Raw genomic sequence first — 50027 nt, forward strand, 5'->3', positions numbered from 1 at the left:
CTGGACCCAGGTGCCGGCAGAGGTCTGCAACCACATGCCCGGGGCCAGGTCGATCGCGTCGACCCACGCCTTCAAGTCGGGGACCCAGAAGGGGTGTTCATCAGTCGCGATGACCACATCCCCGGCCGCCACCGGACCCGGGATACCCGCATCCTCGGCGTCGACCTCGACCACACCCGCGGAAACGGTCTCATCCTCGGGAGCGTCGCGTTCGGTGGTCGGGTCGATGGTGATCTCCACCAACATCTTGGCACCCGAACCCACGATCGTCGCCACCACCGTGCGAGCCGACTGCTCACCCGTCTCCGGATCGGTGGCCAACACCTCGTCGCCGGTCTCGACCTCCTCGATCGGCTTGGTCGACCCATCGGCCATCACCACGTGGGTGCCCGGCACGAAGCTGTTACAGCCTTCCCCACCGCCGCTCGGTCGTCTGAGAACAGGAGCATCAGGGATGGTGATGTTGTCGAGCTTCTTGTTAGCACTCACCAAGCCCTGGACACCCTTGATGAGTTCGCCGCCGAGATCAGCGATCTTGCGGCCGAGCTCGGCCGCTTTACCCCATCTCAGGCCGTACTTGATCGCGATCTTTCCGGCCAGGCCCCCGACGAACATCGTCGCGATGTTGAACGCCGTTTCCCCGCAGGCGCCCAGGTCACCTGTGGTGAAGCATTCCAAGCCCGCGGTGATCCCCAGCTCGTCGGCGACCAGCTCCGCCAATGCCGTCGCGGCCTTGACCAGCTTCTTCTCAGCCTCGATCTTCTCCTGCATCGCGTGGTACTCGGCCCGATACGCCTCGTGGCGCGGGTTGGGCGGGCGGACCGTAGGCGTGTACCACTGCTGGGTGACCACGCGCCCGCCCGTGTACCGGTAGGCGGTACCCGTGTTCTGGTTGAGCCAGTACCTCTTGCCGTTGCGCTTGGCACCGGTGTAGACGTGCGTCTTGCCGGGGGCGATATCGACGTGCAGCTCCCACTTCAGACCGCTGGAGTCGTTGTAGGTGGCCGGGTTGTTGTTGGCGTAGATATAGCCGTGCATCTGCTGGTGGTCGGTCACGTCCATGACCGGGTCCACCGAGATGAACCGTCCCAGTGATGGGTCGTAAGCTCTGGCCCCCACCTGGGTGAGACCGGTCGACTCGTCGATGGTGCCGCCGACGAAACCCCTATCCGAGGGCCAGTCGCCTTGCGCCATCCGGTCCTCGCCGAACACCGTCATGTACCGGTGCGTCTCCTCGCCCGTGCGGGCGTTGACCGCGACCTGACCGGTGCCGTGGGTGTCGGAGCTGATCCAGGACAGGGTGCCGTCGTTGTTGCGGACCGCCACCCCTTCACCTGCGAAGCCATAGAACCGAGTGGCCTCCTTGAGCAGCGAGGTCTTGTCCAACCGCAGCTCCATACCCGACAGGTACAGGGTGGAGGCGTCCGGGGCGTGCCGGATCAACCTTCCGCCGTCGGCGTCATAGACGTAGGAGGTGACCGACCCGTCCTCTTCGGTCACCGACTCCAGCTTGCCCTCGGCGTCCCACTCCAGCTCCTGGTCACGGGACGCCGTGGTCCGCTGGGTCATATTGCCCGAGGCGTCGTAGCCGTAGCTCTCCAACCCCGTCCCCGCCGGACCGGACTCCTCCACCTGGGTCAGCGCCTGCGGGCGCAGCCCCGCCGTGTCACCGTGGCTGTAGTTGCGCACCGTGTCGCCGACCGCGTCGTGGCGGGTCTCGGTGGTGCGGTTGCCCAGGGTGTCATAGGTGTAGGAGTGCCAGTACGGGGACGCCCCGCCCAGACCGTCTTCGGACGGAGCCGTTTGGCAGGCATTCTCACCAGTGGCGTCGGGCGTCCACACGTCGGTCATGCGCCGCATGTGGTCGTAGTCGAAGCACTGCACGTCCGGCTGGAGGTGGTCGGCTGTGGGCTCGTTGCGCAGGTTGAGGACGTTGCCCGCGTCGTCGTAGGCGTAGTGCCGATTGACGAGCGATCCGCTCACCCCGAGTTCGGGGATGAGGGTGCTGTTCTGGAGGCGCCCGGTGGCCTGGTCGTAATAGCGGGTCGCGTAGGTGGCGTGGGTGCCCGACACGTCCATGTCCAGGGTGTACTGGCGCAGTTCCCCGAGCTGGTTGTAGTTGGTGGCGGTGACGTAGTCGGAGAACCCTGCCATGTGGGTGGGCAGGCCGAGGTCGTTGTAGGAGTAGGCGACGGTCTCCTGGCCCAGGCCCCCGGCGGCGGGCATGGTGGTGCCGCGGATGCTGCCGTCGAGGTTGTACTGGGTGGAGAACCGGTAGCGTCCCGCCAGCCCGGCCTCGGCCGAGGGGATGAGTACCTCGGTGGTGAGGGGCCGGTAGAACGTGTCGTAGGTGACAACGCGGTTGGTGTAGGCGTTCCCGTCCACGTAGCGGGTGGACGAGGTCGGGTGGCCCTTGGCAAGGGTGTCGTACACCCACGAGGCCCGCAGCGCGCCCTCGGTGTTGTCGTCGCGCAGCTCGGTCTGGCGTCCGACCGAGTCGTAGACGTAGGCCAGCGTTTCTCCGCGGGCGTCGGTCTTGGTGGCCAACTGGTCGAGCCGGTTGTAGGTCATCGTGGTGGTGCCGGCGAGGGGGTCGTCGGTTTCCACCAGGCGTCCGCGCAGGTCGTAGGTGTTGGTCCAGGTGTTGCCCTCGGGATCGGTGACCGTCTCCAGCCGGTCGGCGTGGTCGTAGGTGTAGGTGATGGCGTCATAGGCGCCGGTCGGGGTGGCTCCGTGGTGGGTGCGTGCCTCGACCAGGCGGCCGTGGGCGTCGTGGAGCGAGGTGGTGGGCACGCCGCCCTCGGCCGGGGTGACCTTGATGAGGTCGGAGTGCTCCTCGGTGACGGTGCGCCAGCGCTCCTCGCCGAAGGCGACGAAGAGAACATCGGTGGCGCGCCCGACGCCGTCGTAGACGGTTTCGCTCTGCCGGGGGATGTGGGCGTCGTTGGCGACGACGAGCAGGGTGTCAGAGGGGTCGGCCTCGTTGTAATAGGCCGCTCGGCTCTTGATGACCTGGCCGATGCTGTCGTGAAAGGTGTCGGTGACCAGGCGTCCGCCGTTGACCGACGGGGACTGGGTCTGCCGGGGGCGCAGGAACGCGTCGAAGATCTCGTAGCCCGTGGTGTACCCGCCCTGGGCGTTGAGGGTGTGGGTGACGATCGAGGTCGGTGCGTCCTGGCGGATGTGGTATTCGAACTTGGCGGTGGGAGTGTCGACGTCCCGACGCCGGTCGGGCAGCCACACGGAGGTGAGCCGGCCCAGCGGGTCGTAGCCCATGTTCATGGTGCGGCCGTTGGCGTCGGTCTCCGCCAGGGGGACGCCGCGCGCGGGGTCGACAAGGGTGGTCGTGGTGTGCCCGAGGGAGTTGGTCTCGGTGGACCCGGAGGGCAGGCCCGCGGCGGTGAAGGTGTAGTCGGTGGTGGTCACCCCGCCGTCGGCGTCGGTCTGGGAGACCGTGTTGCCGCGGGTGTCGAAGGCCGCTTGGGACACGGTCTGGTAGACCGGTGCACCACCCTCGTAGGAGTCGAGTTTTTCTGTGCGCGTGGGCAGGCCCCGGGTCGGAGTGGCCCCGTGGGCTCCACCGTCGTAGGAGACGCGTTCGTCAGTGATGACATCGGCGGGCCGCTGAGGAGTCGCTGTGCAGTCCACGCCCAGGGTCTCGGTGCGCGAGACCAGGTTGAGGATCCACTTGTCGGTGTTGCTGACGTAGGTGGTGTTGACGCATTTCTCGTCGCCGGCGACGTCGACGTCGCCGTGGTTCCTGACCCGGGTGGTCAATCCTTGGTCGTTGATGGTGTTGTCGACGCGGGTCTGGAACCAGGTGCCGTCGGACTTGCGGCTGAACGTGATCGCCTGCTCGGTCCGGATCATGTGGGCGGACTGCGAACCCCAGGAGTGGGTGACCTCCGCGGTCTTCCTCAGCCACGGTGTGCTGATCTCCCGGGAGACCACCTCACCGTCGACTCCGTCGCGGACGATGACCTCGCGCAGCGTTCCGTTGAGCTCTTTGTGGTCCGCATGGGTAACGCCGCGGGAGTCGGTCACCGAGGCGCTGCGCGTGCCGTTGGGCAGTTTGTCGCCGTCCATGCCCTGGAAGTACAGGTACTCGGCCTCGGTGACGGGATCCTCACCGCGCCCGGTGCGGACGATGACCCGGTCGTATCCGCGCCAGTCCCCCCAGGTCCGGTACTTGTCCTTGACCATCCCGTCTGCCTCGGTGTACCGCCAGGCCGGGGCGCCCACGTAGTCGTAGGTGGTGGTCATCGCGGGCTGGTCGGAGACCAGGTCGAGTTCGTTGATCTGGGTGACGACGTACTTGTGGAACCAGTCGGTCAACTCGACCCCGCCTTCGGGGGTCCACTTGACCGGGTAACACCGCTTGGTGTTGTTGTGGGGCTGCGGCGTCTGACCCGGTTCGCACTCCGGATCAGAGTAGGTGACGTCCAGCTGGCCGCCGGTCTCGCTGTAGATCGAGGTGATGCGCCAGCGCAGCATCGGTGCGATGTCGTCGCTCGGCGAGTCGACGCGGTTGGGCATCTGGGTGCCCGCGAACGTCACCTTGGGCAGGGTCTCGGTGCCGCCCACGTGGCCGGTGTGCTCGATGGAGTCCAGCCACAGGGTGGGCCCGGTGCCGTCCCCGGCCTCGGGAAAGGAGTGGTCGAACGCCCAGGTGTCGACCTTGGTGTACTCGCCTCCCTGGCGGATCTGGGTGGTGACCGCGTCCAGCTTCTTGGTGGACCAGAAGGTAGGCGTGTGCCGCCCGGTGCAGGAGGTGCCCGTCTTGCAGTCCAGGTCCAGGGGAACGTCGGGCCAGTGCTCCGCATCACCGGAGGTCCGCTCGTCGGCGGCGCAGTCGAACGAGGAGGTGGGAAGGCAGCGCTCGGAGCTGGAGAACACCACCCGGGCCGGGGCGGTGGCGTACACGTCGCCGCTGCGCAGCCCGTACTCGATGCGGGCGATGTTGGCGGCGCGCATGTACGGGGTGGCGGTTCCGGTGAGGTTGCGGCCGTAGTGGTTGGTCTCGGCGTTGTAGTAGTACGTCATGACGTTGCCGTGCACGTCGACGACGTAGTCGAGGTTCCACTTGTAGGCCTGCTGGCACCAGGAGTCGGCGAACGTGGAGTCGTAGCAGGGCTGGCCGGACTCGGGTGAGTAGACCGGCATGGTCTGCGCCGACCTGGTCTCGGGGTCGCCGCCGGCCCAGCCGGGCAGCCGGTTGCGGCCGAAGAAGTACTGGGTGCCGTCGGGTGTGGTCACCTTCCAGTACTCGCCCTGGTGGGCGCCGTTGGTGGCGCCGGTGAGGCGCTCGACCTTGGTGCCGTCGTCGTTGGAGAGCCGGTAGCTGCCGTCGGAGTGCTTGATGAGGGCGCCGGAGTGGCCGCTCATCGACAGGGTGACGTTGTCGGTGTTCCAGCACAGGTCGCCGGTGTCGTGACCGGAGTCCGAGCAGGCGGCGTAGCGGCGCTCGATCGAGCCGGGGGCGTAGGCGAAGCCGTCGCCGATCCAGGAGGTCTGGTTGTTGGAGGTGGTGATGCGGCCGTCGACACCGCCCGAGGAGTAGCTCAGGCCGAGGGAGGGGGCGAGCTGGCTGGGGGCCGGGGGCACGTTCAGACCGTAGGACCAGGAGAAGTCGCCGGCTTGGGCGTTGACGTTCCAGGTCGAGGACGCCGAGAGCTGGGTGGCGCCGTAGTCGCCGTTGCCGCCCGCCGGGGCGGCGGCCAGGGCGAACAGGGCGCCCTGGGCGGGTGCTGCGGTGACCACCGCGGACAGGTTCTGGTCTCCGAGGTCGTTGTCGAGGAGCTCGGGAGAGTCGAAGACGACGGTGTCGGCGGTGGTGCAGGAGTCGTCGAGCACGCAGGGGTCGAGTTCGACGACGTGCAGGCGGGAGGCGTAGTCACCGCCGAAGGCGGCGGCGAAGTCGGAGTAGTCGACATCCATCCGGACCGGGGCCAGGGAGGCGGAGTCGTCGGTGCGGGTGACGTGCACCAGCAGGCCGTTGACCCCGGCGTCCTGGGCAACCTCACGGTCCAGGACCTCGACCTGGACAGCCTCGACCGGCTCGGGGTCCAGGGTCGGGTCGAGAACGGGCTCGGACTCCCCCGGCCCCGTGGGCTCGCGGCGGTTCTCCTCACGCGTGGGCGAGGATTCCGCGCTCGGGGACGGCTCCGCGTCACCGTCACCGTCTTCACCCCAGACCGGTGAGTCGGTGTCGGGCTCGGTGCGGTCCCCCTCGCCGTCCTCAGTGTCCGGTGCGGTGGGCTCCGGCTCCGCCTCTTCCTCGGGCTCCGCCTCAGGTTCGGGTGCGAACTCCTCCCAGTGCTCGGGAACCTCCCAGTCGGTGAACTCCTCCCCCGTCAGGGCGGTGACCGTGACCGGCGAGTCCTCCTGGACGGCGAACGTGCGCGCACGGTCCCCCGCCAGGTCGACATCCACCGAAGCACCCTCGGGCCAGTCGACCTTCTCCGGCTTCGTGATCGCGGCCTCGGCCACGGCGTCATCCTGCGCGATGGCCTCCGAGACCAGGTCCGAGCCCTCCACCGAGGCGACGCCCTCGACCTCGGGGCGGGGGTTGTACGCCACGGCGGAGGCCGGGAGGGCGTTGAGCAGACCGGCCACCACGACCAGGGCGGTGGTGTAGGTCAGGCCCTTGCGGATCCGACCGGGGCGGGCGGGGGAGTCACCGTGCGGGGTCACAGCGTTGTCCGTTTCCTCTGTGTCCCCCGCGCTCGTGGGCGCGGGGGACGGTCACGAAGGGGGTGGGGGGTAAGGCCGGTGACGGGGTCAGAGTTCTGGGAACTCGCCCGTGTACACCCGTGTCATGTCCCGTTCATTCAGGACGCCTTGATAGGTGTGAACGTCGTCCATGTCGCCGGTCCAGTGGTAGTGGTCGTTCACTCCTTGCCGTTGGGCACCGCCGATCCTCAGCCCGCCTTCGGCCTGCCAGGCGTGGTCGACACTCCCCCGAGCCTCTTCGAGGCCGTTGACGTACAGGACCATCTCCTGGCGAGTGTGGTCATAGACGCCCACCAGGTGTGTCCACTCCCCCAGTCGGGCCGGGGTGGACGAATAGATGCGGCTCCACCCCTCCGAGCCGGTGGTGGGTGAGTCGTCATGGGGGGAGAACTTGAAGGTCCACCCGCTATTGGAGCCCTGGTAGCCCAGGTGGAAGGCACTCTGGTACTGGCCGGACTGGCTGACCGCGGTGGCGTCCACACCCTGTCCGGTCTCGTCCAGGCGCACCCAGGAGGCGACGCTGAAGCTGCGGTCGGTGCGCAGAGCGGGTCCGGACGTCTCGATGTGCTCGCCCTGTCCGCCGAGCCGTACGCCGGGTGAGCCGGTGGTTCCGTTCTCTGCGAGGTTCCACGCGGTGAGCGGGTCACCGTACAGGGTGGCGTCCAGGCCGTGGTCGGTGGAGTCGGCGACCTGGGTCCCGTCGTACTCGTCCAGAGCCCAGCGCCCTTGCGGGGCGACGGGGCGGTTGGCCAGACGCCAGACCTCGGTCTCGAACTCGCCGTCGGAGACGGCCTGGTCGTAGACCATGCGGTTCCACACCCGGACGTCGTCGATGGAACCTGGCCAGTAGTAGTTGCCGATGCCCTGGAACAGGCCCCGGCCCACGGTCAGCGGCCCGGTGGCGTTCCAGCCTCCGGTGTGGGTGGCCTCACCCTGCTCGACGCCGTCGACGTACAGGGTGAGTTTGCGGGTGACCTCGTGATAGGTGCCCACCAGGTGGGTCCACACCCCGATCTCGGCGGGTTCCGTAGACAGGACGGTGGCCCAGGGGCGTGAACCGTCCCAGTGCTCGTCCTCCGGGGACATCTTGAACACCCACTGGCCGGTGTTGCCCTGGTAGCCGAGATGAAAGGCGCTCTGCTGGGTGCCCTCCTGCGCAACAGCGGTGTGGTGGGCGTGGGCACGGTCCAGCTTGACCCACACCGACACCGAGAACGTCCCGGAGGTGTCCACGGCTGGATAGTCGGCGTTGATCTGGTCGTAGGGACCCGGGTCGCCGTCGGTGTAGCCGCTGGTGTGCACGGCGGTGCCGGTCATACGCGGAGACGGGTTCGTGTCGGGGTTCTCGGTGGTGCCCACGCGTCCGCGCACCCAGTCGACGCCGTTGGAGAGGGTGGCGCCGCGGTCGGGGTCGATGGTGTCGGCTGCGCGGTTCCCCTGTCCCTCGTCGAAACCGATGTGCGCCACCGGGTCACTGGGCGGCGCCACCAGGAACGAGTACACCAGCACGCAGTCGGAGGAGTTGCCGAAGGCGTCCACCGTGCGGGCGTAGATCCAGTTGGGCCCCTCCTGCCTCGGGGTGAGGGTCACCGTGACCGATCCGCCCTGCGCCGACGGGGTGACCTTGGTGGTGCAGGAGTCGTCGTTGAACCCGTAGTGGTACTCCGAGGCCGTCTCCACCCCGTTGTTGGTGAAGGTGAACTCGCCCGGCAGCCCCGGGGAGCCGTGGAACGCGTCGCCGGTCGGATAGTCGGCGGAGGTTACCTCCGGGCCCTCGTCCGGGCGGGAGGTGTTGACCTTCAGGTAGCAGTACGGGGACCAGCCCGACCACGAGGTGCCGTCGTGGGCGCGGACCCGGTAGGCGATCAGCACGTCCTCGGGCAGCGCGGTGGCGCGCGCCGAGCGGAAGGAGCCGGAGTTCCAGACGGCGACGTCGGTGGCCGGGCTGTCCACGCTGCCGACCTGGGATCCGCCGACGGACCAGGCGAACTGGGCCTTGACCTTCTGGCGGCCGGCGGAGGTGGAGTCGCGGTCGCGGACGTAGGCGGTGAAGGTCGGGCGGGTCTCGTTGATCATCCGCGGGGTGGCGGAGTTGGTGGTGCAGCCGCCGCCGTGGGAGTCCGAGATCTGGACGGGCACCTCGGGCGGGTTGTTGTAGTCGACCTGGAGGGTGGGGTTGGAGGCGAAGCGCCGCCAGTCGTGGTTGCCCGAGGACCTGGTCTCGTTGCCGCGCAGGCCCAGGGTGGTGGTCTGGTTCCCGGCGTCGCGGCTCCACACGTACCCGGCGGTGGCGTTGAACTCGACGGTGGGCGAGGCCCCGCCCGGGCAGGTGGAGCGTCCGGCGTTGACGGTCCTGGTATCCAGTCGAGTGCGCCAGGCGGAGGTCTGGGAGTTCCAGTCGGTGGAGGAGGTGATGGCGTCGGTACGCCACAGCTGGACTTGGGCGTTGCCGCAGCCGTAGGCGTGGGTGACCTTGGCGCGGAAGGTGGCCCGGGTGACGGTCGCGTTCCTGGTGCGCGAGTCGACGGAGAACCGCCAGAAGGCGCGCTTGGTGGTGCCGTCCTGGGGCTCGTAGCCCACGCCGGGGTCGTGCGAGGTCGGGTAGTTCCAGTACGACTGGTTGGGGTACTTGGCGTCGACGTAGGCGCGGCTGTGCCGGCTGACCGCGACCGAGGGGTCGATGTACACGGGGTACTCGGTGCCCTCGTCGGTGAGCAGGGCGCGGTCGGGGACCAGGCGGATGGCGTCGGGGGTGACGTCCACGCCCAGGAGCGCGGTGCGGGCCGAGGCGGGCGCCATCAGGGTCGGGTCCTCGCCGGTCAGCTCGACGCCGGTGGAGTCCCACATGGCCGGGGCCACGGCGGTGAACACGCTCTCGCCGCCCCGGTCGCCCAGGGCGTCGAGGTTGCCGTTCCGGCCCTGGTGGACGGTGACGCCCCGGGTGGACAGGGCCAGTTCCAGCTCCGCCAGCTCGGGGTGCTCGGCGGCCTCGGGGGTGTGCACGACGAGGACCTGGCCGAAGCCGTCCACGCCCGTGGTCAGGACGAGGTCCACGTCGGGCAGCACGTCGGGGTAGGTGGCCTGGGCGCCGTCGACGACGGGTGCGGGGAGTTGCTCGTGCCAGCCCAGGGAGACCTCTTTGGAGCCCAGTCCGATGCTCACCAGGTCTTGGTCGCCGCCGCCGGAGAAGACGAGGTCGGCGACCGCGGCCCTGGGGCGCAGGGCGCCGTCGGCACCGGCCACCAGGTCGGTGTCGACGGGGGCCCAGCCGTCCTCGTCGCGGACCCGCACCGGGAGGGCGTTCTGCTCCATGGTGAAGCTGCCGTCGGGGTTGGCCAGGTGCCGGGTGGTCTCGGTGGTGGCCGCGGTGATCTCGACCGGGTCGCCGGTCTCGGCGGCCAGGGTGAGGGCCGTCCGGTCGTCGATCAGCCCGGTGGTGGAGACGGCCGGGGTGTCGGAGTCCGGTCCCTGCTCCGCGTGGGCGGGGGTGGACAGGACGGGGAGCAGGAGCACGGGGGCCAGCATCGCGGCACCCCACGCCCGAGCACGGCGGGGCATGGCAGGGCTCTTCCTTGTCCCGGGGCTGGGGGATCACCGAGCGGGGGCGCGGCGCCATGGGGCGCGACTGGTGGTGGTCGTCCTGGGACGGAACGAGACATTAGCGACCGAAAGTGAACAAAGGAATAGTGACGCAGGTCACAGAAATCGGGTTCCGGGGCGTACCGTGCCCCTTTGAGCACGTGAGCGCCGGGAACTTCTTCCTGTCCTGTTTTGGACAGATAGCCGAGGTTTGAAGCCTCGTGGGATCCGGTAATACAAGTGGGCTCTTCTGCGTGTTCCGGGGGCTCGGCCGCATCCGGGCCGCCGGGCGTTCGGTGAACGTTCACCCGCCGCCGCGGGCTCGCCGTCAGCGGCGCTCGGCGAGGGTCCAGCGGCGTTCGAGTTCGGGGGCGAGGGTGCGCATGAAGGTGGCGCCGATGTGGCTGGCGTCCCAGTAGACGAGGACGTTGCCGATCACCGGGCGGCACACGTCCGGCTCGCAGAACAGGTCGGTGAGGTCCAGGGCCGTGACGTTGGCGGGCAGGGCGGCCTCCTCCAGCGGGGAGACCGGTGCCAGGGACCTCTCCGGCCCGGTGGTGCAGGCGCCGGTGTCGGCCGGGTCGGCCCCGGCCAGGCAGCCGGGCACGTCGAACCCGAACCGGGGGGTGTCGCGCACCGCGACGACCTCGATGCCCCACTCCCCCAGTTCGCGCCAGCGGTCCGTGTAGCCGTCCACCACCTGCTCCTCGCCGAAGCCGGCAGAGGCGTCCAGGCTGGTGGTGGTCCCGGTGGTGAAGACGGTGTCGGGCCGCAGCCGCTCCAGCTCCTCCATCACCCCGCGGTTCCACTCCGCGCAGGAGGTGTAGGACTCGCCCTTGTAGACCTGCGGGGCGTCGGTGAACAGGCAGGCGCCCTTGACGATGTTGACGAGGCGCCAGTCGTTCTCGACCGCGATCACATCCAGGGCCGGGAACCAGTGGGCGGCGTGCGAGCCGCCCACCAGCGCCACCGTGCGCTCGGGGTCGGGGGACCCGTACTCGCAGACCAGGACCTCGGAGTCCATGGTCGTCTGGTTGCAGCCGTCGGCGTAGGTGGCGGGGGCGTCCTCGGCCGCCAGCGACACCGGCGGGTAGACGGGCGTGCCCGGTGCGGCGGCGGCCCCGTCGGAGACGGCCGCGCCGGGGTAGCTGGTGCCGTCGGCGAGCAGGGCGTCCCAGCGGGCACGTTCGGCGTTCTGGACACCCGCCCAGGCACCGGCCGCGCCCAGGGTCGGCAGGAGGAAGGCCACCGCCACGGCGGTGCCGCGCAGCACCGCCCTGCGCCCCGCCCCGCGCCCGCGGGCGGCGAGCCGGTCGGCGAGCGGGGTGGTCGCGGCGGCGGCCAGCACCGACACCGCCAGGACGGCCGCGCCGCCCTGCGGGGTGGCCAGCTCGCGGCCGGTGGCGGCCAGGTAGAAGACGAGGACCGGCCAGTGCCACAGGTACAGGGCGTAGGAGATCGAGCCCAGGTAGCGCAGCGGCCGGGAGGAGAGCAGCCGGTCGGCGCCCACCGCCCCTCCGGCGGGCGAGGCCGCGGCGATGACGGCCGCGGCGGCCAGGGTGGGCCACAGCGCCGCGAAGCCGGGGAAGGCCGTGGACACCTGGAGCAATACCCCGCACAGCACCAGGGCGGCCAGCCCCGCCCAGCCCAGGGCCAGGCGGGTCCGGCGCCCCGGGTTCAGCAGCGGCAGCAGCAGGGCCACCAGGCCGCCGAGTGCCGGCTCCCAGACCCGGGCGCCGGTGTCGAAGTAGGCCCAGGGCTGGTTCACCCGGGTCACGACGACCGAGTAGGCGAGGGAGAGCGCGAAGACCGCGGCCAGCACCCACAGCAGCGGGCGCCGCGGATCGCGCCCCGCGCGGCGGGCGAGCAGGACCGCGCCCGCGACCAGGGCGGGCCACACCAGGTAGAACTGCCACTGCACGGCCAGCGACCAGAAGTGCTGGAAGGGGTCGGGGACGCCGTCACGGGCCAGGTAGTCCACCGAGTCCAGGGCCAGGCGCCAGTTGGTGTGGCCGAGCAGGGCCGCCACCGCTCCCCCGGGCGCCTCCCGCCACTGCGTCTGCGGCAGGAACAGCCACGTCCCGGCGAGGGTGAACAGGACGACCAGGGCCGCGGTCGGCAGGAGCCGGGCGGCCAGCCGGGCGAGGAAGGCGCCGTAGCGGATGCCGCCGCCGGTGGCGGCGCGCAGCAGGGAGGAGGTGACGAGCAGGCCCGTGAGCATGAGGAACACGTCGACGCCGCCGGAGACCCGGCCGAGCCAGATGTGGTAGGCGGCCACCAGGAGCACGGCCACGGCGCGCAGCCCGTCGATGCCGGGCCGGTGCCCGCCGGTGCCGACCTCGACGGGCCGCGCCCGTCCTGTCTCCTCGGGGGCGGTGGGAGAGGGCACGGGTGCTCGCTTTCACGGAAAAACAGGGGAGGGGGCGAACATCCTGCCCGACCGGGGTGGCCTGCGGGGATACTCCGGCTGAACGCCCTGTCACCTCCGTGTCACGGGGCCGGTCCCAGGGGTGGCGGGGCGGAGGGGGCGGGGCCGGGACGGGTGGAGGCCACGGAGCCGGGACGGTCGGAGGGCCCGGCGGCGCACGGCGCCGATCCGGAGTCCCGGCGGTCCGGGGCGCGCCGGTCCGGGGACCCCTCGGCCTCAGGGACGCGCCGATCCGGGGACCCGGCGGACGCGCGGACCCCGTCCGCCCGGAGCAGGCGGCCAGGGGGACAGCGCGGGGTGCGCCCGCGGTGACGGGCGGGCGAACAGTTCGGAAAGGACCGCGCGAACCCCGTTCCCGAGTGCCCGGATCATCCTAGGATCGTCGCGTTCGCCGGTTCTCGTGGGCTCCGGCGACCGGCGACCGGCACAGGGATGAGACGGGCGGGAGCGCGCGCATGGGGATGGAGATCCCCGACGAACTGGCCAACCTCTTCTACGGCCTCACCGGCACCAAGTGGCCGGACGTGGACGAGGACCGGCTGCGGGACGTCTCCGACATGTACTCCACGGTCGAGTACATCCTGGCCACCGAGCTGCCCGAGCTGATCGTGGTGCTGCGCCGCAAGGTGCAGTCGACGTTCGACGGGCGCACCACCGAGTACTTCGAGAACTCCCTCGCCCAGTTCACCGCCGGGCAGCGCGACTACGTCGGCGAGGCCGCGCAGCTGGCCGCGGACATCCAGAAGTACGCCAAGGAGTCCGCCAACCAGGTCGAGTACGCCAAGTGGATGATCATCGGCCAGCTCATCCAGCTGGCCCTGGAGATCGCCTGGGCGATCGCGACGGCGAAGTTCACGTTCGGGGCCTCGCTGGCGTGGATCTCGATGTTCAGGTTCATCCGCAGCCAGGCGATCCGCCGCATCCTCAACTGGCTGGTGTGGAACCTGCTGAGCCACCTGTTCGTGGCCCAGCTGTTCGGCGTCACCATGGACCTGCTCATCCAGCGCATCCAGATGGACCAGGGCAACCGGGACGAGTGGGACAAGGAACTCACCCGGATGGCCGCCGCGGGCGCGTTCGTGGAGGGCCTGCTCAGCGCCGGCCTGTCCTTCGGCGCGGACCTGTTCCTCAACAAGCAGTTGGCGAAGCTGTTCGGCGACAACCTCCCCGACCCGGTCGTCCCGCCGCCCGTGCGCGACATCGTCCCCGAGCCGCCGCCCGGCCCCGTCGGGCGCGGGCCCGAGCCGACCCCGGACCCGCCGCCGCTGCGGGACATCCCCGAGACCCTGCCCACGCCCACCCCCCGCACGCCCGACCCCGGCCCCCTGGACCCGCCGCCCGTGCGCGAGGGCGCGCCCGACCCGCCGGGTCCGCCGAACGGCCCGCCGGGGCCTCCCCCGGGCGGCGGGCCACCGCCCCCGGCCCCGCGTCCGCCCGGGAGCATCACGCCGGAGTTCGACAAGGACCTGGTGACGCTGTTCGCCCGCAACTCCAACGAGTTCCTGAGCCCGGCGCAGCGGCCCAACACCGCGAGCAGGGGCATCGGGCACGGCGAGCGGTTCATCGACGGGGCCGGGGACGTGTTCGCCCGCCACTTCCGCGACGAGCTGGGGGAGGGCGCCGCCCGGCAGCTGGGCCGCGACTACGCCGAGACCCTGCTGCGGAACTGGAACACCCCGCGCGCGACCTCGGCGCTCGACGACGTGCTGGGCGGTGCTCCGCTGCCGCAGAGCACCCGGGACCACCTGGCGCGGGACGTCCCGCGCGCCTTCGCCGACACGGTGGCGGAGTTCGGGAACCGGTGGCGGGACCGGCTCACCGCCCTGGGCATCGGTGCGGGCTCCGGCGCGTTCGAGGGCTACATGGGCGAGGGCCTGACCAACCTGATCTTCTCCCCCGAGCAGGAGTGGAAGGCGTCGGGGATGTCCGCGGTGGCCGGGGCCGCCACCTCGGTCGTGCACGACCTGTCCGTGGCCGGCGGGCTCAAGGCCATCGACTCCCTCAGCGACCTGCACGCGCTCAACAACACCCCCGTGGACCTGCCGGACCCGGACGGGTCCGGCACGCGCGGTCCGGTCCCGGACGGCGGCGGGGACGGCCGCGACCAGCCGTTCGCCCCGGGCCGGGGGAACGGCGGCGGCTTCGGCGGGAACGGCTTCGGCGGCAACGGGTTCGGCAACGAGGAGGGGCCGGTCCTGCGGCTGCGGGGCGGGGGCGGCGACGACATGTCGTTCGACCTCGGATCCGAGTTCGGGTCGGAGTTCAGGTCCGAGTACGGGGACGACGACGGCGACGACGTGTCGACGATCGCCCCGTCGGAGGAGTGGTCGGCGCTCGACGGGCGGCGGAGCGAGGACGGTGAGGGCGGACGCGGCCGGCCCGGGGAGGAGGCCGCGGCGGGCCCGCGCGAGCGCACGGAGTCGAACGGGGAGCGTTCCGGTCCCCCGGCGCAGGCCGGCGGGGAGCGGAACGTGCCGCGCACCGAGAGCTCCGGCGGCACCGAGTCCGGCGGGCGGTTCACTCCGCCGCCCGCCCCCGCCGAGTCCGGGGGCCAGAACGACACGCGCTCCGGGGGCGGCGACCGCACGGGCGGTTCCGGGAACGTCGGCCGCAACGGCGAGAACCCGCTCGCCCCGCCGTCCGCCGAGCAGAACAACGGCCTCACCGGTGGCGACGAGCGCACGGACGAGACCGGGGACGAGGCCGAGAGCCCGCTGCCGTCCCCGCCCGCGGAGCAGGGCGAGCAGGACACCACCGTCACCGAACGCGGCGGCGAGACCGGCGACGAGGCCGAGACGCCGGCCCCGGTCCCACCCGCCGAACAGAACACCGGCGGCGACGAACGCACGAACGAGACGGGCGAGGACAACGAGAACCCGCTCTCTCCTCCGCCGCCCGCTGAACAGGGCGAACAGGGCGGGCAGAACACCGTCCCCACCGGCGAGGACGGCGGGGCCGAGACCACGCTCACCCCGCCCGGTGGGGAAGGCGAACAGAACACCACCGTCACCGAACGCACCGGCGAGACCGGCGACGAGGCCGAGACGCCGCTCCCGGTCCCGCCCGCCGAACAGGACACCGGCGGCGGTGAACGCACGAACGAGACGGGCCGGGACGACGGGACCCGGCTCCCGCCCCCGCCCGCCGGGGAGGAGGGGCGGAACACCACGGACGACCAGAACGTCGTTCGCGAGCGCACCGTCACCGAAGGCGAGACCGGCGTCACCGTGGCCCCCACCGTGCCCCGGAACGGGGAGGAGGGGCTCGACGGCTCCACCAGGGACGGGCGGCGCACCGTGGCCGAGGACGGGTTCCTCGGCGTGGAGGAGGTCGCCGAACACGGCCCCGCCGTCTCCGAGACCCCGGTGCACCAGGTCGCTCCCCCGGCCGTGCAGTCCCCGCCCGCCGGAGAGGCGCAGGGTTCACGGGACACCTCGGCCCACCGGGGAGGCGGGCGCGGTCCCCTCCCCGGCGGCCGGACCGAGCAGCCGTCCCCGCGGGCCGAGGACGGGGGCGCGGACAACGGCGTGCGCTCCGGAGCCGCGCGGGAGGACGGGGTGTTCCGCACCGGGCAGGGCGACCCGGAGGTCCACGAGAGCGGCGGCCTTACGCCGCTTCCGCCGGGCGAGGGGGGCTCGGGCCCACCGGAGCGGCGCGGGGGCGAGACCGACCTGGACGCCTTCTTCCGCTCGCTGACGCCGCCGGTCGAGTCGACCTCCTCCGACGGGACGGTCCGGCCCGCGACCGTCCCGGGGGACGAGGGGCGGCCCCCGCGCCTGGAGAGCACGTCGGACGCCGAGAAGACCGACGACGGGCTCACCCCCGAGGACCCGGGCCCGCCGCCGCCTCCCCCGCCCGCGCCCCCGCGGGAGGAGGACGCGGACAAGCGCACCCCCGCGCCTACCGACAAGGACGCCCGCAAGCCCTCGGACGAGCGCCGTGGGCGCGAGGACCGCGACCGGCGGCCCCCGAAGGAGCCCGTCACCGAGGAGACCCTCACCCCCGCCCCGCCGCCCGGTGAGGAAGGCGGGGAGGAGACCGTCACCGACCCGCTCGCGTCCCCGCCCGCCGAGGAGACCGGCGGGGAGTTCCGCGACCCCAGGACCACGCCGTCCGAGGAGGTCCGGACCGGGAGGACCGAGAGCCTTCCGCCCCCGCCGCCCGGTGAGGAAGGCGGGGAGGAGACCGTCACCGACCCGCTCGCACCGCCGCCCCCGCCCGCCGAGGAGACCCCGGAGAAGACCCCCGAGAAGAAGGCCGCAACGCCGCCGCCTCCTGTCGAGGAGGAGTCCTCCGAGGACCCGCTCGCACCGCCGCCCGGCGAGGAGACCGTCGGGAAGACTTCCGAGGTGCCCCCTCCTCCCCCCGAGGAGAAGGCCCCCGAAGAAAAGGCGCCTGAGAAGAAGGCCGCCGAGGAGACCGGCACCGAGGGCACCGAGACCCCGCCACCCCCGCCCGAGGAGAAGGCCCCCAAGGAGGAGACCCCCAGGAGAAAGGCACCCGAGGAGCCGCCCCCGCCCGGGGAGGAGGGTTCGCGGTCGACGCCGCCGCCTCCCCCGCCGCCGCCCGGCGAGGAGGCCGTCACACCCCTCCCGCCGCCGCCCGACCCGCTCTCCGGACCCCCCGAGCCGGAGGGCGCCCCCGGCCCGGTCCGGCTCAACTACCTGATCGACTCGCGGTGGATCGAGTCGTACGGCGTCCGCGTGGACCCGGACGCGGTCCTGGACACGCGCGCCGACCTGCCAGCTGACGTGCGCGCCCCGCTGCGGCGCAAGTTGGAGTCCGACCCCCGGGACTTCTTCTCCCGCGACGGGGTCACCGCGACCTCCGCCGACGGCACGGCGTACACGCTGCGGCTGCGCTCCACCGACGACTGGCACACGGGGGGCCGGGACCGCGGGGGCGCCGAGAAGGCCAAGTACAAGGGACTGCACGACACGCAGACCCAGAGCTCGCGCGGCGAGTCGGGCATGGTCGGCTCCGCCCGCCGCCCGGTCGTCGCCTTCCAGGCCAACCTCCTGGGCGTCGACGGCCTCCCCGCCCCGGCCGCGGGCTTCCGAGCGTCGGCCTTCGGCGGCTCCGCCGTGCAGCAGCAGTCCGGCGACACCGGCCACACCCAGACCCTCACCACGGAGATGACCGGTGAGGGGACGGCCTACACCACCGAGCTGACCGCCGAGTGGTCCCCGGACAGGCCGCCGCCTCCCCCCGCGGCGGACACTCCGCGGGCCCGCGCCGAGGGCGTGGACCTGGGCCCGACGCCGTCCCGGGCCCCGATCGAGGGCGGGGTGGAACTCGTCCTCATGGGCGGGCTGCGGCGGCGCGACGACCTGCCCGAGCGGATCACGTTCACCGACCCCTTCCTGCCCCCGCCCGCCGCCGAGGCCACGACCGGGGAGGAGGGCACCGGCACCGGGGGCGGTCCGCCCGACCGCACCGGGGACCCGGTCGGCGACGAGGAGGCCCCCCGCCGCTACGGCGGCTACCTGGCCAACTCCCACCCGATCTCGATCGACGCCATCACCCGCCGCGTGGAGACCCCCGACTCCGGGACCGACACCGGCTCGGAGCGGACCGCCCCCGACCGGGGCGCCCCGCGGGAGGGCCGCTCCCGGTGGCGCGACCTGCTCACCCCGTGGAAGCCGCGGGACCGGGACCCGGCCGAGACCCCCACCGGCCTCAACTCCTGGATCTCCGACCGCCTCGGCTTCGAGGCGCCCGGCGAGGGCTCCAACACCCGCACCGTGCTGCACCGCCCCCGGCCCGGCAGCGGCGAGCCCAAGGTGGCGACCCACCCCAAGTCGGGGTCGCGCGCCGTCCGGCGCGAGATGGACCGGCGCGGCGTCCTGGAGGTGTTCGCCGACGACATCGTCATGACCCAGCTGCCCACCATGACCGACGAGCCGCGCACCGTGCGCATCCCCGACGCCAAGGGCGGGACGCGGCTGCTCACCATCTGGGCGCCGCCGACCTCCATGGAGCTGGTCCCGGAGGCTCCCAAGGACTTCAACATGAAGTTCACCGACCGCTACGCCCGCGGCGCCTCGGTGCTCGCCAACCGGCTCAAGGGCTTCTTCGTGGCGGTGTCGGGCGGCGTGGTCACCCGCGTGCCCGGCGACGCGGTCCGGGTGGACGCGCCCTACTTCGAGGCGCGCTTCCAGCGCGTGTGGGCCAAGGGCCGGGGGCGCTCGGACAACTCCTGGGACGCCCACCTGTTCCACAGCACGGACACGGCCGTGTACCGGACCCGGCGGACGATCGCCGTGTGGCTGGACGGCGACGCCGAGCCCACGTACTTCGACGCCTCCGGCCTGGAGGCGGTCACGGCCGACGACGTGCGGCGCCTGGACGGCGATCCCCCCGAGACGGCGGAGGTGGAGCGGACGGGGGACCCGTTCCTGGACCGCGAGGGCGGGCCGACCCACTTCGGCGACGCGCTGGTCCGCGACGTGACGCACGAGGACGGCTCCGAGATGCGGGAGGAGGACGGGGGGCTGCCGCAGTCCTTCTTCCGGGACTTCGCGCACCAGGTGCTGACCCAGATCGACCGGGACTACCCCGGCCTGGTGCTGCCGCACCTGGCCGTCCCCGGCACGCCGGCGCCCGAGAACCCACACGCGGGCTGGAACCACCGGCGCAACCGCAGGACCGCCGAGCTGAACACCGAGACGGTGCTGGCGCGGATCAACTCCTCCGACTTCCGGGCCGACCGCGACGCCTGGCTGTCGGGCCAGGTGGAGATCAAGCTGGTGGAGACGAAGTTCCTGCCGTTCGGCAACGAGGTGCGCGAGCGCAGGTTCACCGTGCCGGACCACATCTCGGTGTGGCCGCGGGTCGAGGTGCTCGGCTACTCCGAGGCCGCCGACCCCCTCGACACCTCGCACACCGGCAGCACCACCGGTTCCTCCTCGAACATCAACCGCAAGTCGGACAAGATCACGTCGGTCACCGCGGAGGGCCGGACCGGCGTGACCCTGCGCGGCGTCTCCTCGGGCGTCGACTCCTTCGGCGCGCCCAACCAGGGCGGCGGCGTCCACTTCCGCGCCGCCAACGAGTTCCGGACCAGGAAGCAGAGCGAGTACGGCGTCTCGGCGACGGCCGAGACCAACGTCAAGGACAAGAGCGGCAGCCGGGTGCTCTTCGCCGACCTGCGGTTCTCGGCATGGATGGGGCCCGACGACTCCCTGGTGCCGCGCTCCGCCCGGTGGGACGCGCCCTCGCGGACGGGCATGGGGCGGGAGCTGTTCGGCGACGGCGAGGGCCTTCCGGACCCGCCGCGGGCCCGGGCGGAGCTGCACACGCCGCGCAACGGGCGGCGCTTCGCGCTCGACGCGCCGCCCGAGCAGCCGCCCGCCCCGCCCCGGAAGCTGCCCTCCTCCCAGGCGAAGCGGCTGTTCGACAACGGCGCCTCGGCCTTCCTCCCCGAGAACCTCCCCCTGCGGACGCCGCCGTCCTCACCCCCGGCGCGGCTGGAGACCATCACGGAGGTGGCCGAGGACGCCGAGACCGCGGTGGAGGGCGCGCCGCCGCCGGAGGGCACCACCGAGGGGACGCCCCCGCCGGAGGGCACCGAGGGGGCGCCGCCGGTCGGGCGCACCACCGACACCGCGGTCGGCCGCGACACCCGCACTCCGGAGCCGGAACTGCGGATCGAGCCGACGGACCGGGCGCGGCGCCTGTCGCAGACGTTCTCCAGCGTCCAGGCCTTCAACCCGGCCCTCCTGCGGCGCGACTCCGGGGTCGTCACCGTCACCACGCTCACCTACTCGGGCCTGGACCGCGACCACTGGGCGTTCTCCCGCGCGGCGTCCTCCCGGGAGGGCGCGGCGGCGATCATCGCCGGCAACACCTCGCCGCAGTCGCTGGCGGCCTCGCCGGGGCTCCAGCGGGACGGCGGCTCCCGGTTCCGGGTACAACTCGACGACGGCATCGCCCCGTGGCGCACCCGGCCGACCACGGCGACCTGGTACATCCCCACCCACGTCGCCTCCGCGCTGCTGCGCGAGTTCGCGGTGATGGAGCCCAACCAGGTCAAGGAGATCTCCTACGGCTTCGGCACGTCCCGGGAGTCCGTCTTCAGCACGGCCCTGACCGCGCGGGGGGTCTTCAGCTCGCAGCCCACCGCCGCCACCCCCGAGCAGGCCCCGCGCGGGTCCGCCGGGCCCATCGTCCAGCCGGGCGTGGAGTTGCGGTACACCCCCTACGGGCACGGGCGCGGCGAGTCGTCCTCGGTGACCTTCCGCACCAGGCGGGAGGTCAAGTTCACCGGCTCCACGTTCGAGTTCGTGACCCACGGGGTCATCCTCCAGGCCACCGAGCACAAGAAGGACTTCGACTTCCTGTTCTCCGTGCCGCGCTCGCCCGGGGCCGGGGACTACTCGGCGTGGACGGCGCAGGTGCGCGACGCCCAGAAGACGATGGTCCCCGCGCTGTGGGTGTTCGCGCAGGGCCTGGTCGACGATCAGCTGACCTGGGGCCCGGACGGGCGGGTGACCAAGGGGGCCCACCCGCCGCCGCAGGGCCCGCACCGCCGGCTGGAGCTCAAGCCCGACCTGCACGGGAAGGGCTACGACACCCGGCCCGTGCACGTGCCCGGCCTCATCTCCCAGCTGGAGCAGCGGCTGCGGCGGGGCGGCTGGGAGCTGACCACGCACTCGCGGGAGGACCTCGTCCAGACGGTCACCTCCCACCTCAACCGCGGGATGGCCAACCTGTCGGGCGTGGAGGTGCGCGTGGTGCCCACCGACACGCGGTGGGAGTCCTCGGAGTGGACCCCGCGCATCAAGGACCGGTCGCGGGTGGCGACCCTGGACCTGGGGCTCTTCCCGATGCCGTCGACCGTCGAGCAGATCGGCGGGCGGATGGAGTTCGTCGACCGCAACGTCAAGGTGACCTCGGAGTCGGAGTCGGAGAGCTCCTTCCGCGGGTACGGCGCGGGCGGCGGCGTCGACCTGCTGGGGCCGATCGGCAACCGGGAGGACCCGGCGACGGGCCGCCAGGTCGGCGCGATCAGCGCCGGCGGCACCCCCGGCTACCGCCGCCAGAAGCTGGTGGAGGACGCGTCCGCGGAGAACCGCGCCCGCGAGGAGACCCAGGAGCGGGTCGTGTTCACGCCCTACGCCGTGGTCACGACGCCGACCCGGGTGGACGCGAGCCTGCGGATCGGCGACCAGGTCTTCAACGCCTCGGTCGTGGACGGGGAGGCGCAGTCCGTCCACCCGCTCCCCTACCTGGAGACGCTGGGCCGCGGCGCGGACACCGAGCCGCCCGGGACGCGCTACCGGCCCGCGAGCTTCACGCGCACCGACGAGGGGAGCTACGAGGACGACTGGGCGGCGGTCAACCGCGGGCGGGACGGCCGCGGGTTCCAGGACGGCGAGGCGGGGATCGAGAACGTCCCGCTGGCGATCGAGAAGGACGGGCGCGAGGTGCTCGACGCCGCGGTGGTCAACGCGGCGCTGCTGGACGGGTGGGAGCGCACCGGCGGCCCCGGGCGCCTGGACGCCGCCGAGGTCCAGGACGCGGCCCGGCACCTGGACCGCAAGATCACCGACATCGAGCGGGCCGCGGGGATCACCGCCCGCAAGCAGGAGATGCTGCTGCTGTCCCTGACGCCCGACGCCACGGAGGACGCCGTGACGATCGCCGAGTTCGGCGACACGGTGGTCAGGACCCGGGCGCTGGTCGACACGGACCGCGCCGTGATCGAGGGGGTCAGCGGCGAGAGCCGCGCCCGCGACTCCGACCAGGAGGGCACCCGCCGGTCGCAGAACACCTCGGAGAGCCGGGCGCAGAACGCCGGCCTGGGCGGCCAGGTCACGGAGACCGCGCGCCCGGCGGACCGCCTCCGGGAGAACCTCGACGCCGACAACGCGGCGCTGAGCGGCGCCAAGGACGGGGTGTCCTCCGGCCAGCGCGAGGGCGCGGTGGCCGAGGGGCCCGGGACCAAGCGGATGTTCCTGGTGCGCGTGCCCGCCCGGTGGCTGGTGTGGGCGGAGGACTCCGGCGGGGACAGCGGCCCCGTGGGGAGCCAGACCGACTCCTCCGTGGTGCGGTGGATCGACGAGGACCGGGCGCGCGCCTGGGGGCTGGACACCGACGCGCCGGTCATCACCCGGTACTCCGAGGCCGAGGCGGCCTTCACCAAGGCCGACGCCGCCTACCTCAAGGCGCGCGGCGAGCTGTTCGAGTTCGTGAACGAGGTGGACACCGACAACGCGGGCGACACGACGCGCCTGGACTACCGGGAGCGGGACGGCCGGTACCGCGAACTGGAGGAGGCCCGGAACCGGGCGATGCGCGACATGGTCGACGCCATGCGCGACCTGCGCGAGCACAACGCGCGCAGGGCGGCGCCCGTGGTGACCGGGACCGAGGGCACCCGGGTGGCGCCGGTGGAGGGGGCTCCCCCGGCCCCGGCGGAGACGACGGGGCTCACCCCGCCGACGGTGATCACCGAGGAGGGCGAGGGGAGCCGCGGGCCCGTCGGGGAGACGTCCGTGGAGAAGGCCCCCGGGGAGGAGCCGGCCGCTCCCAGGGACATCCGGCCGCCGAAGACCGTGCGGTTCCGGTTCCCGGACTCCGACGCGGAGTCGGACACGGAGGCGGAGCCGAGGGGCCCGGTCTTCAGGGAGGACCGGGAGTACGGGGAGTACGGGGAGTACGGGTTCCACGGCCTGCGCGGCGTCGACTCCGACGACGACTTCTTCGTCTTCGACCGCGGTCGCCCCGCGCCCGCCCCGCGCGCCGAGCACCTGATGACCCCGGCGCTGCGCACGGAGAACCCGGTGCCGTTGCAGGACGAGGAGGTCGACCTCTACAACGCCACCCCGCCGGGTATCCCCCGCGTCGCCCCGGTGCGCGCACCGCTGCCGCCCCTCCCCCCGCCCGCGCCCGCCTCCACGGAGTCCGGCCCGGTACGGGAGCGGACCGGCACGGAGGCGTCCGCCGGGGACGGGTTCACTCCGCTGGACCCGGAGCCGCCGGTCACCGCGACGGAGGGGGACACCGGGGCAGAGGAGTCGGGAGAGGGCGAGGTCCCGGCACCGCCGGCGCCGAAGCCCGTGGTCACCACCACCGAAGAGGGAGTCGAGGCCACCACGCCCGCGGAGGAGACCCCGCCTCCGCCCGCACCCGAGCGCACCGTGACCACCACGGAGGAGGACGCCGAGACCGCCACACCCGTGGAGGAGGAGACCCCGGCGCCGCCCGCGCCCGTGGTCACCGCCACCGAAGAGGACACCGGCGTCGAGACCCCCACTCCACTCACGTCCGAGCACACCGTCACCGCCGCAGAGGACACCGGGGCCGAGGAATCGGGTGAGGGCGAGGTCCCCGCGCCACCGGCGCCGAAGCCCGTGGTCACCACCACCGCCACCGAGGGCGTCGAAGAGGTCGACGGGAGCGAGACCCCCACCGGCATCGAGACCCCGGCGCCACTCACGTCCGAGCACACCGTCACCGTGACGGAGGAGGACGCCGGGGCGGAGGAGTCGAGCGAGAGCGAGGTCCCGGCACCGCCCGCGCCGAAACCGACCGTCCCGGTCACGGAGGAGGGCGGCGGGACCGGCGGGGAGGGGAGCCGCCTTCCCGCTCCCCCGCCCGATCCCCCCACCCGCCGGACCGAGGAGCCCGCCCCCGAGGACACCGCCGTTCGCAGCCGCACCGAAGACGGCACGGAGCCGGCGGAGGAGCCGGCGCCTCCCGCCCCGCGCGAGCACGGCCTGGGCCGGCGCGGCTCGGACGGGGTCCTCCGGTTCCCCTCCGAGGCGGACATCGTCCCCTACGGCGACCTCCTGCACGACCCCGGCTTCAACGGCAACACCTACGACTCGCAGCCGCGGGCGACGCAGAGGTACGTCGACGCCTACACGGCCGACGGCTGGATCGCCGAGTTCTCCCGCCTCCCGAACCTCGACGAGGCGACGGTCCAGGCCGAGCTCGACCGGCTCCGGGAGAAGAGCCGCACCAGCCCCGGCTGGCTCCTCTACGAGATCGACAACGGCCGGTGGCCCGTCCTGTCCTCGCTGCCGCACCTCCTGGACGGCGGAAGCCTCACCCCGGAGCAGGCGGAGGTCGTCCGGAGCGTCGTCGAGTCGCGCTACCCCGAGGCCGCCCTGGAGAACCTCCGCCACGACGCCGGACCCGCCGGGCGGATCGCGGAGACGCTCCCCGACAAGAGGGGGCGGGGGTCCTACCCCGACGCACGGGAGGTCCTGGACATCATCGACCGCCTGGACCGGGCCACCGACCCGAGCCTCCCGGAGGGGGTGGAGGCGGTGCGGGGCGTGTTCGGCTTCGACCACCTGGCCCCCGGCGGCACAGAAGACCCCGCGTCGCTGGTCGGCCGGACCTTCACCGCGCCGGGCTTCACGTCCGTCTCCCTGGGCACCCGCCCCAGCGCGTCCGGCGGCGCCCCGACCGACATCATCCGCCTGTCGCTGCCGCCGGGCACGCGGGGCCTGTGGGTGGGCGACCGGAGCCTGCACCCCGGCGAGCGCGAGATCATCCTCGCCCGGGGGACCGCCCTGCGGGTCCTGTCCTTCGAACGCTGGGGCCGGGGGTGGGCCCTGCACGCAGAGGTCGTCCCGGAGGGGGCCGCGCCGCCGCCCACCGAGACGGCGCAGGAGGCCCCCGGGTCCGAGGAGGGCGTGTCCACCGGGCTCCCCCCGGTGGAGGACACCGTCCACGGCGGGGAGGGGGGACCCGTCGAGTCGCCCCCCGGCCCGCCCGCGGTGCCGCACACCCCGGCCGCCGAGGAGACGGAGCCGGCGGCCGGCGGCGGGAGCGTCCCGCCGACCCGGCAGGAGGAGCTGAACTCCCTCTTCTCCGACGCGCTCAGCCCCTCCTCCGGCTCCTGACGCACGCGTCCCCCCGTGTACACCCCGGGGTCGACGGCAGCACGTGTTCCCGTCACCGGACCGCAGTACAACGTGACAGGGGGGACGCATGCGGTGCCGGCCAGGCGGGACCGCGCCCCCGCACGGGAAGGAATGCCGATGTCCAACGACAACCTGACAGTGCTCCCCGAAGAGATGGCGCGCGCCGCGCAGGAGCTGCGCGAGCCGGGCCGCCTCCTGCGCGAGGCCTTCTCCCAGCTGCGGACGGCGCGCATGTCCCTGGGGTCGATCTGGGGGTCGGGCGACGACATCTCCGACGCGCTCACCAAGAACCTCACGCCGATGATCGACTCGCTGGACGAGTACGGCAACGCGCTGCCCACGGCGTTCGACCAGACCGCGGACCGGACGCTCCAGATGTCCCGGAACTACGGGAACTCCGAGGAGTACGCGATCGACGTCAGCGGCGGCCTGGACCACCGGCCGGGGCCCGGCGGGGGCGGCGGCGGAGGCGGCGGCCGGTACTGACGGCACCCCCGGCGCGGGCCACCGCCCGGGCGGGAACGGGAACGGCGCGGAGCGGCACCCCCGGCGGGGGCCGCTCCGCGCCGTTCGCGGACCGGTGCGCGGCGGGTCAGGCGTCGTCGCGCGGCTTCCAGACGCGGCCCCGGCCCGCCTTGTGCGGCTTGGCGGGCTGGGGGCGGTAGGCCGGCGCGGCCTCGGCGTCGTCCAGCGGCCCGGGGGCCGGCTCGCGCTCCACCAGACGCCGCGCCTTCTCCTGGCGGGGGCGGGCGGCGGTCGCGGCGGCCCGGCCCGGACGCATGCCCCGGGGCTCGGCGAGGCGGGCGGGGACCGGGACGGCGGAGGTCTCGGCCTCGCCGTGCTCCGAGGGCTCCGGACGGTCCACCCGGACGACGCGGACCCGGCCCGCCTTGCGGCCGGGGGCGCGCTGGTGGCGGACCTGTTTGCGGGGCTCCTCGGGGGCAGCGGGTCCGGGCTCGCGGCGCGGCGCGGGCGCCGTCGCGGCGGCGGTGCCTCCCCCGGACGGGGCCGCCGCACCGGCGGGGCGGGTACCCCGGCGCACGGCGGGTGCTCCGGCGGCGCGCCCCGCGGCGGGCGGCGCCGCGGCCGGGGGGCCGCCCGAGAGCACGGCGAAGGCGTCGACCGACAGGGCCCCGCCCTCGTCGGAGGGGCGGTCGGCGGCGTCCGCTGCGGCGTGCCCGGTGTCCTCCGGCTCCGCCTCCGGGGCGTCGTCCCGGACCCGTGCGTCCCCGGCGGGGGCGGCGGCCTCGGCCGGAGCGGGCTCCGGGGCGGGCGCGTCCACGGCGGACGGGGCGGCGGCCACGTCCGTGTTCGGGGCGTCGGCGGTCACGGCCTCGTCGGCCCGACCGTGCTCCTCGTGCGCCCGCACCGGGGCGTCGGCGGCGTCCGCCGCGTCCCGGACCGCGCCCGCGTCGTCCGCGGAGGCCTCCGGGGCCTGCGGTTCCACGACGGGTTCGGCGGTGTCCCGCACCGGGGCGTCGGCGGGGTGCGCGGCCTCGGGACGGTCGTCCCTGCCGGGCTCCGCCGGGGCGGCCTCCCCGGCCTCCCGCGTGTCCACGGCGGGAGCGGTGTCGTCCCGCTCCGGAGCGGACGGGGCGCCGCTCCCCCGGACCGGGACCTCGGGGCGGATGCTCCTGCCGGGCCGCACGGCCGGGGCCGCCTGCTCGGCGGTGTCCCGGGGCTCCCGCGCGCCGGTGTCGGCGTCGGCCGCGGTGTCGGGACGGACGCTCCTCCCCGGACGCACGGCCGGGGCCGCCTCCTCGGCGGAGGCCCCGGCCTCCCGCGCGTCCACGGACCGGAGCGCGGCGGAGGCGTCGGGACGGACGCTCCTGCCGGGGCGCGGGACCTCGGCCCCGGCCACGGCGGGCCCCTCGGAGCCCTGCCCGGCCACGGCGTCGGCGGCGGCCTCGCGGCCCGCGGCTCCCCCGGCCGCGCCCGCGGCCCCGGGGCGGATGCTCCTACCGGAGTGCGCGGCCGGGGCCGCCCGCTCGCCGGCGTTCTCCGCCTCCCGCACGTCCACGGACGGGCGATCGGCACCGCCCGCGCGGACCGGGTCCGCGGAGGCGTCCCCGGCATCGGACGCGGTGTCGGCGCCGGAGTCCCGGGCGTCCGCGGCGTCGTCCGCGCGGTCCCCGGCCGCGCCCGCGGCCCCGGGGCGGACGCTCCTGCCGGAGTGCGCGGCCGGGACCGCCCGCTCGGCGGGGCCCCAGGCGTCCCCCGTGTCCGCGGCGTCGTCGGCCTCGGCCCGCAGGCCGTCGGAGTCCTCCCGGTCCCGCGCGTGCGCGGCAGTGTCCCGGACCCGGGAGTCGTCAGCGGCGGGCGCCACGGCGGCGGCCTGCTCGACCGGGGTCTCGTCCCACCAGGAGTCGTCCTCCTCCTCGAAGGCCTCGGCCCGCGGCGGGGCCGTCTCGGCGGGCGCACCGGGGCGTCCGTACTCGCCCTCGCGGAGCGCGCGGAAGGCGGCGTCCACGGAGGCCCCGTCGTCCTGGGACGCCGGCGCCGGAGCGGGCTCCCCGCGGGCGGCCGACACCTCTTCCTCCTCCTCGTCCCGCCGGGACCAGAGGTCGTCCTCGTCCTCGGCCCAGCGGGCGTCCTCCTCGGCCCCGGACTCCGCGGCCTCCTCGTCCCAGGCGCGGGTGAGCCGCTCCCAGACGGCGTCGTCGCCGACCGGGACGAAGGCGTCGTCGTCCTCCCAGTCCTCGGCCACCAGGACCGGGCGCCGCTCGGCCTTCATCCGGCTCCGGGACGCCCGCTGCGGGCGCTCGGACACCGAGTGGTCCGCGGAGTGGTAGGTGCGCACGGCCTCGTGCACCTCCTCGGGCGTCGCACCCGCCCAGGAGCAGTGGAACAGGGTGGCCAGCGGCTGGCTGGTCTGGGAGATGAGCCCGTCCGCGTCGACCACGCAGTTGCCGCCCAGGGGCCAGCTGCCCAGGATGACGGCGGTGATGCCGCGCTGCTGGCCGTGCAGCAGCAGGCCGGACAGGGCGTGCTCGTGCCGGGCGTCCGGCGCGGAGATGATGAGGGCGAGCGGCGCGCGGTCCTCGTCGGCCATGGCGTGCAGCTCGGAGGCGAGCACCGTCAGCGCGTCCTCGGTGGTGGCGACCAGGGTGACCGGCTCGCACGGGTTGTCGCGCAGCAGGTCCCGGCCGGTCTCACCGAGCAGCCGGACGGCCTCGTCGTCGGTGATGAGGACCCGGACCGCGAGCGGCTCGGAGGGGTCCAGGGCGTTGGCGATGAGGCGCCGGGCCGCCGCGTCCGCGCCCTTGCCGGTCAGGCCCAGGCCCGGGACGTGGTCGAGTTCGACGGTCACGCGCTCGTCGATCTCGTCGGCGGGCTCGGGGCGCGGCGGGCCCTGCGTCAGCTCCAGGCGGCGCGGGCGGCCGGTGAGGCGCCGCGGCAGGCTGAGCGCCATCCGCGGGACGAACGACCCGCGCTTGCCCAGGAGGTAGCCGCCGGCGAGCCCGGCGAACCCGACGACCCCGGCGACCGCGCCGTCGGGGATCTCCACGACGACGACCCGGGGGCCGTCGTCCTCGGTGACGGCGGAGGCGTTCTCCACGGTGACGACGGACTGGGCGACCTCGGCCGCGACCTCGGCGCCGTCGGTCGCGGCGGCCTCGTCCTCGGTGTCCCGGTCCTGTCCGCCGCCGGCCTCCTCCTGCGGGGCCGCGGGTGCCGGTGCGGGCGCCAGGGTGTAGGAGATCTCGACCCGGCGCTGGGCCTCGGCGGGCCCCTCCACCTGCTGCTCGGAACCGACGCCCTCGACCTCGGTGTCGGGGGCGTCCTCGCCGAGCTCCTCCTCCAGGTAGTCGGCCACCGCCTGGGCCCGTTCCTCGGACAGCTCCTGGTTGCGGTCGGCGTTGCCGCTGGGGTCGGTGTGCCCGGTGATGGCGACGGGGACGTTCTCGTCCCAGTGGTCGCCGATCATCTCGACGGTGGGCGCGAGGTCCTCGCGCATCCGGTCGGTGAGCTCGGCGGACCCGACGGCGAACCCGCTGACGGTGCGGGAGCGCTCCACGGGCCCCTGCTCGGCGGCGCTCTGCGGGGCGGCGGGGGCGCCGCCCTCGGGGGCCTGCTCCTCCTGTGCGCCGTCCTCCTGGACGACGGTGTCGGCGAAGGCCGCGGCGGGGGTGACCGCCGTGGCCGCGACGGCGGTGGCGGCGATCGCCTGGAGCGGGCCGAAGGGGCGCAGGCGCAGGGGGACGCCCCGCAGCCGCGCCACGACCTCGGCCGCCAGCGCCAGGGCGAACATGCCCCACAGCGCCCACAGCGCGGTGATCAGCGCCGCGGCGGCCACGCCCGGCGGCAGGCGCCATCCGCGCAGGTGCGCCAGGGCCACGTCCCATGACGGGAGCGTCTCGGGCCACGTGGCGTGCCAGAGCAGGGCGTAGGGGATGCCGATGAGGAAAACGAGCGCGAACACGGCCGCGCCGAGCCTGTTCAGAGGGTGCATGTCCGCCTCACAAGGATGCTCAAGGTGTCTGCTGCGTGTAGGGACGCGCGGTGGCGGTCGTCTCGACGGTGGTCGAGCCGGCCGGGAGGATGGTGAAGGAGTAGGGCAGGGAGCAGGTGACGGTGACCGAGTTCCCCGAGACGCTGACCGTCCCGGTGGCCCCCGCGGAGGACAGGAACGACTGCGCGGCGGCGACCGCCGCGGCCGGGTCCAGCGGGACCTCGTCGGCGCCCTCGCGGTAGGTGTTCCAGTCGAGCTGCTGTGCGCCGACCCGGGCCGCCTCCTGGGCCAGGGTCGCGGTCTGGCGGCGGGCCTGGAGGAGTTCGCCGCCCTCGTAGACCAGGCCCAGGCAGACGATGAAGGCCATCGCCATCACCGCCACGAAGGCGCTGACCTGCCCGCGGTCGTCGCGGCGCGTTGCTGCGGTCACGGCGTCCCCCTGAAGGTGTCGACGGCGACGGTGGCGCCGCCCTCGATGGTCTGGCTGCCCGGGAAGGCGACTCCGAGCAGGTCGGAGAAGCTCACGGTGCAGCGGACGGTGACGGAGACCGCCCCTCCGGCGGTGAGACCGCCGTGGTCCACGCTGGTGCTGTGGTCGGAGCAGGCCAGGCCCTGTTCCTGGAGGGTGGCGGCGGCGATGGAGGTCGCCGCCGCCGAGGCGGCCCCGGAGGTGCGCTCCAGGGAGGCCGCGCGCGCGGCTGCGTGCGCGACCTCGCCGACCGTGGTCCTGGCATCGACGACGCGTCCTGCGAACACCATGAGCATGGCGAAGGTCAACAGGATCGGTGCGAGAATCGCCAGCTCCACCGAGGCGGAGCCGCGGTCGCGGTTCCTCACTGCGCCTCACTTCCGGGTACGAAGCGTTCGACGGGGGCTACGGACACGTGCCGCACGGTCCAGGAGACCCCGGGGACGAGGCTGGGGACCGCACCGGTGACGGTGACGGTCACCTCCTCGGCCCCGCGGTCCACGGAGACGCTGACGTCGGTCAGGACGGAGCCGGAGGGCGCGGCCGGGCCGGCCCCGCCCTCCACGGTGCGCGACTGCTCGGCCGTGCGGCGTGCGAGGTCGGCGGCGACGTGCTCACCGTGCATCCACAGGGCGGCCTGGACGACCAGCATGACCAACAAGAGCAACGCGGGGGCGGCGATCGCCAGCTCCGTGCTGCCTCGGTCGTCGTTGTGCTGTCGCAACTGGGACTCCTAGCCGCGTGCAGAGCCGATCTGGGCGATCCACGTATCGGCCACGGCGCCGATGGCGGCGACAGCGGCCAGGGCGATCCCCACGAGCACCGCGGTGATGATGACCGTCTCCGTGGAGTAACCGTCGTCGCCCTTGGGCAGGGTCAGCTCGCTGAGGAGGCGAGCATAGAGGTTCTTCATGATTTCTCTCCGTTATCAGGGGATTCAGGTACTGAAAAGGATGAGGCTCATCGCGGGGTATCCCAGCAGGATCAGGAACCCGGCGAACAGGAGCACTACCGGCAGGCTCATACGCTCCGTCGCGGACTGGGCCTTGGCTTCCACTTCCGCAAGGAACTGCACACGCAGGGTCTTGGCCTTGGCGGCGAGGGAGCTTCGCACGCGCGCGCCGTCGGCACCCGCCAGGTGCAGGCTCGCTGCGAGTTCGTCGAACTCTGGTGTGTCGTACCGTTCGCCCAGGTCGCGGAGCACCTGCCAGATGGGCACCCGGGTCAGGGAGGACTCCCGCAGGGAATCGCGGATGGCGGCCATCGCCCATCCTCCGCTGTTGGCCGAGGCGTCGGTGAGCGCACCGCTGACACCCGCCCCTCCTGCCAGGGAGACGACCACCAGATCGGCGAAGCCCGACAGGGTACGGCGCATCTCCTCCTTGCGCTTGGTCGCCTCGTCGTTCAGGGAGAGATCGGGGGCGAACCACATGAGCACGGCGAAGCCCACCCATGCTCCCAAGGAGATGAGCGCGGAAGGAAGAACGCCGAAGGAGGACAGGAGGAGACCCATGACCGGTGGGAAGAGCAATCCCACCACGACTCCCGCAGCCTTCTCCGCGAGGTAGCCGCCCGGTTCCCGGTCACAGACGCGGAGGTTGCGCAAGGCACGCGGGCCCGGGAGCCCGGCCGCGTGCAGCAGGGGGACGCCGAGCCGCCCGATCCGGGTGAGTATCCCTCCTTCAGAGGCACGGATGACCGGGCTCACCTGGCGGCGGGGGCCGGACAGGCGCTCGGCCAGGGTCGGCCGTACCCAGCGGGCGGCGGCCAGGGACCAGACGGCCAGTCCGAGTGCTGCTCCTGCCAGCGCCGCCGCGATCAGGGGGTTCACTGGACGGCCTCCTTGTTCGGGTCCAGAGCCAGGACTCGCGGCCCGAGGGAGAAGCGGGACATCCGCGTCATCCAGACCACCGCCGTAGCCCAGATGGCCCCGATGATGGCAAGGATGATCTGGCCCAGCGCCGTATCGAACGGCGCCAGGTACTCGGGGTTGAACAGCAGCATGAGAGAGGCCATCCCCAACGTCGCGCCCATGATGATCCTGGAGGACGTGCGCAGCCGCGCCCGGTTCGCCGACACCTTGACCAGCATGGCGGCCTGGTCGCGGGCGGACTCGGCCAGGGCGCCGAGCAGGACGCCCAGGTCCGTGGCGTGGCGGGTGGCGGCCATGGCCAGGGCGGAGGCGACCAGGTCCCCGGTGGGGTTGTCCACGGTCTGGGCGAAGGTGTGGAGCGAGGTGCGCGTATCACGCCCGGCGCGCATGTCCTCGGCCAGGCGCTGGACGGCCTCCCGCAGGGGCTCGGGGGCGATGGGCGCGGTGGCGGCGACCGCCTGGTGCAGGCCCGAGGACCCGGCCATGAGGTCGCGCAGCATCTCGGTCCAGGCGGCGACGGCCTCGACGCCCTCGACCTGCTGTTTGTGCTCGTGATCGTTGCCCAGGACCTGCGGGGCCCACCAGACCGCGGCGGCGGCCAGCGCGGCGGCCACCGGCCAGCCGGTGAAGAGCCACACGCCCACGGCGGCGGCGACCGCGAAGACGATCTTGCCCGGCCGCGGCAGGGGGCGGCCCCGGCCGCGGCGGACGCGGTCGGCGATGAGCGGGGCGGCCCAGACGCACAGCAGGAACACGCCGAGTCCGGCCGCGCCCCCGGCGGCGGCGAGGAGGAAGGTTTCGGTGGTCACCGGGCCCACCCCGCGGTGTCCGCCTGGAGGGCGATCGGGTCGAAGCCGTGGTCGGCGAGCACGTCCAGGGTGTCGGGGCTGGGCGGGGCCGCGGGGAGGCGGCCCTGGCGCGGCGAGTAGCGGTAGATCTCGTTGGAGACCACGTTCTGCCCCTCCGCTCCCACGACCTCGCGCACGCTGGTGACGCGGCGCTCGCCGGTGGGCAGCGCGGAGACGTGGACGACCAGGTGCACGGCCGAGGCCACCAGGGAGGCGGTGGCCTCCAGCGGCAGGCGCTCGGCGGACTGGGCGGCGTAGGCGCCCAGCTTGGTGAACGCGCCCGCGGAGCCGGCCGCGTGCAGGGTGGTGAGGCTGCCGTCGTTGCCCTGGCTCATGGCGTTGAGCAGGGGGACGGTCTCGCTGCCGCGGGTCTCCCCCACGATGACGCGGTCGGGCGACATGCGCAGCGCGGTGCGGACCAGGTCGGCGATGGTGATCTCGCCGACGCCCTCGATATTGGCGGGGCGGGCCTGGAGCGCGACGCAGTCGGGGTGGGCCTCGCGGTCCTTGTCGAGACCCAGCTCGAAGACGTCCTCGATGGTGACCAGGCGCTCGGTCTCGGGGATCTCCGAGGCCAGGGCGCGCAGCAGCGTGGTCTTGCCCGCGCCGGTGCCGCCGGTGACGACCATGTTGCGGCGGGCGCGGACGGCGGCGCGGAAGAGCGACACCAGCGCCGCGTCGAGCGTGCCGAGCTTCTCCAGGCGGCGCAGCGAGGAGTTCGTGTAGCGGTGGCGGCGGATCGACACCGAGGGCTGCCGGGAGACCTCCATGACCGCGTTGAGGCGCTCGCCGCCGGGGAGCTGGAGGTCGAGGATCGGCGCGCCGGGGTCGAAGCGCCGCTCGCCGCTGGTGGACTCCGCGGCCAGGCGGCGGACCAGGGCGATGACGTCGTCGGCCCCGGCGAACAGGCCGGCGTGCAGGCGGCGGCTGCCGTCCGCCAGCCGCACCCAGGCGTCCACGCCGTTGATGTTGATGTTCTCGATCTCCGGGTCGTCGAGCAGGGGCTGGAGCGGTCCGACCCCGGTGACCTGGGCGAGCGCCTTGGCGGCGATGGAGGCCTCGGCGTCGGGGGCCAGCAGGGCCCGGCCCTCGGCCAGGGCCGCGCGGGCGGCCTCGTCGAGGATGTTGGCGATGATCCGGTCGGCGCGGGAACGGTGCTCGGCCGGGGTGTCCGGGTCCTCGCCGCGGGTCTCCTCGCTGATGCGCCGCCCCGCCTCGGAGGAGACGTAGGAGACCCACTGGGACTCCACCCGCTCGGTCTCGGGGTCGAGGAAGCGCTCGACGGCGCGGTCGGCGAACTCGTCGGGCATGCTCACGCGTTCACCCCCGGCGGCAGCGGCGCGTACACCATGTGCTCGGTCGCCGCCGCGGACAGGGAGCGCGCCAGCCGGTGGGCCGCCTTGAACAGGGGGCGCCGCTGGGGCCGGGCGATGTCGCGCTCGCCGCGCAGGAACTCCGCGGAGCGCCGGTCCTCGGGCACCCGCCCCCACACGGCGGAGCCCAGGGCCCCGGTGATCTCGCCGACGCCGCCCTTGCCGCCGCAGACCACGACCCGCAGGTCGCGGGCGGGGAAGGACGGGGAGAGGAGGTGCTCGCGGGCGCGGCGCAGCTCGGTGAGCCGCTCCGAGACGACGAGCACGGCGTGGTCGGCCCGGGCGACCAGGGCGCGGGCCGGGGAGGAGGGGGTGAGGCGCCCCAAGTCCAGGACGGCGACCGGGGCCGCCATCGAGGAGAGCGGCAGGGGGTGCTGGCCCAGCAGGCGCACCGCGCCCTCGGCGGGGTCGCCGGTGACGGGCGCGGCGCTGACCCGCAGCCCGCCGGGCAGGTCCTGGGTGTGGGCGTCGGGGTCGGCGCCGCCGCCCCGGCGCATGGCCGCGGCGAGGCTGGTCAGCCCGGGTTCGGTGGGGATGCGCCGCCAGACCGCGACCGCCCCTCCGGAGGGGTCGGCCTCGACCAGCACCCCGGGGGCGTCCCCGGGCCAGACCGCGGCGAGGGCCATGCCCACGCTGGTCACGCCCGGGGCGCCGCCCAGGGAGAAGACGGCGACCGTGCGCGTCATCACGCGCCCCCGCGCGGGTGGACCTGCACGAGGCTGACCTGGTTCGCGGAGGCGGCGGCGGCGATGCGGGCCGCGTCGGCGGAGGAGACCAGCAGCTCCACGTTGACGGCGCCCTCGACACCCGGGTCGGGGGTGAGGGTGCGCACCAGCGCGAGGAAGGCCTGGGGGGCACCGTCCTCCTGCTGCTCCCCGGCGCTGACGACCACGGACACGTTGGCGCCCGCGCCCAGCGAGGCCGGGAAGCGGCCGGGCTGGAGGGTGGCGCCGACCAGGGCCCGGTCGGACTCGGGGAACGCCGCGTCGGCGCCCAGGGCCGCCTCGGGCAGGACCCCGCCCTGGACCACCGGGAGGGTGAGGGTCAGGCCCACGACCTCCTCCAGGCGGGCGGCGTCCACGAAGGAGAGGTCGGAGGAGACCGACATCTCCGAGACGCGCAGGTCGTCCATGGTCAGGACGTGTCCCGCGGGGAGGTCGGAGTCGGCAACCACCACGCCGGTCCGGTCGTCGAGGCGGTCCAGGGCGATGACCCCGCTGAGCGCGCCCGCCGTCGTCAGGGTGAGGGCCAGCACCAGCCACCGCCAGCGGCGGGGGCCCGCGCCGCTCAGCCGTACGGCGGGGGGCTGCTGCGTCTGCCGCCCCGCCCCGGGGGGCGGGGCCGTCGTCGTCTCGACCACGTCTGTCTCAGTTCTTCTCGGTGTCAGTTGGTGTCCGTGACGAGCCCGTGGGACTCGCGGACCGTGAGGTCGACCTCGGAGGTGCTGGTGAGCTGGTCGAGGGTGCCGCCGCCACCGCCGGAGAAGTCCCAGGTGGTGTCCCACAGGACGCGGACGGTGACGGTGCGCACGCCCTCGGCGCCCGTGTCGGAGGCCGAGGTGTAGACGTACCCGCAGTCGGGGGACTCCGAGGCGGCGTCGTGCGCGGCGGCGTCGAACGGGGTGCCGGGGCCCTCGCACTCCACGGTGGAGCCGTCGCCCATGGTCCACTGGGTGCGGGCCGGGGTGGCGGTCACGGTGAGGGAGGAGTTCCCCAGCTGGGCGGAGGTGGACTCGGCGCCCCAGGTGGCGGGGTCGACCCACAGCCACAGGGGGGTGTTGACCAGGACGAGGGAGTCGGTGCCCGGGGAGGTGGCGATCTGCGGCTCGGGGAGCTGGAAGGCGGCGATGGCCTCGTTGATGGTGGTGAGGGGGTCGGTGCCCTCCTCGCCGTTCTGGCCCGCCTCCGCGAAGATGGCGTCCCAGTCCATGGCGTCCCAGTCGATCTGGCTCCAGTCCATGGAGTCCCAGTCGATGGCGTCCCAGTCGACGTCGGCGTACTCGTCGGAGCCGCCGGCGCCGCCGGTCCCGCCGGAGCCGCCCGAGCCGCCCGAGCCGCCGGTCCCGGGGGTGCCCGGGATCCCGCCGTTCTCCAGGATCCAGCGCAGCAGGATCTGGCAGCCGTTGCCGCCGGAGGTGCCGCACTCGACGCTGCCGAGGAAGGAGCCGTCGTCGGCGTGGGCGGGAGCGGCGCTCAGGGTCGCCAGCACCAGGGCGGCGGCGGCTGCCGCCGCCGCGGGGGGTAGGGGTCTCAACATGATCCGGCCTCCCAGATGCGCAGTTCGGACACGCGCCAGGCGAGCCCGTCGTGGATGAGTGTGGCGTCGACCTTCCGGGAGCCCGCCGCCCCCGGGGCACCGCCGGTCCGCCAGGCGGAGTCGTCCACGCAGTCGGCGACGACCGCGCGTTCGCGGCTCTCGACGGTGAGGACGGGGTCGATGACGGGTTCCCCCTGGGCCGCTCCGCCCGCCGCGGCCTGGTCGAGCGCGGTCCGCATGAGTTCGCGGGCGCCCCCGACGGCGTGGTCGTCGAGAGCGCGCGAGGCGTCCTCGTCTCCGTGGGAGGCCGCGGTCACGGCGTCCCACATGCCGGTGTAGGCCGCCAGGGCGGCCTCTTCGTCACCGGCGGCGGAGGAGGACGGCGACGCGGTTTCGGCGGTGGTGCCGCCCGTTTCGGTCGCGGGCTCGGAACAGCCCGCTACGGCGAGGAGGGCGCAGGCGGCGAACGCCAGGCGGGTCGAGCCGGATCGCATCGCGGCTGTTTCCCTTCGGTGTGCTCCGCCCGGGCGGGACGGGGGGTGAGGGGTGCGGGGGCGCGGTTCCGACCGGTGGGGGGCGGATCCGCGGGGGGAAGGGTCGACGCCGACCGATGTGGTTTTGCGTGTGTTTCACGCTCTCTCAGCGTGAGGATACCGAGAGCGCACAGTACACAACAACCCCCCGGAACAAGAATATAAGCCCCATGCGCGGGGGATAGACCGGAACCGAAAAGCCGACGGTCACCGAGGGCACACACAAACGGGCAAACGGGGCCCGGGAAGGGTTCCCGGGCCGGCTCCGGCGGCGGCCGGTGCGGCGAAGCCCGGACGCACACGCCCGCTCCCCGTTCCTACCCCCCGGCACATGGTGGAACACCCGGCCCACAGGGAAGGTGGCGAAAGGTGAACCCCGGACGATCACCCGGCGAAGCCTCGGACGGCGCGCGGCCGGCCGCACGCCTCTTTCGAACAAAAGCCAACGCTTCCATGACACACCAACACGGACGGAAACTGAAGAACCATCACTTCCACATGGACCGTTCGTAGTGCTAACGTGACCGCTCTCTGCGGTCCGGTCGAGGGGGAGGGGGTCCGGTATGCCGCTGGACCCCAACATGTCCGACTCCCAGCGCAAGGCCATCCAGGTCCTGACCGGCATCGAGGTCCCCTCCTCGAACCCGCCGGCGATGCGGTCGCTGGCGGAGATCTACGACGTCCTCTCCGAGAAGCTGCGCAAAGACCTCACCGAGTTGATGAACACGGTGCGCGGCCGTGTTCGCCGGAACTTCGGCGGGCAGGCGTCGGACTTCTACAACCGTTCGCTCAACCAGTTCACGCAGGGTGAGAACGACTACCTCGGGTCGGCGGCGGGCATCTCGCAGATGCTGTCGGTGGAGCTGCGCAAGGGCGCGGCCAACGCGGAGTACATGTCCGCGATGGTCCTCGTGCAGTTCGCCCAGCTGCTCGTGGAGATCGCGTGGGCGATCGCCACCGCCAAGTTCACCTTCGGCGCCTCGCTGAAGTGGATCCCCATCTTCAAGATGATCCGCAGCCTGGCCATGCAGCGGATCCTCGCCTGGTTCCTCATCACCGTCCCCGGGCACCAGATCATCAGCCAGCTCTTCGCGAGCATGGACAGCGTCATCCAGCGCATCCAGATCGCCAACGGCACCCGTGACACCTGGGACCACGACCTCACCAAGGGCGCCCACATCGGCGGCGTCATCGAGGGCCTGGTCTCGGCGGGGCTCTCCGGGGGCCTGGGCGTCGCGTTCGACCGGCAGATCACCAACCTGATCACCAACCGGATCGACGTCCTGCGCACCCTGCCCGACCCGGTGCCGGTGCCGCCGGTGGGCAGGGGCGTGCCCGACCCGGTCCCGCCGCCCCCTCCCCTGCGCGACATCGACGACGTCGTTCCGCCGCCCGCCAGGCAGCCCGGACCCGAGACCGTCCCCGTGCCGGACGGGCCGCCGCCCCCGCGGCCGGACGTCCCCCCGACCAGGCCCGACACGGACATCCCGCCGCCTCCCCCGCCCGGGGGCCGCCCCGACCCCGAAACGGTCCCCCGGCCCGACCCGACGCCCACGCCGCGGCCCGACCCGGCCCCGGACGGCGGCCCGGTGCCCACGCCCACGCCCGGGAACGCGGGCGGCGGCGGACTCAACCGCGACCTCGCCGACGTGTTCTCCCGGCACCGGGACGAGATGGCGGTCCCCTTCGCCACGAACGCCCCGCCCGGGGCGAACGGGTGGAACAACGCCGCCAACCGCGCCCGGTTCCGCGAGGACATGGCGGGGGCGTTCGAGCGCAACTTCGCCGCCACGCTCGGCGCCGACCAGGCGCGCCGGCTGGGCTCCGACTACGCCGACACGCTGGTGCGCACGTGGGGGAAGCCCGACGCCGGGGCGCAGCTGTCGCGCACCCTGGGCGACCACCTGCCGCCGCCCGTGCGCGACCACCTGTCGCGGCTGCCCCAGGACATGCTCGACCCGGTCTACAAGCACTTCCAGAGCAAGGCCACCTGGGTCACCCACCTGGGGGTCGGCGCGGGCTCGGGCGCCGTCGAGGGCTACCTCGGCGAGGGCCTGGGCAGCGCCGCCATGGGCGAGGGGTTCAAGGCCTCGGTGTACTCCGCCACGTCCGGCGCGAGCATGAACACCATCCAGCAGGTGTCCACCGACTCCGCCCTGGCCGGTATCGACGCCCTGAGCGGCCCGCCCAAGATGCCCGTTCCGGAGGCACCGCCCGCCGCACCGGAGGCCTCCCCCGAACCGGAGCCGGTCACCGACCCGGCGGCGAACCGGACGCCGCCGCAGCCCGCCGAGGGCGCGGGCTCCGACCGCCCCCCGGGCCCCGGCCCCGGGCGCAACGGCACGGACGTCGTCGTCAACGGCGACCCCTCGGGCCGGCCCGACCGCTCCGGCGACCCGGACGGCGACGGCGACGCCGCGACGGCCCCGGACAGGGACACCCGCGAGGACGAGGACGAGTACGCGCGCCCCTCCCGCGGGCAGGACCAGCCGACGGCGCCGCCCGAGACCGGCGGCCCCGCGCGCGTGCCCGAGGCGCCCGCGCCACCGCAGCGCTCCGGGGAGGAGGACGTCAGCGAGACGCCCTCCACCGACGACCGGAACCGGGGACAGGAGGAGCACCGCGGCCCCGAGCAGGACCGGAACCCGCAGCAGGACCAGGACCGGGACACGGACCGGGACGAGGAGCGTGCCCGGACCCCGGAGGTGGAGGAGCACCGCGCCCCCGAACAGGACCGGAACCCGCAGCAGGACCGGAACCGGGAGGAGGGCCTGGACCGGGACCCGCAGGCGCGCCCCGTCCCGACCGCCGACGAGCGGGTCGAGGGACCGGTGGCGGCACCGCCGGTGGGCCAGGTCGGGCAGGGGGGCCAGGGCGGCCAAGGCAACCAGGGCAACCAGGGCAACCAGGGCGGCGACTCGCGCACGCCCCGCACCGGCAACGACTCCCGTTCCGGTGAGGAGCGCCGCGACCCGGCGCCGGTCGACCCGCACGCGCCCGTGGAGCGCGACCCCGCCGTGCAGGACGGCGACGACCGGGTCGGGGCGCCGGCGCCCCCGGTCACCGAGAGCACGCAGGAGCACGGGGAGTCCCCCTCCGCCGAGGCGGACCCGCCCGTCCCCTCCACCGAGAGCTCCGACCGGCGGGACGCGGAGCAGGACACCCGGGACGCCGACGACCGCGACGCCCCCGTGCCGCCCACCGAGAGCACCGGCGACCGGGACGCGGAGCAGGACGGGCGCAACGCCGACGACCGGAACCCGGGCGCCGACGACCGGGACGACGCACGCGACGCCCCCGGCCCGCACCGCGGGGACGGAACGCCGAGCGACACCCCGGTCCCCGACCGCACCGACGAGGTGAACGGGCGGCAGGACGACACCCGGGAGGAGCACCGGGAGGAGCGGGACGCCCCCGAGGAGGAGGGCGCGGACGCCCGCCGGGACGACCCGGCCGTGCCCGCGGACCCTCCCCCGGCCTACTCCTTCGAGGACCAGCTCAACCCGGACCACGGGCGCACCGACGTCCAGGAGACACCGCACACGGTGCCGCCGCCGCTGTCCGAGGACGGCTCCGACGACGACGGCACCGCGACCGACACCGACAGCGTGTTCAGCAGGGACTCGGAGTCCACCGAGGCCGAGAGCCTGTTCGACGACACCGGGGACCTGTTCGACGACGCGGAGGGCACCGAGGCGCCGCCCGCCTACCAGGACGAGCGGTCGGGTCCGCCGGCCTACCCCTACAGCGAACTGCCCGGCTTCCCCGGGGGCAAGGACGCCAAGGCCCCGGTGCCCGCCCCGCCGACGGTCGGCGACCTCAAGTGGCTGCTGAACCCGCACTCCGTGCTGCCCCCGCCCGTGCCGACCACCGTGCAGGTCTTCACCGCCGAGGTCCCGCTGGTCCGGCTCGATAAGAACGGCCGTCCCGTCCCGCCCGGGACCGACCCCTCCCCGGAGGGCGGGACCGGCTCCGAGCGGTCCGGCGGCCCGGTGGAGCGCACGCCCGAGGAGGAGGGCGCGCCCGTCGTCACCGGCGAGGAGGCCCCCGCCGTGCCCGTGGAGGGCCCGCCCCCGCCCCCCGTCACCGAGTCCGGCGTGCGCACCGACGAGAGCGGGACCACCGGGCGCGAGGGCGTGGACAAGGGCAAGGGGCCCGCCACCGAGGACTCCACCGTCCGCGAGGACTCCTCCTCCCGCCGCGACCCGGAGCGCCGCGACCCGCCCCCGGCCGAGGAGGAGACCCGCACCACGCGGGACGACCGCCTCGCGGACGACTCCTCCGAGGACCGCACCCCGCCGCCGCCCGGCGAGGACGGCGAACGGACGCCGGAGCGCACCGCGGACTCCGTCGACCTGGACTACCTGGTCTCCACGCGCTTCATCGACCTCGACGGCGTGCACGTCGACGCCGAGCAGGTGCGCACCGCGATCTCCGAGTCCGTGGACCGCCAGGGCTACCGCGTTCCCCCGAACGTGCGCAAGGAGGCCCTGGACCACTTCGAGAAGGAGATGCGGAGCCGCCCGGGCCTCGGTGCCTTCTTCGGCCGCGACGGGGTCTCCCACACCGTGCGGCACGGCTCCGACCGGTGGGACTTCCAGGTCCGGCTGCGCGGCGACGGCGGGGACGGGGCCGGCGGGTACCGGCGCGCCACCGTCACGGGCGACGGCGAGGTGCGGACGCCGACCATGCGCACCGACGGCGCCACCCACGAGGGCAAGGCGGGCGGGTCCTCCTCGCAGGGGACCAAGAAGGGCCTCAGCACCAAGTTCAACGTGAACCCGCTGTTCCTCTCCGCCACCCCCGACGGGTGGGCCCTCGGCCCGGTCCTGTCCGCGGGCGCCAGCGTGGGGCTGGGCCTGCGGACGATGACGTTCGGCGGCTCCGAGAAGGGCCACACCTCCCTGGAGGTGAAGGGCAAGGGCGCCCCGGAGGTCTACGCGGCCGACCTGCGCGTCCTCGTGGACGTGGCCGCTCCCTTGGGCCGCGTCCCCCTGCCGCAGCCTCCCCCGGACGCGGACGGGGGCGCCCCGACTCCGGACCGCGGCCCGGTCGTGGTGGACCGCGGCGTCGCCCTCGTCGTCCCCGGCGAGGTCAAGCCCCTGTCGGAGCGGGCCCCGACCGCCATGAACTTCCGGCCGCGCCCCGGCGGGGAGGGCACCGCCGGACCCGCCGCCCCGCCGCGCAGGCCGCGCCTGGAGCACGGCGGCCTGCCCCTGTCCGTGTCCTCGATCGTCCCCAAGGGCCCGCAGCCCCGGAACGGCAGGACCTACACCGACCTCGGCTCCTGGCTGGCCGACACGCTGCTGCCGCCGCGCACCGACTCCAAGGGCGCGCCCGCCACGGGCAAGCGCGCCGACGCCGAGCGCTCCTGGCGCGAGCAGTTCGCCGCCAAGCTGGACAACGACTCGATCCGGCAGTACTTCCCCGCCATGGACCAGGGGCCGGTCCGGCTCACCGCCGTGCTGCCCGACGGCCGCGAGCGGGTCGTGCACCTCTCGTCACCGGCCGCGGACTACCGGGCCAAGGGGCACAGCCCCCAGGTGGACGAGTTCGTCCGCCACGACGGAACCGAGCAGACGCGGACCGACACGCAGGGGCGCACGTCCAGGGCGGGCTTCACCTTCGGCGGCGGCTTCGGCATCGAGATGCGCCTGCCCGGGGGCCGGGTGCGCCTGGACGCCCCGGTCGGCGAGTACGGCTACACCCGGACCTGGTCCTCGCAGACGCAGGACTCCTCCAAGACCGGTCTGCGCGACACCTTCGCCATGGCGACCTCGGACTCCGACGACTTCGCCGCCTACACCGTGGACCGCGACCTGGTGGTGGAGGTGGACGGCGAGACCGGGCGGCACGAGTTCACCGGCGAGACCGTCGAACTCCTCTCCGTGCGCGACGCCCGGTCCCTGGACGCCGCGGCGCGGGGCCTGCCCGACCCGCACGCCGCGCCCCGGCCGGGCGCCCGGCCGCCCTTCGACCACCTGGGCGGGGACCGGATCACCCGGTTCGACGGGACGCGCCTGAACGGCTTCTCCTGGCCGCGGACGCCGGGCGACGACGGCGGGACCGCGGAGGGCACTCCCCCCGCCGGGCTCCCCGACCAGGTCACCGAGCACCTCATCCAGCAGGTCCTGACCGGGCTGGCCGAGAAGCTCCCCGGCATCGTGGTGCCGGAGCTGTCCCGGACGCACTCCGACTACGCGCGCCGGCCGGGCCGGGAGAACGCCCCGTACTTCTCCCGCTCCCCGCGCGAGCACTGGGGCCTGCGCCGCAACCGCAAGGTGGCGCGCCAGAACACCGAGCTCGTCGAGCGGATGCTGCGGGAGGAGTTCCTCAACAACAACGGCGACACGCTGGCCTCCCGCGGCGGCCTGGCCATCCACCTCGACGAGAAGGCGGTCATCGACCCCACGCGCACCTTCACCGGCAAGGAGTTCCACCGGCCCGGGCTGGTCACCGTCCGGGTGAAGGCGGAGTTCGGCGCGCTCAGCCACCAGGGGGACAAGGGCGGCAAGGCCGGCATCCGCGTCGGCGGCGCCGCCAAGCAGGAGTCGGGCCGGGGCAAGGGCGCCTCGCACTCGGGGACGCTGACGGCGGGACCGGGCCTGGCCCGCGGCAACCCCGAGGACGCCCGCGGCATGGCCAAGATCATGGGCAGCGGGGGCCTGGCCGCGAGCATCTCGCGGGCCTGGAACAGGGGCCGCTCCCACGGGTTGGAGCACAAGTCCGAGCAGCTCATGCTCTTCCCCGACGGCTCCGAGGACTGGGGCGGCAACGTCCGCTTCACGGCGAGCCTGCACGAGTACGACGCCTCGGAGCAGGTGACGGGCCGGGACGAGAGCGTTCCGCTGCTGAACACGCCGATCGACGCGCGGTACACCCTCTCCACGCCCAAGATGCTCTCCGGCCCGGTGTCCGCCCCGCCGCGGGCCGGGGACGGCGAGGTCGAGGCCCTGAGCGCGGACGACGCGCGGGCCCTGGTCCAGGGCGCCCTGGCGCCGCCCCCGCCGCCCGCTGCCCCCACGCCTCCCGCGCCGGCCGAGTCGGGCGGCGAGGGCCGGACCGAGGGCGGCGACGGCGACCGCACCGACGGGACCCGGGACGACCGCACCGACGGGCGCGGGGAGGACCGCACCGGGGAACGCAGGGGCGAGGACGGCGACCGCACCGAGGGTCGTGGGGAGGACCGCGACGGCGACCGCACCGACAGGCGCGCTGACGAGGACGGCGACCGCACCAACGGGACCCGGGAGGACACCGCCCGGACCCCCGAGCAGGAGCGCCGCGAGCACGCCGCGCGCGAGGACGCCCGCCGGGCCCGCGCCCTGATCGACAACGGCGTGCTGGAGCGCGTCAACAACGACCTGGGGGGCACCCGCGGCGACCTCGGCGGGCAGGCCAAGGGCCTGCTCTCCTCCCCCGTGTCCCGCCTCCAGATCGCGGGCGGGCGCAAACTCCTGCACTTCCTGGACACGCGCGGCGGCCGGTCGTTCTTCGAGCGCCTGTTCTCCCCGACCGGCATGGCCGGGGACCCGGCCACCTTCTCCCCCGGCGGCCAGCGCGACACCGTGGACATGACCGGCGGCCTGCTCTCGCCCAACGACGGGCGGGCCGACCTCGTCACCAAGGCCGATCCCGACCAGGTGACGAAGATGCAGCTCACCAGGATGCAGCCGGTGCTGCACGCCGAGACCTCGGTGAACTCCGGGGCCTCGCACACCGTCACCACCAGCGGGAACGCCCGGATCGGTGCCAACGCGGGCGGCTCCACCAACCCGGACAAGGCCGACGCCGACAGCCCGGAGGACCTCACCCCGGCAGCGGCCCGCGGCCCCATCCCGCTCACCGGCCTCTCGGACACCTGGAACTTCCTGCGGTCGGGCCGGGGCACCGGGGAGACCGGCACCTTCACGTCGTCGCTGATCATCGTCCCCAAGGCCGCGCTGGGATACGCCTTCCAGGTCGGCGGCACGGTCACCCAGGCGGCCCAGATCATGAAGGGCTGGGGGCTGGCCGTCCCGGGCCTGTGGTCCACGCACTACCGGGGCTGGAAGGCGTCGCTCTCCGACCTGGCCTCCGGCTACATCTCCGCGCGCGACGCGCGCCGGGCCGGGATCGTCGTGGACCGCCTGAGCGAGAACGAGGACGGCACGCTGGAGGAGGGCTCCCAGCCCGAGCCCGACGACGCCGGGAACGTCAGGATCCGCGAGGGGTTCGAGCACACCGGGCAGCGGATCCGCCCGGGCGACCCCACCGCGGCGCTGGAGGCGCTGTCCCGCGAGCTGGACCGGCAGGGGTACGAGCTCACCGGCCGCAGCAGGAAGCGGCTGTTCGACAAGCTCACGACGCAGCTGGGCAAGTCCTCGGGCACGAACGTCCCGGTCGCCGTCAAGGTGCGGCCCAAGGGCGCACCGGTCGTCCACGCGTCGTCCTCGGGCGTCGTCCGCGTCAACCTGCGCACGACCGCCCCCGAGGTGGAGTACGTGGGCTCGGCCGACGAGATGGTGGAGTCGCACACCTGGAAGTCCGAGGACGTCCAGAGCCGTTCGCACGGCAGCGGCAACACCGTGGGGGCCGACCACACGCACCTGGGGCCCGCACCGTTCTCGGACCAGTACCAGAGCCCGGACAACCAGCCCGACCACCGGCCGCTGTTCCTGACCGGAGCCGGGGCCGTGGGCCACACGACCTCGCAGGACCAGACCCGCTCCGACACCGAGGAGCGGGTCCGGACGGTGCAGCTGGAGACCGCGGGCCCCTACGCCAAGGTCGTCCAGCAGGGCACGCTCGACCTGAGCATCGAGTTCGACCGGCCCGCGAACCCCGGCAGGGGCCAGGTGCACGTCCCCTTCACCGACAAGGCGGTCATCGGTTTCGACGTCAACGGCGACGCGGGGCCGATCCGGACCCTGTACCCGGCCTCCTACCTGGACTTCTCCGGGGCGGACGCGCCGCGGACCGAGACCGGGACCGGCACCGACGGCGGCCGGCGGATCGGGGGCGGCTCGGCCGACGACCGCCCGGACCTGGCGGACGCGATGCGGGACCGCCTGTCCCGGCACCGCACCCCGGGCTCCGCCGGCCTGGGCGAGGGCATCGTCATGCCGACGGCCGTCGGCACCCACGGGGCCGACGTCCGCGACACCGCGGTCGTCACCATCGCCCGGTCCCTGGGCTGGACGCCCGCCGGCGGCGACCCGGCGCCCGCCCCCGGCGCCGACGGCGGTGCGGGGCGCGTCTACACGGAGCGGGAGATCGCCTCCGCCCGCGCCTTCCTGGCCGACGAGCTGGAACTGGACCCGCGTTACACGCCGATCGACAGCGTCCTGGAGTCCATCGCCCTGAAGTCGCTGTTCTCCGAGGCGCTCGGGGCGGACGACGGCGTGTCCCTGATGAAGATCGGCTCCCTGGACTGGCGCCTGGGCGTGGCGCCCGACCTGCGCGACGCCCGCGTCCTGGACGTGCTCCCCGACTCGCGGCTGAACTGGAGCGACACAGCGGACGGCTCCTCCGAGGACGGCCTGTCCCACAGCGCGGGGGCGACCGCCGAGGGCGGGTTCCGGCCGACCGGCATCAACACCGGGCACCCGACCTTCGCGGACCACGCCGCCGTGATGACCGCCGCGCCGACCGTGGCGGCCACCAGCCCGGCCGGGGGCTCCACCGACGCGAACGGCCTCAAGACCGAGACGCCCCACTCCGCCGAGAAGGAGAAGCGGGGGCCGGTCTACCTCATCGAGTTCGACACCACCTGGCTGCTGGGAGCGCGCTCCGAGAGCGGCCTGCCGTTCCTCAAGGACTCCCACCACCAGCACATCGGCCAGGTCAGCGGCAAGGTGAGCGCCTGGGTGTCCCAGGAGGACGCGGTCCGGCTCGGCGTCGTCACCGAGGCGCACGCGCGCGACCTGGCCGCCAGGGCGGAGGAGGCCCGCCAGGCCGCCGCGACCATGAGCCGCGACGAGCTGTCCTACGACGAGGCCCGCGGCGGGCTCACCGACCCGGTCACCGCCTACCGGGAGGCGCACGCCGCCTACCACGCCGAGCTGGCCCGGAACGGGGACGCGGGCCCCTCCCCCGAGGCCGCCGCCCGGCTGGACGAGGCCCGGGAGAACTACCGTGTCCACGAGGCGAGGTCCGAGGAGCGGCGCGGCGCCTACGAGGAGAGCGCCCGTACCTGGGCCGAATCGGTCACCGCCTCCCGGCGCGCCTACGACTCCCCCGACGCGCTCTTCGAGTCCCGGGTGCAGCAGGACCGCTCCACCGCGGACACGCTCAACGAGCGCGGCGACCTGGCCCGGACACGGATCCAGGAGGCCGCGGACTCCGCCGGGCGGGCGGAACAGGCGCTCGACACGCGCGTTCCGCACCGGGACGGCCTGCTCGACCGGGACGGCGTCACCGCCCACCAGCAGCGCGTGCTGGACCTGCGGACGGCCGTGGAGGCACTGGCCTCCGACACCGGCGCCCCCCGGGACGCGGAGGCCGCGGCCGACCGGCGCGCGCGGCTGGACGCCCTGCTGGACCGGGTGAACACCCTCCTCACCGAGGCCGGGGACCGGCGCGCGGACCTGGCGGAGGGGGCCGACCGGACCCGGACGGAGATCCGGGACGTGCTCGACCTGATCGAGGCCTCCCGGAACGGGACCGAGCGGGCCGCCACCGACCTCGCGGACCTGCGGGCCGCGCGGGACCGGGCCGCGGCCGAGCACGGCCTCCTGGTGGAGGACGCGCGCCGCCGGGCCCCCGCCCCGGCCCCCGCCGAGGAGGGGGCGCCCGCCCCGGCGGCCCCCGACCCCGACCCGCGGCTCACCGACTCCGGGCGGACCCTGGAGGCCCTGGACCTCGACGTGCGCGCCCGCGGCGGCGAGAACGACGCCCTGGGCCCCCGCCTGGACGGCCTGCTGGCCCGTACGGACGCACTGGCCCGCAACGAGCTGTTCGCCCTCCAGGAGCAGCAGCGCTTCCAGGGCGAGCTGGAGCGCATCCTCACCGGCCTGGGCGAGAGGCTGGTCGACACGGCCTCGGCCGAGGTCGCACGGGACACCGCGCCGCCGACCACCGCGCTCGGCCGCCCGGAGCACGGCACCGCCCTGGACGAGGCGACCCACCTGCTGGACCGGCACGGGGCCGACCACCCCCCGCTGCCCCCGCGCGGGGACGGCTTCACCACCCCCGAGCAGGTGGCCGGCCTGGACGAGCGGGTCGCGGCGTTCGAACAGGACGTGCGGGACTTCGCCGCGCAGCCCGAGCGCAGCCCCGAAGCGGTCGCGGAGATGGAGCGGCGGCGCCGGGAGCTGGCCGCCGAGACGGACGGGCTCACCCGGCCGGTGACCGAGCGCGAGGCACAGGTGGCCCCCCGCCTGGGCTCAGCCCGCACCGCGGCCGCCGACGCGGGCGCCCGCATCGCACCGGTGCGGACCGCCGTGGACGGGGCCGACGCGCGGATCGCCGATCTGGGGGCCAGGCTCGACGCGATCTCCGGCCGGGCCGACGCGCTCTTCGGGGACGGCGCCCCGCCCCGGGGCCCCCTGGCCGGGGCCCGCACCGCCGTCGACGGCCTGCGGGGCCTGCGGGACGGCCTGGCCGGCCGGCTGGACGGACCCGAGTCCCGCCACCGGACCCTCACCGAGACGGACATCCCCGCCCTCGCACAGGAGGCGACCGACCTCGCCGGCCTGCACGGCGACCTGGACGGCCTGCGCGACCGGCTGGACCGCACCGACATCCCGGGCCCGGCCACCCGAGGGGACGACGGCACCGACGACGGCGCTCCCCCGCCCGACCGCGGACACGACGCCGGGGACGGCGGGACGACGCGGCGCCCGGACCACGGGGGGGACCGCACGGGCGAGCGCCGCGACACGACACCGGACGAACGCGACGGCGACGGCGACCGGCGGGACAACAGGTCCGCCGACCGGGACGCCCCCCGGGACGGCTCCGGCACGACCCGGGTCCCGGTGACCTCCTCCCGGGACACCGGGACCGACGGCGTCACCGCCGACCGCTCCCCGTCCCCGCGCGGCGCGTTCGACGGCCGGTCCGAGGCCTCCTTCGACGACGCCTCGTCGGTGTCGGACGCCGACAGCGTCTTCAGCACGGCCTCGGACGGCTCCTCCCAGGACGGGCGCAGCGTCTTCGACGGCACCGACGACGCCGACGACCGCGGGCTTCCGCCCTCCTACGACACCGCCGTGGGCCCGGACGGCACCCGCACGGAGACGCCGCACACCTCCCCGGACCCGGCACCGGACCGCCGCGGCGCGGCCGACGAGATCGAGAACGCCGACGGGACGCGGGAGGAGGCGCCCCCGGCCTACGACGCCGAACCCTCCCCGCCGCACTACCCCTACACCGAACTGCTCGACCGCCTCCTGTCCGGCGGGGACGCCAAGGACACCAAGTTCGCCCCCGACCCCGCCGTGGTCGGCGACCTCTCCTGGCCCAAGGACCTGCGGTCCGTCCTGCCCCCGCCCGGGTCCACCGAGGTCCAGGTGTTCAGCGCCCGGGTCCACGACCTGGACACCCTGGGTCCGGACGGACGCTCGCTGACCGGGGAGACGGGCGAGGGCTCGGGCACCCGCCGCGCACCGGCCGAGGAG

Annotated in this window: 17 protein-coding genes and 1 pseudogene; 3 read left to right on the forward strand and 15 right to left on the reverse strand. The window is 74.2% G+C overall.

Annotated elements, in window-relative coordinates; genetic code table 11:
• The 3 genes from BUE45_RS28500 to BUE45_RS28510 all read right to left on the reverse strand — a co-directional run.
• A partial coding sequence (locus tag BUE45_RS28500; RefSeq protein WP_073384016.1) for an RHS repeat-associated core domain-containing protein occupies window positions 1-6693 on the reverse strand: 6693 nt, incomplete at its 3' end.
• A gap of 87 nt (window positions 6694-6780) precedes the next feature.
• On the reverse strand, window positions 6781-10290 hold the full coding sequence (locus BUE45_RS28505; protein WP_073384017.1) for a LamG-like jellyroll fold domain-containing protein: 3510 nt from the start codon (window positions 10288-10290) through the stop codon (window positions 6781-6783).
• 349 nt (window positions 10291-10639) lie between these two features.
• Entirely contained in the window at window positions 10640-12700 is a 2061-nt protein-coding gene (locus tag BUE45_RS28510; protein WP_073384018.1) for an acyltransferase family protein, read from the reverse strand.
• 494 nt (window positions 12701-13194) lie between these two features.
• On the opposite strand from BUE45_RS28510, the gene BUE45_RS28515 reads away from it, so the two are divergent.
• Complete coding sequence (locus BUE45_RS28515) at window positions 13195-25599, forward strand: WXG100-like domain-containing protein (RefSeq protein ID WP_073384019.1); 12405 nt, start codon at window positions 13195-13197, stop codon at window positions 25597-25599.
• A 138-nt stretch (window positions 25600-25737) separates the two neighbouring features.
• A complete protein-coding gene (locus tag BUE45_RS28520; protein WP_073384020.1) occupies window positions 25738-26106 on the forward strand; it encodes a hypothetical protein in 369 nt (122 codons plus the stop codon).
• A 106-nt stretch (window positions 26107-26212) separates the two neighbouring features.
• On the opposite strand, the gene BUE45_RS28525 is transcribed toward BUE45_RS28520, so the two are convergent.
• From BUE45_RS28525 to BUE45_RS28580, 12 genes are read right to left on the reverse strand one after another with little or no spacing between them, the layout of a single operon-like run.
• Window positions 26213-30073 carry an OmpA family protein gene (locus BUE45_RS28525; RefSeq protein WP_073384021.1) on the reverse strand — a complete coding sequence of 1287 codons (3861 nt, stop codon included), beginning with the start codon at window positions 30071-30073 and terminating at the stop codon, window positions 26213-26215.
• Between the two features lie 19 nt (window positions 30074-30092).
• The gene (locus BUE45_RS28530; RefSeq protein ID WP_245833522.1) at window positions 30093-30503 is read right to left on the reverse strand and encodes a TadE/TadG family type IV pilus assembly protein; all 411 of its coding nucleotides are present in this window, start codon (window positions 30501-30503) and stop codon (window positions 30093-30095) included.
• Entirely contained in the window at window positions 30500-30910 is a 411-nt protein-coding gene (locus BUE45_RS28535) for a TadE family protein (RefSeq protein ID WP_073384022.1), read from the reverse strand. Before BUE45_RS28535 ends, BUE45_RS28530 begins: the two co-directional genes overlap by 4 nt.
• Complete coding sequence (locus BUE45_RS28540; protein ID WP_178378684.1) at window positions 30907-31266, reverse strand: TadE/TadG family type IV pilus assembly protein; 360 nt, start codon at window positions 31264-31266, stop codon at window positions 30907-30909. Before BUE45_RS28540 ends, BUE45_RS28535 begins: the two co-directional genes overlap by 4 nt.
• Window positions 31267-31275: 9 nt before the next feature.
• The gene (locus tag BUE45_RS28545; RefSeq protein WP_073384023.1) at window positions 31276-31455 is read right to left on the reverse strand and encodes a hypothetical protein; all 180 of its coding nucleotides are present in this window, start codon (window positions 31453-31455) and stop codon (window positions 31276-31278) included.
• 24 nt (window positions 31456-31479) lie between these two features.
• Entirely contained in the window at window positions 31480-32373 is an 894-nt protein-coding gene (locus BUE45_RS28550) for a type II secretion system F family protein (RefSeq protein ID WP_178378685.1), read from the reverse strand.
• Window positions 32370-33233: a type II secretion system F family protein gene (locus tag BUE45_RS28555; protein WP_073384024.1), complete on the reverse strand. Its 864-nt coding sequence runs from the start codon at window positions 33231-33233 to the stop codon at window positions 32370-32372. Before BUE45_RS28555 ends, BUE45_RS28550 begins: the two co-directional genes overlap by 4 nt.
• Window positions 33221-34579 (reverse strand): ATPase, T2SS/T4P/T4SS family, encoded by a 1359-nt coding sequence (locus tag BUE45_RS28560; protein ID WP_073384025.1) that lies wholly within the window; start codon window positions 34577-34579, stop codon window positions 33221-33223. The genes BUE45_RS28555 and BUE45_RS28560 overlap by 13 nt, the downstream gene beginning before the upstream one ends.
• Window positions 34576-35322 (reverse strand): CpaE/TadZ family protein, encoded by a 747-nt coding sequence (locus tag BUE45_RS28565; protein WP_073384026.1) that lies wholly within the window; start codon window positions 35320-35322, stop codon window positions 34576-34578. Before BUE45_RS28565 ends, BUE45_RS28560 begins: the two co-directional genes overlap by 4 nt.
• Window positions 35322-35996, reverse strand: coding sequence for an SAF domain-containing protein (locus BUE45_RS28570; protein WP_073384027.1), 675 nt, complete (start codon window positions 35994-35996; stop codon window positions 35322-35324). Before BUE45_RS28570 ends, BUE45_RS28565 begins: the two co-directional genes overlap by 1 nt.
• Before the next feature lie 23 nt (window positions 35997-36019).
• Window positions 36020-36892: a hypothetical protein gene (locus BUE45_RS28575; RefSeq protein ID WP_073384028.1), complete on the reverse strand. Its 873-nt coding sequence runs from the start codon at window positions 36890-36892 to the stop codon at window positions 36020-36022.
• Window positions 36886-37386 carry a hypothetical protein gene (locus tag BUE45_RS28580; RefSeq protein ID WP_073384029.1) on the reverse strand — a complete coding sequence of 167 codons (501 nt, stop codon included), beginning with the start codon at window positions 37384-37386 and terminating at the stop codon, window positions 36886-36888. The genes BUE45_RS28575 and BUE45_RS28580 overlap by 7 nt, the downstream gene beginning before the upstream one ends.
• A 602-nt stretch (window positions 37387-37988) precedes the next feature.
• Between BUE45_RS28580 and BUE45_RS28585 the strand changes: the two are divergent.
• Window positions 37989-50027 (forward strand): annotated as a pseudogene (locus tag BUE45_RS28585) (hypothetical protein); the annotation flags it as partial.

The organism is Nocardiopsis flavescens (assembly GCF_900141985.1).
In the GTDB taxonomy this organism is placed as follows: domain Bacteria; phylum Actinomycetota; class Actinomycetes; order Streptosporangiales; family Streptosporangiaceae; genus Nocardiopsis; species Nocardiopsis flavescens.

Excerpts from the sequence above, each read along its gene's own strand:
- BUE45_RS28505 (WP_073384017.1), bottom strand. The coding sequence starts at position 10,290 with ATGCCCCGCCGTGCTCGGGCGTGGGGTGCCGCGATGCTGGCCCCCGTG.
- BUE45_RS28515 (WP_073384019.1), top strand. The coding sequence starts at position 13,195 with ATGGGGATGGAGATCCCCGACGAACTGGCCAACCTCTTCTACGGCCTC.
- BUE45_RS28520 (WP_073384020.1), top strand. The coding sequence starts at position 25,738 with ATGTCCAACGACAACCTGACAGTGCTCCCCGAAGAGATGGCGCGCGCC.
- BUE45_RS28525 (WP_073384021.1), bottom strand. The coding sequence starts at position 30,073 with ATGCACCCTCTGAACAGGCTCGGCGCGGCCGTGTTCGCGCTCGTTTTC.
- BUE45_RS28545 (WP_073384023.1), bottom strand. The coding sequence starts at position 31,455 with ATGAAGAACCTCTATGCTCGCCTCCTCAGCGAGCTGACCCTGCCCAAG.
- BUE45_RS28565 (WP_073384026.1), bottom strand. The coding sequence starts at position 35,322 with ATGACGCGCACGGTCGCCGTCTTCTCCCTGGGCGGCGCCCCGGGCGTG.
- BUE45_RS28575 (WP_073384028.1), bottom strand. The coding sequence starts at position 36,892 with ATGTTGAGACCCCTACCCCCCGCGGCGGCGGCAGCCGCCGCCGCCCTG.
- BUE45_RS28580 (WP_073384029.1), bottom strand. The coding sequence starts at position 37,386 with ATGCGATCCGGCTCGACCCGCCTGGCGTTCGCCGCCTGCGCCCTCCTC.